This is a genomic window from Pseudomonas sp. FSL W5-0203, from assembly GCF_001896155.1.
In the GTDB taxonomy this organism is placed as follows: Bacteria; Pseudomonadota; Gammaproteobacteria; order Pseudomonadales; family Pseudomonadaceae; genus Aquipseudomonas; species Aquipseudomonas paracarnis.
In genome coordinates this window covers 1-46418 of sequence record NZ_MPOR01000042.1, presented here as the reverse complement: position 1 = coordinate 46418, position 46418 = coordinate 1, and the positions used below count along the sequence as shown (strand labels likewise).

The following is a 46418-nucleotide window of genomic DNA, read 5'->3' as shown; positions in this document are numbered from 1 at the left end:
AAGCGAGGTGCCGAGTGGTGGGGCAAGAGCGTTTTGCTTACTTTGCCGCTTTTGCAAAGTGAGCCGCCGTCAGGGCGGAACCCTAAGTGGCCGTTACCTAACTAACGGATATGTACTCAATCTGATCCCACATCCCGGTCGGCTGTCAGGCCGCCTTCGCGAGCAAGCCCGCTCCCACATTGCGATCGTGGGGTGTCAGGTAGATAGCCGTCGGCTGGCAAGCCGTCATCGCAGGCAAGCCAGCTCCCACAGTTGGATCGTGGGGTGTCAGGTAGATAGATGTCGGCTGTCAGGCCGTCATCGCAGGCAAGCCAGCTCCCCCACAAGCTCCTTGGTCACAAGATATGAGCTGCCCATGCTATGGTGCTCGCCCCTTACCGTGCCTGTTCATCATCGTATGATCGTGATCCCTCGCCCCCTGCGCCTGACCTTCTATTCTCTGTTGATCATCGCCGGTGCGGTGCTGGCTGCCGCCTTGGCCACGCGCCATGCCGAACGCCAGGCCTTGGTAGACGACGCCGCCCGTGCCAATCAGCAGCTGGCGCTGTATGCCAACTCGCTGCACACCCTGATCGAACGCTACCGTGCCCTGCCCGCCGTGCTGGCGCTGGATTCGGAGATGATCAGCGCCTTGAAGGGCCCGCTGGACGCCACCACGCAAGACCGGCTCAACCGCAAGCTGGAGCGCATCAACGGCGCTGCGCAGTCTTCGACCCTGGAACTGATGGACCGCACCGGCCTGGCCGTGGCCGCCAGCAACTGGAACCTGCCCAGCAGTTATGTCGGCCACAACTACGCGTTCAGGCCGTATTTCAGCCAGACCTTGAGCCACGGCACCGGGCGCTTTTATGCAGTAGGCGTGACCACGGGTATTCCGGGCTACTTTCTTTCCAGTGCGGTCGTGGATGAGCACGAGCAGTTCCTCGGCGCCATGGTGGTCAAGCTGGAGTTCCCCGAGCTGGAGCGCGAGTGGGCCCAGGGCAATGACCTGCTGTTGGTCAGCGATGCGCGGGGCATCGTGTTTATCGCCAACCAGCCGGGCTGGCGTTATCGCAACCTGCGGCCGTTGTCCGAAAATGACCTGGCTGAACTCAAGGCCACCCGCCAATACGACAAGAAGCAACTGCAGCCGCTGGACACCCAGCCCCTGCAACGCTTTGACGAAAACAGCCACTTGATTCGCGTCGGCGGCCCCGACGGCAACGCCAATTACATCTGGGAGTCGCTGCCGCTCAAGCGCGAAGGTTGGACCCTGCACCTGTTGCGCAAACCCCAGTTTGCCTTTGAAGACCAACGCAACGCGGGCCTTGCCGCTGCGGGTTCGTGGCTGGCATTGGTGTTCCTGGTGCTGTTCCTCAGCCAGCGCTGGCGCCTGGCCCGCTTGCGCCAGCGCAGCCGTGAAGAACTGGAGCAATTGGTCGAAGAACGCACCCAGGCGCTGCGCACCGCCCAGGATGGCCTGGTGCAGTCGGCCAAGCTGGCGGCATTGGGGCAGATGTCGGCCGCCCTCGCCCATGAAATCAACCAGCCGCTGACCGCCCAGCGCATGCAACTGGCGACGCTGCGGCTGCTGCTCGACCATGGTCGCGTGGACGATGCCTACAAGGCGCTCACGCCATTGGATGACATGCTCACGCGCATGGCCGCGCTCACCGGCCACCTCAAGACGTTCGCGCGCAAGAGCCCCAGTGGCCTGCGCGAAAAGCTGGACCTGGCGACGGTGGTCGACCAATCCTTGCACCTGCTCGACGCGCGCCTGCGTGACGAAGCCATCGGTGTGGTGCTGGACCTCACCCGCCCGGCCTGGGTACGTGGCGACGCGATCCGCCTGGAACAGGTGCTGATCAACCTGTTGCGCAACGCCCTCGACGCCATGGCCGACAAACCGCGCAAGCGCCTGGAAATCCGCCTGCACGCCGATCAGCAGCTGTGGCAGTTGAGCGTCTGCGACAGCGGCGGCGGGATTGCCGAAGAACATTTGAGCAGCGTGTTCGACCCGTTTTTCACCACCAAACCGGTGGGCGACGGGCTCGGTTTGGGACTCGCGGTGTCCTACGCTATCGTGCATGAACTGGGCGGACGCCTGAGTGCCGCCAACCGTGGCGATGGCGCGACTTTCACCTTGACCCTGCCTATCGCCCTGGAGACGCCAGACCTATGTTGAACGCGGTGATTGTGGTCGATGACGAAGCCAGTATTCGCACGGCCGTCGAGCAATGGTTGAGCCTGTCGGGGTTTGACGTGCAGTTGTTCAGCCGCGCCGAAGAGTGCCTGGCGCAACTGCCCAAGGACTTTGCCGGGGTGATTCTGAGCGACGTGCGCATGCCAGGGCTCAGCGGCCTTGAACTGTTGGCCGAGGTGCAGCGCCGCGATGCCGATTTGCCGGTGATTTTGCTCACCGGCCATGGCGACGTGCCAATGGCCGTCGAAGCCATGCGTGACGGCGCCTATGACTTCCTGGAAAAACCCTTCAGCCCCGACGCCTTGCTCAACAGCCTGCGCCGGGCGTTGGACAAGCGTGGCCTGATCCTGGAAAACCGCCGCCTGCATCAACAGGCCGATCATCGCGCGCAGTTGGAGTCCAGCCTGCTGGGTGTGTCCAAGGGCCTTCAAAGCTTGCGCCGCCAAGTGCTGGACCTGGCGAGTTTGCCGGTCAATGTGCTGATTCGCGGTGAAACCGGCAGCGGCAAGGAGTTGGTCGCCCGCTGCCTGCACGACTTCGGCCCACGCGCAAAGAAGCCGTTCGTGGCCCTCAATTGCGCGGCAATCCCCGAGCAGTTGTTCGAAGCCGAACTCTTCGGACATGAAAGCGGCGCCTTCACCGGCGCCCACGGCAAACGCATCGGCAAACTGGAATATGCCCACGGCGGCACCTTGTTCCTGGATGAAATCGAAAGCATGCCCCTGGCCCAGCAAGTGAAATTGCTGCGCGTATTGCAGGAACAGAAGCTGGAGCGGCTGGGCTCCAACCAGAGTATCCAAGTGGACCTGCGCATCATCGCTGCCACCAAGCCCGACCTGCTGGAAGAAGCCCGTGCCGGGCGCTTTCGCGAAGACCTGGCCTATCGGCTCAACGTCGCGCAACTGCGCCTGCCGCCATTGCGTGAACGTCGCGAAGATATTCCGCTGCTGTACGAGCATTTTGCGCAAAGCGCCGCCGAGCGTCTGGGCCGCCAGGTCGAGCCCTTGAGTGGGCCACAGTTGGGGCGCCTGCTCAGCCATGACTGGCCGGGCAATGTGCGCGAACTGGCCAACGTCGCCGAGCGCCAGGTGTTGGGGCTGGACGAGCCGGAACCGCAAGGGATCGAGGCCGGGCAGTCGTTAGCAGCGCAGCAAGAAGCGTTCGAGGCACACTGCCTGAAGGCCGCGTTGACGCGTCACAAGGGCGATATCAAGGCGGTGCTGGCCGAGTTGCAACTGCCGCGCCGTACCTTCAATGAGAAGATGCAGCGGCATGGGTTGGTAAGGGAGATGTTTGTGTAGCGATATTTGGATCACCATCGCGGGCAAGCCCGCTCCCACATTTTGGTCTGTGAACACAGCAGGTGTGGGAGCTGGCTTGCCTGCGATGGCGTCGGCAGCCATAAGCGGATTTCCGCTCATCACCCAAAAACCATCAGCGACTTTCCGCTCAATAAAATCCCGCAACCCTTCTATTGCGGGCCTTCCTCTACCTGGCACAGCTCCTGCTATAGCCCCAACAGGCTGCGCACGCGCCGCTCCATAAAAACAACTAGATGAAGGATCCTTCAATGGATAACTCCAACACCGTGCCTCTGGGATCGACGGCCGTCAAAGCGCAGGAGCGCACCACCACCAGCCGCATCAAGTCGATCTTCAGCGGATCGGTCGGCAACATGGTCGAATGGTACGACTGGTACGTCTACGCCGCCTTCTCGCTGTACTTCGCCAAAGCCTTCTTCCCCAAAGGCGACACCACTGCCCAACTGCTCAACACCGCCGCGATCTTCGCCGTGGGCTTCCTGATGCGCCCGATCGGTGGCTGGCTGATGGGCCTCTACGCCGACAAAGTCGGGCGTAAAAAAGCCTTGATGGCCTCGGTGTACCTGATGTGCTTCGGCTCGCTGCTGATTGCCCTGAGCCCAGGCTATGAAATCATTGGTATCGGTGCGCCGATCCTGCTGGTGTTTGCCCGCCTGCTGCAGGGCCTGTCGGTCGGCGGCGAATACGGCACCTCTGCCACCTATCTCAGTGAGATGGCCACCAAGGAACGTCGCGGGTTCTACTCAAGCTTCCAGTACGTGACCCTGATCTCCGGCCAGCTCATCGCGCTGGCGGTGCTGATCGTGCTGCAACAGGTGCTGACTACCGAACAACTGTACGCCTGGGGCTGGCGCATCCCGTTCGCCATCGGCGCCCTGTGCGCAGTGGTCGCGCTGTACCTGCGTCGCGGCATGGAAGAAACCGAGTCGTTCACCAAGAAAGAAAAAGCCAAGGAAAGCGCAATGCGCACCTTGATGCGTCACCCCAAGGAACTGATGACCGTGGTCGGCCTGACCATGGGCGGCACCCTGGCGTTCTACACCTACACCACCTACATGCAGAAATACCTGGTGAACACGGTCGGCATGAGCATCTCCGACTCCACCACCATCTCGGCGGCGACGCTGTTTCTGTTCATGTGCCTGCAACCGATCATCGGCGGGCTGTCGGATAAAATCGGCCGCCGCCCGATCCTGATCGCCTTCGGCGTGCTTGGCACCCTGTTCACCGTGCCGATCCTCACCACCCTGCACACCATCCAGAGCTGGTGGGGCGCGTTCTTCCTGATCATGGCGGCGCTGATCATCGTCAGCGGCTACACCTCGATCAACGCCGTGGTGAAGGCCGAGCTGTTCCCGACCGAAATCCGCGCACTGGGCGTGGGCCTGCCGTATGCCCTGACCGTGTCGATCTTCGGCGGTACCGCTGAATACATCGCGCTGTGGTTCAAGAGCATCGGTATGGAAACGGGCTACTACTGGTACGTGACCGCGTGTATCGCCGTGTCGTTGATGGTCTACGTGACCATGAAAGACACGCGTAAACACTCACGCATCACCACCGACTAAAAAATGTGGGAGCGGGCTTGCTGTGGCGAGCAAGCTTGCTTGCGCTGGGGTGCGAAGCGCCCCCAAAAAGCTGGCTCCAGCTACGCTGTCGAACGGGAGCAAGCTCCCTCGCCACAGCAAGCCCGCTCCCTCATTTAGCCTTAGGACAACTCTGCGGCCTCATTGCGCCCATAGCGCCGCTGCGCATACGACGCGCCAGCAATCATCACCACCAGCACCGCAGCCAATACCGCGGATGAACCGATGGTGCCGAAATCCAAGCCGCCTTTTTCATGGGGTTTGGTCAGAAAATCCCCCAAGGTCGCGCCAAACGGCCGTGTCAGTACAAACGCCACCCAGAACAACAATACCGACGAGATGCGGGTGAAGTACTTGAGTACCACCACCGCGGCGATGGTTGAGCCTATCAACAATGCGCCACCGGCGAAGCCCAGCCCCGAATCGTCCGCGAGGAAATCGCCCAATGCGGTGCCCAAGGTGTTGGAGAACAGGATCGCCATCCAGTAAAACAGCTCCCCTCGGAAGGTCTGCACCTTGTTCACGTTCAGCGAGTCACCACTGAGGTGCCACAATGCAAAGATGATCATCAGGATCACGATCAGGATCATCGACCCGGTGGCGTAGCCCAGTCCCAGCGTGCGGTCCATGAAGTCGGACATCGTGGTACCCGCAGTACTGGTAGACAAAATCACGATCCAGTACAGCACCGGGTTGTAGGTTTTCGACCAGAGTTGCGTCACCAGGGTCACCAGGAACACGCTAATGAGGATCATGGAGCTGATGGCGTAGCCAACGTTCAAGGTCATCGACAGCAAGTCCCCGGCGGTTTCGCCCAAGGTAGTTGCGCAGATTTTCATGACCCAGAACGCCAGGGTGATCTGAGGAAGTTTATTCATGCAGTAGATAGCTCCAAGGCTCAGTCTTATAGGGGGTATTGACCTTGGGCGCAGACTGAAGGGGAAACTGTGAAAAATAGGTGGCAGATGTATGAAAAATCCATGGGCACGATGGAAATTCACCGCCATGAATTGCACTATGACCGCCTCCCAAACCGCGTAGCAGGAACCCCGGCCATGCCTGACGACATCCACTTTTACGAACCCGCCAACGGCCACGGCCTGCCCCATGACCCGTTCAATGCCATCGTCGGCCCACGCCCGATTGGCTGGATCTCCTCGCACGACCGCGAAGGCCGCCTGAACCTGGCGCCCTACAGTTTCTTCAACGCATTCAACTACATTCCGCCGATCATTGGGTTTTCCAGTGTCGGGCGTAAAGACAGCCTGAACAATATCGAACAGACCGGCGAATTCGTCTGGAACCTGGCCACCCGCCCGCTGGCCGAGCAGATGAACCAGAGCTGCGCGGCCGTATCGCCCGAGGTGAATGAATTCGAACTCTCCGGCTTGACGCCGGTGGCTTCGAAAATCGTTGGCGTACCACGGGTGGGCGAGAGCCCGGTGTCGTTCGAGTGCAAGGTGACGCAGATCATCCAGCTGCAACGTACCGACCAACAGTTGGTGCCGAGCTGGCTGGTGCTGGGCGAGGTGGTTGCGGTGCACATCGCCAAATGGTTGCTCAAGGACGGGATCTACGACACCGCTGCCGCCGAGCCGATTTTACGCGGGGGTGGCCCGGCGGATTATTTCCAGCTGGGGCCAGAAGCGCTGTTCAAGATGTACCGCCCAGGCGCCACCAAACCCTGACTGCAATGCAATCAAAACTGTGGGAGCTGGCTTGCCTGCGATAGCGGTGGGTCAGTTAACCCAAGAGTGACTGATACACCGCTATCGCAGGCAAGCCAGCTCCCACATTGGTTAGGTGTGCTGCCTCAGCGTTCAGCAGTCGCCCAGGTCAGTTGACCTTCTGCATCCACATCGACCAGATGCTCGAGTTGCAACGTCGCCGCATCATCGGCATCGGACGCTGTCTTGAACGTCTGCCCATCAAGGATCTTGTGAAACCTGGGTGCGCCCATGCCATCCAGTGCCTTGACGGCGACGGCGGCGCTGTAGCCACCTTCGCCCGGTACTACGGCGGAAACGGCTTCGTGGTGGGCAAATTGTTTACGTGCCATGTTGCAAGTCCTGGCCAATGGAAAGTCGGCCATTCTAACCGTTAACCGGCCAGTTGCAGGTACTCGCCGTAGGCCTGTGCCGCCGATGCGTCGGTGAAGGTCTGGAAGTCCATGCTGCGCACGACCATGTCGTTCAGAAGCTCAGTGAAGATCATCAGGGCCGGAGAGTTGAAGTAGGCGCTCATGGCCTGCTCGCTGCTCCAGAACCCGGATACCAGCCATACATCGGGGTCGACCTGGGAGTGCTGCAACGAGAATTGCAGGCAACCCTGGGCCTGGCGACCCGGTTCGATCAAACTGCTCAAGCGTGCACCGAGTTCGGTGCTGCACCCGCTACGGGCGCGGATAAAGGCCATATGGCTCGCGGGAATGGGGGTGGACATGTTCGACTCTCCCGTTGAGAAGTGATGCTCGGCAAGCACAATGAGGGCGTGTTGCCACAGGATCAAAGATAACGGCGCGGCGGTAAGCGCGGTTAGTCAATTCCTGCAGGCTTATTGCACAATCCTGCGAGAAGCGTAGGGAGGACGTTCGGTCTCAGAATTTATTCCAGGCCCAGGCCCCATGTTTCAGGCAGATGACAGGCTGCGTACTTGCCTGATTCACGCGATCTCGCAGGATCAGGCAAGGATGCTGCAGAATCGACGTAACACTTTTTGAAAAGCCGCCGCTAAGCTGAGCCCATCAAAGCAGCGTGTAGAGGACGCCCCATGCCGTCGCCCGAATCCAAGCCCGTTCCCCTCGATGCCGAGATGGAGAAACAACGCGCCGAGCTGGCCAGTATCGTGCACCGCCATACCTGGGAGGACGGCTCCTACGGCACGGCGATCACCTCGCTGTACCTGAACCGCCACAACGCGCCCCGGGATTTCATGCCGGTGCTGGTGGAACCCGCGCTGTGCATCCTAGCCAGTGGCAGTAAGGAAGTGCGCCTGGCCGACGAGATCTTTGCCTACGACCCGCTCAACTACCTGGTGTTCTCGGTGGCGATGCCGGTGGCCGGCCGCATTATTGACGCCACCGCCGAGGACCCGAACCTCTCGGTGCGTATCAATATCGACCCGGCGCAGCTCACCGCGCTGATCGCAGAGGCCGGGCCGATGGGCGTGCCCTCGCGCCCGACCTCACGAGGCATGTACGTCGACCGCATCGATCACGCACTGCTCGACGCGGTGCTGCGCCTGACCCGCTTGCTGGACACGCCTAAAGACATCGCGATGCTCGCGCCCTTGATCAACCGTGAAATTCTCTACCGCTTGCTGCGTGGCCCGCAGGGTTATCGCCTGTATGAAATCGCTGTGGCTAACAGCCAGAGCCATCGGGTGAGCCAGGCGATCACCTGGCTGAACGGCAACTATGAACAGCCGCTGCGTATCGACGACCTGGCCAAAGAAGTGAACCTGAGCGTCTCGACCCTGCACCATCGCTTCAAAGCGATCACGGCCATGAGCCCGCTGCAATACCAGAAGCAACTGCGCTTGCAGGAAGCCCGGCGGCTGATGATTGCCGAAGGGCTGGAGGCCTCGGCGGCGGGCTATCGGGTGGGGTATGAAAGCCCGTCCCAGTTCAGCCGGGAGTACAGCCGGTTGTTCGGTGCGCCGCCGCTGCGCGACCTGGCCCGGTTGCGCCAGAGCATCTGATGTACGCAGAGCAACATGTGGGAGCTGGCTTGCCTGCGATGGCGGTGTGTCAGTCACTAATGAGTCAACTGAACCACCGCTATCGCAGGCAAGCCAGCTCCCACATTTGATCTCAGGTGTTTGTTAGTCCAAGGTTCTTGGTAGTTGCAGGGTGACGCGCAGGCCGCCTTCGCGCAGGTTCTGCAAACTCACTTCGCCACCATGGCTATGGGCAATATTGCGCGCAATGCCCAACCCCAGCCCGTAACCCTGCTGCTGGCCGGCCAGTCGAAAGTGCGGTTCAAATACCTGTTCCAGCCGCTGCTGCGGCACACCAGGCCCCTCGTCATCCACATGCAGAATGAACTGCGCGCCATCGTCCTCGATATGCAAATGCGCGTTCTGCCCGTACTTCAGCGCGTTGTCGATCAGGTTGCCGATGCAACGCTTGAGCGCCAGCGGCTTGCCTGGGTAGGCTGACAGCGCCGCGCCATCGAGGGTCACTCGGCCATTGCCATGGGGTGCCAGGTATGGCTCCACCAGGCATTCGAGGACGTGGTTGAGGTCCACCGGCTGGATGTTTTCGTGAATATCGGTGTCTTTCACGCATTGCAACGCGCCCTTGACCAGCAATTCCAGTTCATCCAGGTCACGGCCGAATTTGTTTTGCAGGTTCTCGTCCTCCAACAATTCCACGCGCAGGCGCAGGCGGGTAATGGGTGTGCGCAGGTCATGGGAAATCGCGCTGAACAACTGGCTGCGCTCGGTCAGGTAACGGCTGATGCGTTCACGCATGGCATTGAACGCACGGCCCACTTCCACCACTTCACTGCCGCCGCCTTCAGCCACCGGCTCCACATCGGCGCCCAGGGACATGTCCCGCGCCGCTCGCGCCAGGCGCTTGAGCGGTCGGCTTTGCCAGTGCACCAGCAGGCCGATGAACAGCAGCAGAAAACCGCTGGTGAGCACGATGAACCACACCTGCTGGGACGGCAGGCCTTGCTCTTCCAGGCTGGTGTAGGGCTCGGGCAATAGCGAGGCGATGTACAGCCATTCACCGGGTGCCAGTTGGATCTGGGTGACCAGCACCGGCGGGTTCACCGGCTCCAGGGTCAACGCGTAATGGGCCCAGGAGCGTGGCAGTTCGTCGAGCTTCAGGCCGGCATTGAAGATGCGCAGGTCTTCGGCGCTGACGAACTCCACCGAGATGTGCACGTCGGCACCCAGGGTCTGGCGCAGCACTTCATCCACCGCCACCAGCACCGCTTGTTTGCGCGGGGTTTCGGGCAATAGCTGCATGTCCAGCGGGCGATCGTTGAGGGTCACCACAAAACGCGTGCCGCCCATGCTGCGCAATTGGTCCAGCACCAACGGACGATAGGCCACCGGCAGCGACCGGAAGTAACTCACGCTGGCAGTCATTGAATGCGCTAGGCTGCGGGCGCTGGTGACCAAGCCCTCAAGCTGGGTGGCGCGCAATTGCGACACCCAGATCACGCTGGACAGCGCCTGGGCGAACAGCACCGCCAGTAAGGTCAGCAGTAACATGCGCCCCAGCAGCGAGCGGGGTACCGGGAAGCGGCGACGGCGTTCGTTCAGCGCTTCAGTGGGCATTGCCGGCAACCACGCTGGCTGCCAGTTGATAGCCGCTGCCGCGCACGGTGCGGATCAGCCGCGGAGGTTTCTCGGTGTCGCGCAGGCGCTGGCGCAAGCGGCTGACGGCCATGTCGACGATACGGTCCAAGGGCATGAGGTCGCGGCCACGGGTGGCGTTGCCGATGGTGTCGCGGTCGAGGATCTGTTGCGGGTGGTCGAGAAACAACTTGAGCAAGGCGAAGTCGGCACCGGAGAGGATCACCTCCTCACCATCCACATGAAACAAGCGGTGGCTGATCATATCCAGGCGCCATTCATCGAACACCCACACATCACCGCCGCTGCTGCGCTCCTGGCCGAATTGGCAGCGGCGCAGCAGTGCCTTGATACGCGCCTGCAACTCGCGGGGGCTGAATGGTTTGCCGATATAGTCATCGGCGCCCAGCTCCAGGCCGATCACGCGGTCGGCTTCGTCGGAACTGGCGGTGAGCATGATGATCGGCACCTGCGCCTGGCGCGGGTGCTGGCGAATCCAGCGGCACAGGCTGAAGCCGTCTTCGTCTGGCAACATGACATCGAGGATGACCAGATCGCACGGCGCCTCGTTCATTGCCTGGCGGAACCCCGCACCGTCGGACACGCCACGGACCTGGAAGCCGGCGCGACTGAGGTAGGTTTGCAGCAATTCGCGGATTTCCTGGTCGTCGTCGACGAGGAGAATGGATTTACTGATTACGCTCACGGGGGCCTCCTTGTTGTTATGGCCTGGCTTAAATCATCGGGTGCGCTTTAGGCCGTCATCGCAGGCAAGCCAGCTCCCACACTTGGAATGCATTCCGGACTGTGGGAGCCGGCTTGCCTGCGATGGCGCCATTATGACCTATGCAAAAGCTTGCTCAAGCGCCACACCCGCCCCAGTCAGCCCGGAATACGGCGCCGTCACCAACCACACTGGAATACCTTTGAAGTAGTCGCTCATGCAGCCTTTATCCGCGAAGCTTTTAGCGAAACCACTGGCGATAAAGAAGTCGGCAAACCTCGGTATCACCCCACCCACGATGTACACGCCACCGCGTCCACCGGTGGTCAAGACGTTATTGCCCGCCACCCGGCCCAGCCAGATGCTGAACTGGTCCAATACTTCCATCGCCACCGGATCGCCGGCCAGGCCCGCCGCCGTGATGGCTTCGGGGGTGTCGAGCACCGGCTCATGCCCATCCACCGCACAAATCGCCCGGTACAGCCGCGGCAGGCCGCCGCCGCTTAACGCGGTTTCGGCGCTGACATGCCCGATCTCGCTGTAGATGTGTTGCCACAGCTGGGTTTCCCGTGGGCTGCTCAGGGGCAGGTCGACATGCCCACCCTCCCCCGGCAATGCTGCCCAACGGCCTGCGCCGAGGTCCAGCAAGGTGCCGACACCAAGACCCGTACCTGGGCCGATCACCACGGCCGGGCGCAAGGGCTCCGGCGTGCCTTCGCAGACCACGCGGAATTCGTCGGGCTTGAGCCGGGTCATGCCCAGGGCCATGGCCGAGAAGTCGTTGACCAGCAACAGTTCATCCACCTGCAGGGCCTGGCAAAACGCGGTTTTGCTCAGGCGCCAGTGGTTGTTGGTGAACTTGAATTCATCGCCGCTCACCGGCCCGGCCACCGACAGGCACACCGCACCGATGTCGCCGATTTCCAGGCCTTCCTCTTTGAGATAGACCTTGATCGCCTCTTCAGGGCTGCCGTGATCCGCCGTGGCATGCACGCGGATCGAATGCAGTTCCTGATCCCGCCATAACGCAAAACGGGCGTTAGTCCCCCCGATGTCACCGACCAGCGCAAGCTTCACTTAAGCGTCTCCAAGGCAGAGGTAAAGGCGCTGGCGCCCTGCTCTGCGGAGCTTGCGGCCAAGCGCATGAATGCAAACAGCTCGCGACCGGCTCCCACGTTATTGCCCAACAGGCCCGTGGCAGGCGTGCGCGCTGCAAATACTTCGGCGTCCACCTTAAGCTCCAGGGTGCCGGTAACGCCATCCACACGGATGATATCGCCATCCTGGACCCGCGCCAGCGGCCCGCCGCTCTGGGCTTCGGGGTTGACGTGGATCGCGGCAGGGATCTTACCCGACGCGCCGGACATTCGCCCATCTGTCACCAGCGCCACCTTGAAACCACGGTCCTGCAACACGCCCAGGAACGGGGTCATCTTGTGCAGTTCCGGCATGCCGTTGGAGCGCGGCCCCTGGAAGCGCATCACCGCGACAAAGTCTTTTTCCAACAGGCCAGCCTTGAAGGCATCGGCCAGGTCCTGCTGGTCCTGGAACACCACCGCCGGCGCTTCGACAACCTGATGCTCCGGGGCCACCGCCGACACCTTCATCACGCCACGGCCAAGGTTGCCTTCCATCACGCGCAAGCCGCCTTCCGGCGAGAACGCACGGGCCACCGGGCGCAGGATTGTTTCGTCGAGGCTTTCGATCGGGCCGTCGCGCCAGACCAGCTCGCCATCCACCAGGAAAGGTTCCTGGATATAGCGGCTCAGGCCCTTGCCGGCCACGGTGTTGACGTCTTCGTGGAGCAGGCCGGCTTCCAGCAGTTCGCGGATCAGGAACGACATACCGCCCGCCGCCTGGAAGTGGTTGATGTCAGCCTTGCCATTTGGATACACGTGGGACAGGGTCGGCACCACCTCGGAGAGGTCGGCCATGTCCTGCCAGGTCAGGATGATGCCTGCCGACATGGCAATGGCCGGCATGTGCAGGGTGTGGTTGGTGGAGCCGCCAGTGGCGTTGAGCGCAACGATGGAGTTGACGATGGACTTCTCGTCGACAATCTCGCCAATCGGCGTGAAGTTGCCATTGGCCTTGGTCAAACGCGTGACCTGGTGCGCAGCTTCACGGGTCAACGCATCCCGCAGGGGCGTGTACGGGTTGACGAACGAAGCGCCAGGCAAGTGCAGGCCCATGACTTCCATCAGCAACTGGTTGGTGTTGGCGGTGCCGTAGAAAGTGCAGGTGCCGGGGCTGTGGTAGGACTTCATCTCCGATTCCAGCAGTTCTTCGCGGCTGGCCTTGCCTTCGGCATAGCGCTGGCGCACATCGGCCTTCTGCTTGTTGGAGATACCCGAGGGCATCGGTCCGCCTGGCACGAAAATCATCGGCAGGTGGCCGTAGCGCAGCGCGCCCATCATCAGGCCAGGAACAATCTTGTCGCAGATGCCCAGCATCAGCGCGGCGTCGAACATGTTGTGGGACAGCGCTACCGCCGTGGACATGGCAATGACTTCACGGCTGAGCAGGCTCAGTTCCATGCCCGGCTCGCCCTGGGTCACGCCGTCGCACATGGCGGGGGTGCCGCCGGCGAACTGGCCGACCGAGCCGACTTCGCGCAGAGCCTTTTTGATTTGTTCGGGGAAATGCTCGTAGGGCTGATGCGCCGAGAGCATGTCGTTATAAGAAGAAACAATTGCAACGTTGGCGGCATTCATCATGCGCAGGCTGTTTTTGTCTTCGGTGCCGCAACCGGCCACGCCGTGGGCGAAGTTGGCGCATTGCAGCTTGCCGCGCATCGGACCGTCGCTGGCTGCGCCGCGAATGAGCGCAAGGTAAGCCTCGCGGGTGGCGCGGCTGCGGGCGATAAGCCGTTCGGTGACCTCAAGAACGCGGGGATGCATGTATAGAACTCCAGGCTAACGGATGTGGCGACCTGAGAGTCTATGCTGATCAAACGCCCACGGCTCATGGGATGGCAGGGGGTCGTTTGGATCATCGGACCAGTTGATTCAGGTCACTCGTTGTAGATTGAACAAAATACTGCCACTAAAAAGGCTTGTTTTCTATTTTTATGCGAATAATCTTGTAATTCTTACAACAAATCGACGACAGGCACTTTCCGATGACTCTTCGAATCGCAATCAATGGTTTTGGCCGTATCGGCCGTAATGTCCTGCGCGCACTGTATACCCAAGGCTATCGCCAGGATCTGCAGATCGTCGCCATCAACGATTTGGGCGACAGTTCGATCAATGCCCACCTGCTCAAGTACGACACCGTACACGGCACTTTCGACGCAGAGGTTGCCCACGATCAGGAAAGCCTGACCGTCAATGGTGACCGGATTGCCGTGAGTGCCATTCGCAACCCCGCCGACCTGCCGTGGGCTGCGCACAAGATTGACGTGGTGTTCGAATGCACCGGCCTGTTCACCGACCGTGACAAAGCTGCCGCGCATATTAGCGCTGGCGCGCGCAAGGTGATCATCTCCGCCCCGGCCAAAGGCGCGGACGCGACTGTGGTCTACGGGGTAAACCATGACATTTTGCGTCAATCCCACCAGATCATTTCCAACGCATCGTGCACCACCAACTGCCTGGCGCCCGTCGCCCAGGTGCTGCATCGCGAGCTGGGCATCGAAAGCGGGCTGATGACCACTATTCACGCCTACACCAACGACCAGAACCTCACCGACGTGTACCACACCGACCCGTACCGCGCGCGTTCGGCCACCCAGAACATGATCCCGAGCAAGACCGGCGCCGCTGAAGCGGTGGGCCTGGTGCTGCCGGAACTGGCAGGCAAGCTGACCGGCATGGCGGTGCGTGTACCGGTGATCAACGTGTCGCTGGTGGACCTCACCGTGCAGTTGAAGAAAGAAGCCACGGCCGATGAAGTCAACGCCCTGCTTAAACACGCCAGCCAGCATTCGAAGATCCTCGGCTACAACACCCTGCCGCTGGTTTCCAGCGACTTCAACCATAACCCGCTGTCGTCGATCTTCGACGCTAATCACACTAAGGTCAGCGGCAAATTGCTCAAAGTGCTCGCGTGGTATGACAACGAGTGGGGCTTCTCCAACCGTATGCTGGATAACTGCCTGGCGTTGTGTAACGCCGAGTAACTCCACAAGATCGACCAGATCGTTCCCACGCTCTGCGTGGGAATGCCACCCTGGACGCTCCGTTGTGACGCGGAGCGTCACAGGATGTGTTCCCACGCAGAGCATGGGAACGAGCGGCAATCCACAGAAATAGCCACTTGCCATTTCAGTTGATGATAAGCATTATCATTCACTGCAAATCGGTCTGGTATCACTGTGAGCCAATCTCGCTTCAACCACGTCTTCCTCACCCAACGGGTGATCCTGCTACGAACTCTGCAACGCATGGTGCATAACCACAGCACTGCCGAGGACCTGTTGCAGGAAACCTACCTGCGCGTGACTCGGGCCCTGAGCGAGCGGCCAATCGACCACCTTGAACCCTTTGTCTACCAGACAGCCCGCAACCTGGCGCTGGATCACTTGCGTTCGCGCAGGATTCAGGCGCGTACCCTGCAGGAGGATGTCCCGCTGGATGTCCTGCAAAGCGTCGCCGCGCCGGCCAGCACGCCGGAGGAAGCTACCCAGGCAGAGCAGCTGCTGGAGCACCTGAGTGTCAGCCTCGGCCAGTTGAGCGCCCGCCAGCAGCGGATTTTCATCCTCAGCCGCCTGCACGGTTGCAGCTACCAAGAGATTGCCGATCAATTGGGCGTGTCCTTGAGCACGGTGCAAAAGGAACTCAAATTGATCATGGCTATCTGTGTGGGTGTGGCCGAACGGCTGGATCAGCCTTAAGCTTCACCCGACAGAGGTGTCGATCCAAGCTGTAGGAAAAATGAATAAAACGTGGCGAAGACCCGAGGAACACCGTGACGGACCCGAATAAACTGCGCCCCCATGCGTTGGCTCATGAGGTGTTGCAAGACGCGGCCATGGACCAAGCCCTCGATTGGCTGATCGCCTTGCAGTGCCCGCAACCTGGGCAGCAGGCCGCGTTCGACGCCTGGCTGGCCCAGGACCCGGCGCATGTCCACGCCTTCAGCAAGGCCCAGGCCGCCTGGGGGGACGCGCCGGTACACAGCGCCGCCGTGGCCCTCGCCGCACCGCGCAAGCCCAGCGGCTGGCGCCGGATCAGACCGCACTGGAAACCCCTGGCCACCGCCGCCGTGTTACTGGTCGGCCTGTTCAGTTTCAGCAACCTGCCGGTGCGTTTGCAGGCCGACCATCTGACGGTGGTGGGCGAGCGCCAGCGCCTGCAACTGGACGATGGCTCCAAGGTGCTGCTGAACACCAATTCGGCGTTTTCCAGCACCATCAAGGACCATCAGCGCATTGCCCGCCTCTACCAGGGCGAAGCGTACTTTGAAATAGCGCCCACCCGTGGCCTGCCCCTGGAGATCGACGCGGGCCCGGTGCGCGCCAGCGTGCGCGACACCGCCTTTGCCGTGCGCTACCTCAATGGCGAAGCCCAGGTTCAAGTGCAGCGCGGCGATGTCGACCTGAGCAACACGTTCGACGATGCCCGTGTGCGCCTGAGCGCCGGTGAAAGCATCCGTATCGGCCCCAAGGGTTTCGGCCAACCGGCCAAGCTCGACCCCAGCAAGGACCTGGCTTGGGTGCAGGGCCGGCTGGTATTCGAAAACTGCCCGCTGAGCGAAGTGCTGGCTGAGCTGCGCCGCTATTACCCCGGCTGGATCGTCAACAACAACGAGCAGTTGGCGAGCGTCGCCGTCACCGGCAACTACCGCCTCGACCAGCCCCTGGACGTGGTGCGCTCTCTGGCTCACATCACCTCGGCCAAGCTGTCGGAGTACCCGGCGCTGGTGATCCTGAACTAAATGAGAATTATTTTTACTCGATATTAACCGGCGATACGTCTCGTTATAGCCAATGCAACTGATTCCTATTCGGTTCGGTTCGCAACTATAAGATTCGTATCCCGGAGCGCTCTCGATGTCCTCTCGTTTCAACCGCCGGTCTGCTTCGCCCGTTTTGTCCTTGCTGACCGCCGCGATCCTGCTGGCTGGTGCGCCCGTCATGAGCGCCACCGCCGCGGAACCTGCCGCTCGCAGCCACGCCAACTACACGTTCAGCATCGAACAGCAGCCACTGGTGTCGGCACTCAACGCCTTCACCGCAGTGACCGGCTGGCAAGTGGGCCTGCCGGCCGAACTGGGCCAGGGCGTGTCGTCCCCTGGCGTGCGCGGCCCGCTGCCAGCGGAAAAAGCCTTGGAGCGGCTGTTGGTGGGGACCAACCTGAGCTATCGCAAACTGGGCACCAATAACATCGTGCTGGAAAAACGTAGCGCCGGCAGCGCCCTCGCCCTGCAACAGGTGACCATCAGCGCCACCCGCAATGAACAGGATGTGAACAGTGTACCGAGCACCGTCAGCGTGCACGACCGCGCAGAACTGGACCGCCAGCACGTCAACAACATCCGTGAACTGGTGCGCTACGAACCCGGCGTCTCCGTAGGCGGCGCCGGTACGCGCTCGGGTAACGCGGGCTACAACATTCGTGGCATCGACGGCGACCGCGTCCTCACCCAGGTGGATGGCGTCGAAGTGCCGGACAATTTCTTCAACGGCCCTTACGCCAAGACCCGCCGCAATTACGTCGACCCGGAAATCGTCAAGCGCGTGGAGATCCTGCGCGGCCCGGCCTCGGCCCTGTACGGCAGCAGCGCCATCGGCGGCGCGGTGAGTTATTTCACCCTCGACCCGGATGACATCATCAAGCCAGGCCAGGACGTCGGCGCCCGCCTGAAGACCGGCTACAGCTCAGCCGACGAGAGCTGGCTGACCTCCGGCACCTTCGCCGGGCGTGTGCAAGACTTCGACGGTTTGCTGCACCTGAGCCAGCGCAATGGCCACGAAACCGAATCCTACGATGGCAACAACGCCACCGGCCTGGCCCGTACCGGCGCCAACCCGGAAGATGCGCGCACCACCAACGTGCTGGCCAAGCTGGGCTGGAACTATGGCGATGACAACCGCCTGGGCCTGACCTACGAGAAGTTCAAGGATGACCGCGACGTCAATCTGAAAAACGCAGTGGGCGGCCCGTTCATCGGTGGTCGGGGCATGAACCTGTACCGCGACCGTCGCGGTAACGACACCATTACCCGCGAGCGCTTCGGCCTGGAAAACACCTTCGCCCTGGAGTCGCCGATTGCCGACCGCATCAAGACCAGCCTCAACTACCAGATCGCCAAGACCGACCAGACCACCGCCGAAATCTACCAGGCCGGCCGTCGCGTCTTGCGTACCCGCGACACCCTTTACGAAGAAAAACAGTGGGTCTTCGACGCGCAACTGGACAAAGCATTCAGCCTCGGCGAAACCGACCACCAAGTGACCTACGGCACCACCCTCAAGCAGCAGAAAGTCACCGGCTCACGCGAAGGCTCGGCCTCGTGCCTGGCCATTGGCGCCGGCTGCACCGCCATCGGCGCGCCAAGCCCATCAGCCAGCGACAGCGTGAAAAAGGCCAGCGACTTCCCCGACCCGACCATCAACACCTACTCGCTGTTCGCCCAGGACCAGATCACCTGGGACAAATGGACCTTCCTGCCCGCCGTGCGTTATGACTACACCCGGCTCAAGCCCAAGCTGACCCAGGAATTCCTCAACACCGTCAACCCGACCGGCGCCTATGCCGTCGATGGCAAAGACAAGACCTGGAACCGCGTCACACCCAAGTTCGGCCTCACCTATGCCCTGACCGACAACTACACCTGGTTCGGCCAATACGCCGAGGGCTTCCGCACGCCGTCTGCCAAAGCACTGTACGGTCGCTTCGAAAACCTCAACCTGGGCTACACCGTCGAACCCAACCCCGACCTCAAGCCGGAAACCAGCAAAGGCATCGAAACCGGGATTCGCGGCAAATTCGACGAAGGCTCTTTCGATATTGCGGTGTACTACAACAAGTACCGCGACTTTATCGACGAAGACAACGCCGTGGTCGGCGGCACCGTGGAGCAGTTCCAGGCGGTCAACATCAAGCGCGCCACCATCAAGGGAGTGGAAGCCAAGGGCCGCCTGAACCTGGATGCCTTCGGCGCGCCGAAGGGCCTGTATACCCAAGGCTCGGTTGCCTACACCTACGGTCGCAACGACGACAATGGCGAGCCGTTGAACAGCGTCAACCCACTCAAGGGCGTGTTTGGCCTGGGCTACGATCAGGACAACTACGGTGGCCTGGTTAGCTGGACCGTGGTGAAAAAACAGAACCGCGTCGACAGCACCACCTTCCACGCGCCCGACGGCGGCACCGACGGCCCGTTCAAGACCCCGGGCTTCGGCATCCTCGACCTGACCGCTTACTACAAGGTGAGCAAAGACGTGACCGTCAACGGTGGCCTCTACAACCTCACCGACAAGAAGTACTGGAACTGGGATGACGTGCGCAGCTACGACAGCGTCGGCGAAGCCGGTGTGACCGGCCCGGCCAACCTCGACCGCCTGACCCAGCCCGGTCGCAACTTTGCGATCAACGTGATCTGGGACATCTGACCCATCCGCCTCACCTCGCCGCCCTTGCAGCCGCGGCGAGGTGAGGATTTTTTACTGTGCCGCGTCTTCTTGTTCGTCTAGTTGATAACAGCTCTCTTCAGGGCGCCCAGGCGCTTCTCTTCTCAAGGACTTTTTTCATGACCGCTTCTTCCACCGCAGAACGCCCAAGCCTGCGCTCCCAACGCCTGAACCAGATCACCAACGCGCCGCACACCAAGCTCGACGCCTTGGTGAAAGCTCACGCGCCGTTCGAAACCCAAGCCAACTTCGCCCGTTTCGTGGTGGCCCAGTACCTGTTCCAATCGGAACTGGTGGCCTTGTACAACGATGCCGAGTTGAACCAGATCATCCCTGACCTGGCCGCCCGCTGCCGCGCCGAAGCGGCCAAGCTCGACCTGGCAGACCTGGACACCGAAATCCCGGCCCCGGTTGCCGGTGCGGTGAATAACCCCAGCAAAGCCGAAGCTTTGGGCTGGCTGTTCGTCTCCGAAGGCTCCAAGCTGGGCGCTGCGTTCCTGATCAAGCGCGCCGTGGGCCTGGGCCTGAGCGAAACCTTCGGTGCCCGCCACCTGGGCGAGCCGGCCGGTGGTCGCGCCGAAGGCTGGAAAAGCTTCACCCGCACCCTCGACGGCCTGGCATTCAGTGCCGAAGAAGAAGCTGCCGTGGAAAAAGGAGCGATTGATGCGTTTGTGCGCTTCACCGTGTTGCTGGAACAGGCGTACGCTAGCGCCCCAGAACTGGCGTAAGTGTTCTGGTAATCAGCGGTTCAATGTGGGAGCTGGCTTGCCTGCGATGGCGGTGGGTCAGCTCCAGATATTTAACCTGATACACCGCCATCGCAGGCAAGCCAGCTCCCACACTTGGGTGCATTTCATGGCTGATAATGTGTAAACCTTCCCACCAGAAAACTGCAGCATGACCGGCAAACCCCAATCCTCCTCCAAAATCGCCCAAGTCCTCTTTGGCCTGCTGGCCTACGTGAGCCTGGGGATCGGCTTGGTGGCGATTGTCATACCGGGGTTGCCCACCACCGAATTCATCTTGCTCGCCGCCTGGGCCGCCACCAAAAGCTCGCCGCGCCTCAGCGCCTGGCTGGAAAACCATCGCCTGTTCGGGCCGATCCTGTCCAACTGGCGCAATGGCAAGATCATCGCCCGCCGCGCCAAGGTCAGCGCCACGGTGAGCATGTTGCTGTGCGCCGTGCTGATGCTGGTGATGCTCGATCACGGCTGGCCGGTGTACCTGGCGATTGCCGGGATGAGCCTGGGCAACCTGTGGATCTGGTCCCGCCCCGAGCAGCTCGCACGCCCCGTATAACGGCCGGTGTAGGCGTTTTCCTACCGCTCATCGCCTATTTCTCATGAATTGATTTGTGACGCCGATGTTTCAGGTACGGCGCCGAATGGACTTGGCTCTTCTGCGTGCATTCCAACAAGTCCATTCGTGAGTGAACCTATGTTCGACACCCTCTCCATCCGCTTGAAAATCGTGTTGCTGTCCGGCCTGTGCCTGCTGGGTGTGATTGCACTGGTGGTCGGCATCAATATCTACAACACCAACCAGAACGATCGGTTGGTCAGTGATTCAAGCTCACGAATGCTCACCGCCAGCGTGGAGCAGTTGCTGCAATCCAAAGCGGCCGAACAGGCCGGCCACTTGCAGCAGACCTTCGGCGAAAACCTGCTGGTGGTCACAGCCCTGGCCGACCAGATCAAAGACCTGCGTCAGTTGGGCACCCAACGCGCCCTTGAAGCCGGGGCCCTGCGTGAAGAGCTCAACCGCAGCGTCAAAACCGCGTTCGAGCGCAACACCAAAGTGCTGGGCATCTGGTTGTCGTTCGAACCCAACGGGCTGGATGGCAAGGACAGCGAATTCATCGACGACAAGGCACGCGTCTCCAATGAAAAAGGCCGGTTTTCCAGCTACTGGAGTCGTGCTGGCGGCGAAGGCCAGAACACCATCATGGTCGAAGATGACCTGACCAAGACCACCCTCAACCTCAGCGGCACGCCTTACAACATCTGGTACACCTGCCCACGGGACACGCGCAGCACTTGCCTGCTGGACCCGTACGAAGACACGGTGGCCGGCAAACCGGTACTGATGACCACCATTTCCCTGCCGCTGATCGTCGACGGCAAAGTCATCGGTGTCGTCGGCGTGGACATCGCCCTCACCGCCCTGCAAGCGACCACCGATGCTGCGCAGAAAGACCTGTTCAACGGTGCCGCCCACCTGGAGATTCTGTCCAGCACCGGCCTGATCGCCGCCTACAGCGGTGAACCAGCCAAAGTCGGCAAGAACCTGATCGACAGCATCGGCGCCGAAGGCAAGGAGATCGTGCAACTGCTGGCCAATGACCGGCCGGTTATCCGTGAACAGGACGACACCATTCGTGCCGTGTACCCGCTCAAGCCGATTGCCGGTGCCAAATCCTGGGGCGTGGTGATCAAGCTGCCCAAAGCGGTGATGCTGGCCGACAACGAAAAACTGCAAGCCGTACTCGACGAGGCCCAGGCAACGGGCACGCTCAAAGCCCTGTTGGTGGCCGCCGCCGCTGGCCTGCTGGGCTTGCTGTTGATCTGGCTGACCGCTACTGGCGTGACCCGCCCTATCAATAGCGTGGCCGCCATGCTCAAGGACATCGCCAGCGGTGACGGCGACCTCACCCAGCGCCTGGCCTACGCCAAGAAGGACGAACTGGGCGAGCTGGTGAACTGGTTCAACCGCTTCCTCGACAAGCTGCAGCCGACCATTGCGCAGATCAAGCAAAGCATCACCGAAGCTCGTGGGACGGCCGATCAGTCGTCCGCCATTGCGCGCCAGACCAGCGAAGGCATGCAGGTGCAGTTCCGTGAAATCGACCAGGTCGCCACCGCGTCGAACGAAATGAGCGCCACCGCCCACGACGTGGCCAACAGCGCCTCCAATGCCGCCAGCGCGGCACGCGGCGCCGACCAGTCGGCTCGCGAAGGCATGTCGATCATCGAGCAGAGCACCCGCGATATCACCACTCTGGCCGACGAAGTCAGCAAAGCCGTGGGCGAAGTCGAAGCCCTGGCAGTCAACAGCGAGCAAATCGGTTCAGTGCTGGAGGTGATCCGCAGCATTGCCGAACAGACCAACCTGTTGGCGTTGAATGCGGCGATTGAAGCGGCGCGCGCTGGGGAAAGCGGACGTGGCTTTGCGGTGGTGGCCGACGAAGTGCGCAACCTGGCCAAACGCACCCAGGACTCGGTGGAAGAAATCCGCCTGGTGATCGAGCGTATCCAGAGCGGTACTCGTGGCGTAGTGGCGACCATGCACTCCAGCCAGCACCAGGCGCAGAGCAATGCCGGGCAGATCCATCAAGCCGTGCAAGCCCTGGGCAAGATCAGCGACGCGGTCACCGTGATCAGCGACATGAACCTGCAAATCGCCAGCGCGGCCGAACAGCAGAGCGCGGTGGCCGAAGAGGTCAACCGCAACGTCTCGGCGATTCGCACCGTGACCGAAACCCTCACGGGCCAGGCCACCGAGTCGGCGGCGATCAGCAGCCAGCTCAATGCGCTGGCCAGCCAGCAGATGAAGTTGATGGATCAGTTCAGGGTCTGACTCGGTTCTGAAAACACTAAACATCTGGGTGGGAGCCGGGCTCGCCCGCGATGCAGACAACTCGGTGTATCTGTGAAACCGAGTCGATGCCATCGCAGGCAAGCCAGCTCTCACATAGAGCAGAACAGCGGTGAATTACCGACCGGGCCAAGCCTGGACGAACGGCGTCAGGTCTTCCTTCGGCGCCGTACGCGGTGGGTTCTGCGGTGTGCCCAGGTAGAGAAAGCCAATCACTTCTTCATTCGCCGCCAACCCCAGGCCTTTGGCGACATGGGCCGAGTAGGACAATTCGCCAGTACGCCACACCGCGCCAATACCCTGGGCATACGCCGCCAGCAGAATGCCGTGGGCCGCACAGGCGGCGGCCAGCAATTGCTCGGACTTGGGCACTTTGAAATGCTCTTGCAAGCGTGCAATCACCACCACCACCAGCGGCGCACGCAGCGGGCCGTTCTGGGCTTTATCGATGGCGGCTTGCGGTGCGTCGGCGTCTTGCAGGCGGGCGGCTTCAGCCAACAGCGTGCCCATCTGTTCACGGGCTGCGCCTTCGACGGTGAGGAAACGCCACGGGCGCAGTTGACCGTGATCGGGCGCGCGCATGGCGGCGGCGAACAGCAGGTCGCGCTGCTCCTGGGTCGGTGCCGGGTCGAGCAAACGGGGCACGGAAACACGGTTGAGCAAAGCGTCGAGAGCCTGCATTGGCCACCTCCATAAAAAAATGTGCAGCCATTCTAGCGGGAAAGAATCGGGATGCCACCAAACGATAATTGCTCTTATTCAATCTGCCCTGCCCTGTTAGACTTTGCGCCTTAATTTTCTGCCCTCGTCCAGGAATCTCGATGTTCCGTGCGCTTTTGTACCTGCCTGCAGCGTTGATGGCTTTAAGCCTGACTGCTTGCGATGACGCCCCTCGCTTCACGAAAGCAGAGCCGGGTGAATCGCGGGCCGGTGGCGCGGCGACGGTAAACAAGCGCGACCAGAACGCCTTTTCCCTGCCCTCGGCCAACCTCGCGCCCACGCGGCGCCTGGACTTCAGCGTCGGCAACAGTTTCTTTCGCAACCCCTGGGTGATTGCGCCGTCCACCACCACGGCGCGCGATGGCCTGGGCCCACTGTTCAATACCAACGCCTGCCAGAACTGTCATATCAAGGATGGCCGTGGCCACCCGCCGCTGCCCGACGCGTCCAATGCCGTGTCGATGCTGGTGCGCCTGTCCATCCATCCCTCTATTACAGAGCAGCCAGCCTACGCCAAGCTCATCGAACAGATCGGCGTGGTACCCGAGCCGGTCTACGGCGGGCAACTCCAGGACATGGCCGTACCTGGCGTTGCGCCGGAAGGCAAGGTGCGGGTCGACTACACACCGGTCAACGTCAGATTCAAGGACGGTACGGTGGTCGAGTTGCGCAAGCCCGACCTGCAGATCACCCAACTCGGCTACGGCCCGATGCACCCCGACACACGCTTCTCGGCGCGTATCGCCCCGCCGATGATCGGCCTGGGCCTGCTCGAAGCGATCAGCGATGCCGATATCCTGCGCAACACTGACCCCAAGACCGCCGACAAAGAGGCTATTGTCGGCCGCGCCAATTGGGTCTGGGATGACGCTCAGGCCAAAACTGTCCTCGGGCGTTTTGGCTGGAAAGCCGGGCAGCCCAACCTCAACCAACAAAACGTTCACGCGTTTTCTGGTGATATGGGCCTCACCACGTCCCTGAGACCCTTCGATGACTGCACCGACGCCCAAGTGGCCTGCAAACAGGCGCCCAACGGCAATGGCCCGCAGGGTGAACCGGAAGTCAGCGATAACATCCTGCGCCTGGTGCTGTTCTACACCCGCAACCTCGCGGTGCCCGCACGTCGGGACGTTGATACGCCGCAAGTGCTGGCCGGCAAGAACCTGTTCTACCAGGCCGGTTGCCAAGGCTGTCACAAGCCCAGCTTCACCACCGCCGCCAATGCCGCCGAACCAGAACTGGCCAACCAGATGATTCGCCCTTACAGCGACCTGCTGCTGCACGATATGGGCGAAGGCCTGGCCGACAACCGTAGCGAATTCAAAGCCACCGGCCGCGACTGGCGCACCCCGCCGCTGTGGGGTATCGGCCTGACGCAAACCGTGAGTGGTCACACCCAGTTCCTGCATGACGGCCGCGCCCGCAACCTGCTTGAAGCCGTGCTGTGGCATGGCGGTGAAGCCCAAGCGGCGCAGCAACATGTGTTGTCGTTCAATGCCGAGCAGCGTGCCGCGTTGCTGGCGTTCCTGAATTCTTTATAAGCTTTGCCCCACTTACAGAAGGGAGCTCGACATGTTTCGTCCCAAGTTGTTGTTCACCAGCCTCGCCGCCCTGGCCTTGGGCGCCTGCTCGCCCCAAGACCCGCAAGCAGTGACCTCGGCAGCCATCGCCAAGCAAGTGATCCTGCCGACCTACAGCCGTTGGGTTGAGGCCGACCGTCAGTTGGCCGTCAGCGCCCTGGCCTACTGCCAAGGCAAGGAAAGCCTGGACACCGCCCGCGCTGACTTCCTGCACGCACAAAAAGCCTGGGCCGAGCTACAACCGCTGCTGATCGGCCCGCTGGCCGAAGGCAACCGGGCGTGGCAGGTGCAGTTCTGGCCAGACAAGAAGAACCTGGTCGGCCGCCAGGTCGAGCAACTGGTCAGCGCCCAGCCGCAGATCGACGCCGCGGCCCTGGCGAAATCCAGCGTGGTGGTGCAGGGCCTGTCGGCCTACGAATACATCCTCTACGACGCCAAGCCCGACGTCGCCGACGAAGCCCAGAAAGCCCGCTATTGCCCGTTACTGATGGCCATCGGCGAGCGCCAGAAACTCCTGGCCGAAGAGATCCTGGCCAGCTGGAACAGCACCGACGGCATGCTCGCGCAGATGACCAAGTTTCCGAACCAGCGCTACGCTGATTCCCACGAAGCCATCGCCGACCTGCTGCGCGTGCAAGTGACCGCGCTGGACACCCTGAAGAAAAAACTCGGCACCCCAATGGGCCGCCAGACCAAGGGCATCCCGCAACCGTTCCAGGCCGATGCCTGGCGCAGCCAGTCGTCCCTGCAGAGCCTGGAAGCCAGCCTCGCCGCAGCGCAGACCGTGTGGGTGGGCGTCGATAACAAAGGAATGCGTGGCCTGCTGCCGGCGGACCAGAAGCCCCTGGCCGAGAAAATCGACGCCGCCTACGCAGCGTCGCTGAAACTGTTCGCCAGCAACCAGCGCACCCTCAACGAACTGTTGAATGACGACGCCGGGCGCCAGCAACTCAACGACATCTACGACAGCCTCAACGTAGTCCATCGCCTGCATGAAGGTGAACTGGCCAAGGCGCTGGGCGTACAACTGGGCTTTAACGCCAACGACGGTGACTGATGATGCTCAGGCGACAGGCTTTGGCGGTGGGCAGCGTGCTGCTCAGCGCTATCACCTTGGGTGGCTGGACGCTGTTCAAGCACAAAGACAAAGGCCCGCTGCTGCTGTCGGCGCGCGATGATGCCGATGGCAAGCACTACGCTGTCGGCTATCGCCTGGACGGCAAGCCGGTATTTGCCACCCAGGTCGGCCAGCGCTGCCATGACATCATCAACCACCCAACGTTGCCGATTGCGCTGTTCGTCGCCCGTCGCCCGGGCACCGAGAGTTACCTGATCGACCTGCGCGATGGCAGGCTGCTGCAAACCCTCACCTCCAACGCCAACCGCCATTTCTATGGGCATGCGGTGATCCACAAGAGCGGCGCCTGGCTGTACGCCACCGAGAACGACACTTCCGACCCTGGTCGCGGCCTGTTGGGTGTGTATAAGTTTGAAGGTGAGCGGCTGGTGCACAGCGGCGAGATCTCTACCCACGGCATCGGCCCGCATCAAGTCTCGTGGATGCCCGACGGCGAGACGCTGATCGTGGCCAACGGTGGCATTCGCACCGAAGCCGAAAGCCGGGTAGAAATGAACCTCAACGCCATGGAGCCGAGCCTGGTGCTGATGCGCCGTGACGGCAGCCTGATCAGCAAGGAAACCCTGGCCCAGCAGATGAACAGCGTGCGGCACATGGGCATCGCCAGCGATGGCACCATCCTCACCGGGCAACAGTTCATGGGCCCGTCCCAGGAGCGTTCCGAGTTGCTGGCGATCAAGCGCCCGGGGCAGCCGTTCGTGGCGTTCCCAGTGGCGGATGAACAGTTGCAGGCGATGGGGCATTACACCGCCAGCGTGGCGGTGCACAGCGAACTGCGCCTGGTGGCGTTGACAGCACCTCGTGGCAATCGCTTTTTTATCTGGGACATGGACACCGCCGAACTGCGCCTGGATGGGCCCTTGCCGGACTGTGCGGGGGTGGGTGCGGTGGCGGATGGGTTTGTCGTGACATCAGGACAGGGGCGTTGCCGCTTCTATGACTGCCGCCAGGAAAAGTTACTGGCAACACCACTGGAGTTACCGGCGGGGTTCTGGGATAACCACCTGCACTTGGTCTAAAGACCGACGACATCAAAATGTGGGAGCGGGCTTGATCGTTCCCACGCTCTGCGTGGGAGTGCAACCCGTGACGCTCTGCGTCACTGGCGCTAACGGACGAGACGCAGAGCGTCTCAAGAGGCATTCCCACGCAGAGCGTGGGAATGATCATGCCTGGCGCACCATAAAAAAAGGGCCTCGCATGGCAAGGCCCTTTTCGGGGTCAATCGTTTCAACTTTGCGGCCTCATCGCTTGAGACATGCCGAACATGAATAACAACAATTCATGGTCGGGCTTGGCCGCCACACTCGTCTTGGCAATGCGTGGCAGCAGGCATTGCCCGCCACCGTCTACCGCACTCAACACTTGTGTACGAGGTTGTTCCCATACCGCCAGGGCCAGGGCTGCAACACCCAATGCCCCGACCAGAAACAAACCTCGTGCGATTTCTAGCTTCATCTGGTTAAACCCTTGATAGCGCTGCCAAACGCCGTCTCGTAAAAGTAGCTGAGTTTTTTCCAGTCGGTATCATTCCACGACGAATGGCGACGCAATTGCAGCATGTCGTGGGACGCGGCCCGATAAGCGGTCAGGCGCTGGCGGCATTTCTCAAAGTCCAGCAGGGCCACTTCCACAGTCGCCGCATCAGGCTCACCGGTAACTCGCACGAAAATGTGCTTGATATACAGGCAACCGTGTTGCCAGCGGCCTTTGTGCATACGGGCCAAGGTGCCGGCCAACTCTTGCAGCAGGCGCTCGTGGACCGCCTCGCCATACTGTTCGCGGCCACCGGCGGCGTACCAGTTTTCAATCTCGTCGAAACCGTCCAGGGACGCGGTGACCAACAGGGCTTTCCATTGGTGCTCCGGGTCGCGACGTGCTTCGCAAAACACCAGTTCCGGCACACGCACATCCAGCAAACGCAGGCCTTTGAGGGCATCGCGTTCACGCAGCACGGTCGGACGCCCAAAGGGGTGCAGCCAGCTACGGTAAATGTGGCCGGTCTGGCGCTTGCAATAGAGCAAACGGCCATTAGGGCTTATGACCCGTTGCACGCCACTTTCACCACCACGGCGACGGTTGGGTTCTTCCACCCATTCACCCTGTTGACGCCAGAAAAAATCAAATCGTTCTTCGGGAGCTACATGACTGCCTACTACGCACTCAACTGCCATCCTGTTACCTCTTGCGCAATACATACACTCGCCACATGGCGTAGAGCGGTATGAAGTCCAGGGATTCCTGAACACGGAAACCGGCCTGCTCGAATTCTGCCTCGACAGTAGCAGCCGGTAACACAAACCGGTTTTGGTAACCTTCTTGCTCACCTTTTTTGCGACGACGCACTTCGCTGCGCTTGCGCTTCCAGGCCTTGAAATTACCGTCTACCCACAGCGAAATAATCACGCTGTCGCGGGTAACACGTTGAAACTCGCGCAATATTGTCAATCTGTGCTCTGGATCACCGATGTGGTGCATCAAGCGCATGCAGAAAATACTGTCGACGGAGTTATCTGGCAAATCGATATCAAAGGCAGACGTCTGCAAAGGGCGTACCCGTTTCACCACCTCTGCCGGTTGGGCAGCGGTGGCGATCTTCAACATCGACGCCGAATTGTCAGCTCCGATAATCACACGGTTGGGTTTTTCGGCCAGTAACGGCCAGAAGCGTCCAGCGCCACACGGCAGGTCCAACACCAGGCCCGGCTCACCGGCCATGGCCAAGGCGCCGCGCGCCAACTGCTCGTCGCGCTTGTGGGACAACCGGCGAGCCAGATTGTCCTGATGCTTGAGCAAATATTTCTGCGCGTGTTGATCGTCGTACTTGTCAGAAAATTCCAGCTTGATCGGGGAAGGCATCTTACGTCTCCAGTAACTGATGCCTACGACCTTAAGCAGCGAACTGTGATCAACAGGTCAACTCGTTGTGAAAATCTTGTCCTGTCCAATTGCATACATTTCAAGACTTTACAGAAACATTCAGTAGCACCGGGCCATCTTCGCCGAAAAGCGGGCAGTCTGCATCAGCAAAACGACAGACTGAAGGGTCAGGTTTTGACTGGGTTGAGCTCCACGTGAAAACGGCAGCCATTAGGCTCCATGGTGCTCAGGCTCACGCTCCAACCCTGGCTTTCGCAGATCCGCTGCACCAGTGACAGGCCGAGGCCAAGGCCCTCGCCACGCTTCTCGCTACCGCGCACGAACGGCTCGAACATCGCTTCGCGCTTCTCTTCGGGGATCCCGACACCGGAGTCCTCCACCGTGAAACCACTGGGCTCCAGGGTCAGGCGGATAAACCCGTGCTCGGTGTAATGCAGTGCGTTGCGCAGCAGGTTGCCCATCACCGCATGCAAGAAGGTGGTGTTGTAGCGGGTGTCCAGGGGGTTACCCGGCAGGTAGATCAACGCCAGGCCTTTTTTCTCGATGGGCTCGCGCCAGATACCGAGCAGGTCTTCGGCCACCTGGGTGAGGTTGCCTTGGGGTGAACTGGCAGCGTCGTCGTGTTTGGCGCGGGCCAGCATCAGGAAGGTTTGCACCAGCTCGCGCATTTCTTCACAGGCACGGGCTATGCGCTCTACCTGGTTGCGACCACGTTGATCGATGGCCGGGTTTTCGCGCAACAGTTCGCAGGAGCTGGCCAGGACCATCAAGGGCGTGCGCAACTCATGGCTCACATCGCTGGTAAACAATTGCTCACGTGACAGCGCCTGGCGTAAACGCCCCAAGGTGGCGTCGAACGCCACCGCCAGTTCGCCCACTTCATCGGCGGCGTAATCCGGCGCCAGGGGCGGTGCCAGGCCCAACAGTTGGTCACGATGACGGACCTGGCGGGCCAGGCGTACCACCGGCGCCATCACCTTGCGGGCCAGCACCCAGCCGAGGAACGCCGCCAGCGCCAGGCTGAGTACGAACCCCACCAGCACCACCGCAAACAGCACGCGCTCACGCTCTTCGAAATCGCTCTGGTCTTGCAGCAACACATAACGTCGGCCATCGACCACTTCAACCATGGCGTGGTACGACAGCGCCTCGCGAAACACCTCATGAAACCCCGGGTCCAGATGGCGCAGGTCCTTGGGCAGTTCAAAATCGCCACGCCCGCCGCTGAAATAGAACAGCTGGTCCGGCTCCGGCCGATGGTTCCAGTCTTCGACGCTGTCCATCAACAGCAGGCGTTGCAAGTCGCCGCCCAAGCCCGCCGAGATCAACTTCTCTTCCACCAGGTGCACGGTCGCAATGATGCCGATGGCGAAGGCCCCCGCCACCAACGCACTCATCAAGGCGAAGGCGATGATGATGCGCTGGGCAAGGCTTTGCTTAAACTCCATCACGACCCTCGGCCAGGCGATAACCCACACCATGCACCGTTTGCAGCAATGGCTTGGCGAAGGGTTTGTCGATCACTTGGCGCAATTGGTGAACATGGCTGCGCAGGCTGTCGCTGTCCGGGCAGTCGTCTCCCCACAGGGCTTCTTCGAGAACTTCCCGACGCAGAACGTGCGGGCTTTTCTGCATCAGCACGGCGAGCAGTTTCAGACCCACGGGGTTGAGCTTGAGCAGGCGCCCTTCGCGGGTGACTTCCAGCGTATCGAGGTCGTAGTTCAGGTCACCCACTTGCAGGGCACGACGCCCGCCACCCTGGGCACGGCGCAACACCGCTTCGATACGCGCAGCCAGTTCCGACAAGGCGAAGGGTTTGAGCAGGTAGTCATCGGCGCCAGACTTGAAGCCCTGCAGCCGGTCGTCCAGTTGGTCGCGAGCGGTAAGCATGATTACCGGAGTGTCACGGCGCGCGTCTTCGCGCAGGCGTTTGCACAGGGTATAGCCATCGATGCCGGGCAACATGATGTCGAGCACGATCAGGTCGTAATGCTCGGTGGCCGCGAGGTGCAGGCCCGACAAACCATCCTGCGCACAGTCCACTGTGTAGCCTTTGAGCCCCAGGTAATCGGCCAGGTTGGCGAGGATATCGCGGTTGTCTTCAACCAATAGAATTCGCATGGGCAGTGTCTCCGTACGCGGTAACGGCCGTGTTGGCTCGCGCAGCTTAAGGCCAAGCGGGGCTCAGGGATAGAGCGCAGAGCCCCGCCGATAAAGCTTTTCAACTGTTTTTAGAGCCAAACAAGTTTTTCACTATAGCTTCACAAACTGACTACAGCCTCAGGAAGAAGATCGCCCCCCATTGATCTAAGGAACATAGACATGGGTTTTTTCAAAACCGCGCCAATGCGTTATTTGCTATTGATCACCGGGGCCTGGTTAGTGGTTTTCCTGCTCACCCGCAGTGTGCTGCTCATCACTCACCTGGATGAAGTCGGCGGCAACCTGCTGCCGGTGTTTGGCGTAGGTGTGCTCTACGACCTGGCCTTCCTCGCCTACGCAGCCTTGCCGCTTGGCCTGTATTTGCTGCTCTGCCCGCCAGCCCTGTGGCGCCGCCGTGGCCATCGCTGGTTCCTGCAAGCGGTGCTGACCGTCAGCCTGTTCGCCATGCTGTTCACCTCGGTGGCCGAATGGTTGTTCTGGGATGAGTTTGGCGTGCGCTTCAACTTTATCGCTGTCGATTACTTGGTGTACTCCGATGAGGTACTGAACAACCTGCTGGAGTCTTACCCGATCGGCAAGCTGCTGAGCCTGCTGGCGATGCTTGCACTGATTCTGAGCGTGGCTCTGCGCAAGCCCTTCAATGCCGCGATGGCAGCGCCCGTGCCTGCGCTGCGTGGCCGTTTGGTCAACGCCCTGGGCCTGCTGGTGCTCGCCGGCCTCAGCCTGCAACTGGTCAGCCAGGACAGCCCACGCACCCAAGGCGGTAACGCGTACAACAACGAATTGGCCAGCAACGGGCCTTATCAGTTCTTCGCCGCCTTCCGTAACAACGAACTGGATTACACCCAGTTCTACAAAAGCCTGCCGACCGACGTCGTCGCCAAGCAGTTGCGCGCCGAACTGAGTGAGCCCAACGCCCGCTTTATCGACCCGGACCCGCTGGATATTCGCCGTGCCATCACCAACCCCGGCACACTGCGCAAGCCCAACATCGTACTGGTGACCATCGAGAGCTTCAGCGCCAAGTACATGGGCAGCAATGGCGATGCGCGCAACCTCACGCCCAATCTGGATGCATTGCGCCAACAGAGCCTGTACTTCAATAACTTCTACGCCACCGGTACGCGCACCGACCGAGGCCTGGAAGCCATTACCCTGGCAGTCCCGCCGACGCCGGGACGTTCGATCGTCAAGCGCATCGGCCGCGAAAGCGGGTTCGCCAGCCTGGGGCAACAGCTCTCGGCCATCGGTTATGACAGCGTATTTGTCTACGGCGGGCGCGGTTACTTCGACAATATGAACGCGTTCTTCAGCGGCAACGGTTATCGGGTCGTGGACCAGAGCAGCGTGCCAGAGTCGGAGATCTCGTTCAAAAACGCCTGGGGCATGGCCGACGAAGACCTGTTCAAACAGACCTTGAAACTGGCCGACGCCGATTACGCCAAGCAGCAGCCGTTCTTGCTGCAACTGATGACCACCTCCAACCATCGCCCTTATACCTACCCGGACGGGCGTATCGATATCAAATCCGGCAAGGGCCGCGACGGCGCGGTGAAATACACCGACTACGCCATCGGCCAGTTCCTTGAGGCGGCGCGCCAGAAGCCGTGGTTCGATAACACGATCTTCGTGTTCGTCGCCGACCACACGGCCGGCAGCGCGGGCAAGGAAGACCTGCCGATCACCAACTACCAGATACCGCTGTTTATCTACGCGCCCAAGCTGATCGACGCACGGGAATCCGCCCAACTGGCCAGCCAGATCGACCTGGCGCCGACCTTGCTGGGCCTGCTCAACCTGAGCTACGAATCAACATTCTTTGGCCGCAACCTGCTGCAGGACAACCCATTGCCTGCACGGGTAGTGGTGGGCAATTACCAGCACCTGGGTCTGTTCGATGGCAAGGACCTGGCAATCCTCAGCCCGCGCCAAGGCTTGCGTCGCCACGACAAGGCCTTGGGCGAGAGCCAGGAGCTGCGCGTCGGTAGCGATGACCCCTTGATTCAACGGGCGATCACCTACTACCAGGCCGCCAGTTATGACTACAAACAGCAACTGCTGAGCTGGAAAGCGCCCAAGGAAGAGGCTCCAGTCTTAAGCAAACGCTAATCAAAAAGCCTCGTGCAGGTGAGCACGGGGCTTTTTTACCAAGGTTCGAGATGAAATCCCCCTCCTCTTTACCAGTTTCCAAACCGCTTGATTTTTGGCTGTGCCTGGGCCTGCCTGCCAGCGCTGCAGTAGCCTTGCTGTTGCTTGAACTGACGTCACTGGACATGGACCTGGCCAGGCATTTCTATAGCGCAGAGGCTGGCGGCTTCATTGGCCGCTATAGCTTCTTCCTTGAAGACATCCTGCATGACCGTGCCAAGCAACTGGTGATCCTGTTTTCGGTGCTGGCGATTCTGGGCCTGGTCGGCAGCTTCATCCTGCAGCGGCTCAAGCCGTACCGCCGTGAACTGGTGTGCCTGGTGCTGTCGCTGGGCATGGCGACGGCGTTCGTGTCGCCATTGAAAACCATCACCGCCGTGCAATGCCCCTGGAGCCTCAAGGAGTTCGGCGGCCAGGAAACCTACAGCGAACTGCTCAGCCCGCGCCCACCTACCGATAAACCCGGCCGTTGCTGGCCCGGCGGACATGCCGCCACCGGGTTCGCCTTGTTCGCCTGGTTCTTTGCCCTGCGGGATCGACGGCCACGGCTGGCCCGCTACGCGTTCATCTTTGCTGTCGGCCTGGGCAGCGTGTTTTCAGTCAGCCGTATGCTGCAAGGGGCGCATTTCTTTTCCCACAATGTGTGGACAGCGATCTTTTGCTGGCTGATCTGCCTGGGGCTGTATTGCTTGTTGCTGTACCGGCCTTCACGGCAAGCCGTAATGCCGGCCAGTTAAACGAATGCAACGAAGATCAAATGTGGGAGCTGGCTTGCCTGCGATTGGCCATAAGTATCGACACAACTTTGCAGCGGTCGACGGCAACTACAATCTCGATAACCACGCTGGCCGAACGCAGGCTTGAACTCCTGGGTAACCCGGCAGGGCGGCCCCTAGATGGCCGTTGCCTGACTAACGGATATGAACGCGCTCTGATCCGATATTCCTGCAGGCTGGCAGGCCGTCTTCGCAGGCAAGCCAGCTCCCACATTTTGACCGCCGTGCATCAGTTAGATAAGCGTGGCTGTCAGGCCGCCGTCGGGTGGGTACAGCCGTGCATAAAAAAGCCCCGCCTGCATCACTGCAGGCGGGGCTTTTTATAGCGCCGGGTAGGCTGGCTTACATCATGCCGCCCATGCCACCCATGCCGCCCATGTCTGGCATACCGCCGCCAGCCGAGCCTTCTTTCTTCGGTGCTTCAGCGATCGCAGCTTCGGTGGTCAGGATCAGACCGCCGATGGAGGATGCTGCTTGCAGCGCGGAACGAGTCACCTTGGTTGGATCCAGGATGCCCATTTCGATCATGTCGCCGTACACGCCAGTCGCAGCGTTGTAACCGTAGTTACCTTTGCCGTTCTTGACTTCGTTGACCACAACGCTTGGCTCGTCGCCGGAGTTGGCAGCGATCTGGCGCAGCGGTGCTTCAACGGCACGACGCAGTACAGCGATACCGACGTTCTGGTCAGCGTTGTCGCCGGTCAGCTCAGTCAGGGCTTCCAGAGCACGGATCAGCGCAACGCCACCGCCAGGTACCACGCCTTCTTCAACGGCTGCACGGGTTGCGTGCAGGGCGTCTTCAACGCGGGCCTTCTTCTCTTTCATTTCAACTTCGGAGCCAGCGCCAACCTTGATCACTGCAACGCCGCCAGACAGCTTGGCCAGGCGCTCTTGCAGTTTTTCACGGTCGTAGTCCGAGGAAGTCTCGGCAACCTGTGCACGGATCTGAGCGATACGGGACTCGATGTCGCCTTCAACGCCAGCACCGTCAACGATGATGGTGTTTTCCTTGGACAGGGTCACGCGCTTGGCGCTACCCAGGTTTTCCAGGGTGGCGCTTTCCAGGCTCAGGCCGATCTCTTCGGAGATAACGGTACCGCCGGTCAGAACGGCGATGTCCTGCAGCATGGCCTTGCGACGGTCGCCGAAGCCTGGCGCCTTGACGGCTGCAACCTTGACGATGCCACGCATGTTGTTCACAACCAGAGTCGCCAGGGCTTCGCCTTCAACGTCTTCAGCCACGATCAGCAGTGGGCGGCCGGCTTTGGCAACGGCTTCCAGCACTGGCAGCATTTCGCGGATGTTGGAGATCTTTTTGTCGACCAGCAGGATCAGCGGGCTGTCCAGCTCGGCAACCATGGTGTCCGGCTTGTTGACGAAGTACGGGGACAGGTAGCCACGGTCGAACTGCATGCCTTCTACAACCGACAGTTCGTTTTCCAGGCCCGAGCCTTCTTCAACGGTGATCACGCCTTCTTTACCGACTTTTTCCATGGCTTCGGCAATGATGTCGCCGATGGAGCTGTCGGAGTTTGCGGAGATGGTGCCTACCTGAGCGATGGCCTTGGTGTCGGCGCATGGCTTGGACAGGTTCTTCAGCTCTTTGACGATGGCGATGGTCGCCTTGTCGATGCCGCGCTTGAGGTCCATCGGGTTCATGCCGGCAGCAACGGCCTTCAGGCCTTCGTTGACGATCGACTGAGCCAGTACGGTTGCGGTGGTAGTACCGTCACCTGCGTCATCGTTGGCACGGGAGGCAACGTCTTTGACCAGCTGCGCGCCCATGTTTTCGAAACGGTCTTCCAGTTCGATTTCTTTGGCGACGGAAACGCCGTCCTTGGTGATGGTCGGAGCGCCGAAGCTCTTCTCGATGATCACGTTACGGCCTTTCGGGCCCAAGGTCGCTTTTACTGCGTCAGCCAGTACGTTGACGCCAGTGAGCATTTTCTTGCGGGCGGAGTCGCCGAATTTAACTTCTTTAGCAGCCATGATCGATATTCCTTAAATACTTTGTAGTAACGGGAAAATGAGCGAGGAAATCAGTCTTCCAGAACGGCGAGAATTTCGTTCTCAGCCATTACCAGCAGGTCTTCGCCGTCTACTTTCACAGTGTTGCTGCCGGAGTAAGGGCCGAAAACAACCTTGTCACCCACTTTCACGGCCAGTGCGCGTACATCACCGTTCTCCAGGGTTTTGCCTGGGCCAGCAGCGACGATCACACCGTGGTTGGCTTTTTCAGCAGCCGAACCTGGCAGAACGATCCCGCCGGCGGTTTTCTTTTCTTCTTCGCTGCGACGGATTACGACGCGGTCGTGCAGAGGACGAAGCTTCATTGTCGATCTCTCCTAATTGTGTTTTTCATCGGCCGGTATCAATTCCGGCGGGTTAAATTCCGGCGGTGCCGGTCGCGGCTCGCGGGGCGAGACGCGGAAGTCTGTCTGATGTCACCACCAGAAACCTTGCGGTGACCGTTACATAAGGGCGCCCAGGCTTATTACAAGGGGCCGAGGATGAAATTTTTTGTGTCGGCTCAAGGGTAAATGCAACACGGCACCCGAAGGTGCCGTGCCAGTGAAGCGGTTACTTAGGGTCGCGGTGTTCGAACTCGCCTTCGATCACATCACCTTCACGCCCCAGGGGTTGGCGTGGAGCCGGGCCACCACGGGGTTGCAGGTCGTCGGCGAACGCACGCTGGCGCATCGCGGCCTCTTCAGCACGCTGGCGCATTTTGCCGGCCAGCAGCTTGCGGGTGAACGGCAGCAACAGCACCAGGCCGAGCACGTCGCTGATAAAGCCCGGCAGGATCAGCAGGCCACCGGCCAGTGCCATCATCAGGCCCTCAAGCATGGTCTGGGCCGGCAGTTCGCCGCGGTTCAGGCTTTCACGGGCACGCAGCGCGGTGGCCAGGCCGGCGACACGCAGCACCAGGACGCCGAGCATGGAGCCTACGATGATCAGCAACAGCGCCGGGAAGAAACCGATCGCACCGCTGACTTTAACGAATACGAACAGCTCCAACACCGGAAACAGCAGAAAGAGCAATAAAAAAGGGCGCATCAAATGGTTCCTCAACGCAAGAATGCCTTGCCAGTTCACCTTAGATGACGTCGCCGTTGTGTGAATTCAAGCAGTAGCCGCGGTTTTTTTCGGCCAGACTTCAGCGTGCGCCAATGAAACCAGGGCTTCACGCACTTGTGTCGGCGTATTGCAGGGCTCGGCAAACCCTAGCCAATGTAACGATTGGCCAATGCGCAGGTGCATGCCTTCGCTGTCGATGCCGGCCAACTGTGCAGGCTCGGTGGTCGGCAAGCCGCCCAGCTCGACGTAATGGGCGATGGCCTTGGTGTGATCGCTGTTCATGTGCTCGATCATGCTGCGCTCGGCCTTGCCCGCAAACGGGTTGGCCAAGGTTAACTGGTCGACCCAATGGATCGCGCCAAACCCACCGATGTAACGGTGACGGACGGGGTTGAGCACCCAGAAATCGAAATCGTGGGCCTTGTGGTAGTTGGCCGAATCAGGGAAGTAGCGGTAGTAGCGCTCGGCCGCAGCTTCGATGGCGGCGGGGTCTTCCAGCTTCTCGGCTTCGGCCAGGTAGGTCAGGCGCCCCACGGCTTGCACATCATCGGCCTCGCGCTCACCCACCAACAGCGAACACTTGGGATCTTTTTGCAGGTTGTGGGTGTGCTGGGCAATGCGGCTGATCAGGATCAGCGGGCGGCCCTGCTCGTCCAGGCAGTAGGGCACCACCGAGCCAAAGGGAAAGCCGGGCATGGCTTTGGACTGTGTGGCGAGCGCCCCACGGTATTCCTTGAGCAACAGCTCTCGGGCGTTCTTGGCAACCTGCGTGCTCAATAGATGACTCCTCGGGTGTTCCGCCGCCCATGGCATATGGGAATGGATCTCAACACAAGGTAATCAATATCTGCGCAGGTTGCCAGAGTGGCCGACGCCGGTTTACCAGGCCACGCCGAAGCCTGCGGTGTAACGGGTCTTGCTCAAGCTGCTATCGGAGTCGCCGCTGATGACGTCACGCTCGGCCTTGAGATTGAGGGACGCCCATTCGGTGACTTTGTAGCGCAGGCCCATCTCGGCATCCAGGGAGTAATCGGCCGGGCCGTCCAGAGGCTTGCCCAATTCGCCGTTGGTGAAGAACTCTACGGTCTTGCCCACCAGGTAGCGGTTGTAGTTCCACTTCATGGCCAGAGAGTAGAAGTTGTCCTTGCCGCCGTCGGCATATTCATAATCGGTACGGTTGACCAGCGATCCGAGGGAGAACGCGCCCAACTCATCGTCCCAGAACTGGTAGCCCGGGCCGGTACCCACGGTGCGCTGGCGCGCCAGGTCTTCGACCTTGTCGCGTTTGTAGGTCAGGCGCCCCTGCCAGAACCAGTGCTCGGTGATAAAACGGTCCAGGTCGTATTCCAGGGCCCAGTTGTCGGTGGTGGTGACGTCGTCCTGGAACTCGCGGTTATATTCGCCCTTGCCCGTATGACGCCACTGGCCGTGACGGGCCGAGGTCTTGAAGTCGATGTCGTAGTCGTTGGTGTCTTTGTCCGCGCGTTTGTAGTCCAGCGCCAGGTCGACATTACCCTTCCACACCAGGTCTTCGATCACGGGCTTGGGCTTCATGATCTGTTGGATACTTGCCAGTTCCACCGTCTTGGGCGCCTCGCCATTGGCCAGCACCACCTTGCCGTCATCCGATGCCTGCAAGGACTTGGCCTTTTCACCGCTGTAGGCGTCCTGCTTGACCAGCAGCTCCTGGTCACTTTCCAGGGTTTTGACCTGCTTCCAGTCCACCGGAATGGAGCCTGCGTAGGTGGTTTGGATCAGCAACTTGCCACCGTCGAAGACTTTTATCTTGCCAGTGAGCCGGTCACCGTTTTTCAACCAGACGGTATCGGCGAGTAAGGGCGTGGAAGCACTGAAAACAGCAAGGCACAACAGGGTTCTGGACAACATAAGCAGGTACGGGGCTCAGGATAGGCGAAAAAAGGGGCGTTATAGTGTTACATGGCTAGAACTGACTCAAGGATTTATATTGAGTTCAATACTCATCGTCATGTTTACAGACGTTTCTGACAAAACAACGACGATCTCAACGGATATCTCCACAGTGATCCCACCTGCAGATGCACCACAAAGCCCTGCCGAGATGCGCCGCACCGCCTTGTACCTGACGTTATCGCAGGTGCCCGAAGGCTGCGTGGTGAGTTACGGCGAGCTGGCCCACCTGGCGGGTCTGGGCCGTGCTGCCCGCTGGGTCGGGCGCACCCTGAGCCAGTTGCCGCAAGACACGCGGTTGCCCTGGCATCGGGTGCTGGGTGCCGGTGGTCGGATAAGCCTGCCGGTGGGCAGTGCCTCGGGCGACGAACAACGTGCGCGTTTACGTAGCGAAGGCGTCACTATCCTGAACAATCGTGTTGATATTCAGCGTCATGGCTGGCGCCCGGTAGAGCACAGCGGTTAGAGTGCGCGCTTTGTTTCCGCAAATCTGAGGCAGACTCCAGCCCATGCCCCGTAAAACCTGGCGCGCCGCGCTCGCCGCCTATGCCAGCCCTTCGACGTTAGTGCTGTTGTTGCTCGGTTTCGCCGCCGGCATGCCTTACATGTTGGTGTTTTCGACGCTTTCGGTGTGGCTGCGTGAAGCCGGTGTGGCTCGCGAGACCATTGGCTATGCGAGCCTGATCGGCCTGGCCTACGCCTTTAAATGGGTCTGGTCGCCGCTGCTCGACCAATGGCGCCTGCCGTTGCTTGGCAAACTGGGGCGTCGTCGCTCCTGGCTGGTGCTGGCCCAATCGCTGGTGATCCTCGGATTGATCGGCATGGGTTTTTGTGACCCGCAAAAACACTTGTCCTGGTTGATCGCCATCGCGGTGATTGTCGCCTTCGCGTCGGCCACCCAAGATATCGCCGTGGATGCCTACCGCCTGGAAATCGCCGACGACAGCCGTCAGGCCGCCCTGGCGGCAAGCTACATGTCCGGCTATCGCATTGCCGCCCTGTTGGCCACGGCCGGTGCGCTGTTCTTTGCCGAAGGCTTTGGCTCCACCGGCTTCAACTATAAACACTCGGCCTGGACCGGCACCTATGTGCTGTTCGGCGTGTTGATGGTGCCGGCGTTGCTCACCACCTTCCTCATGCGTGAACCTGATGTGCCACTGCGCACCCAGTTGCAGGCCGGCCGCTACAGTTTCATGCACCAGTTGGTGTCGGTGTTTGTGCTGATCGTGCTGTTGGTCTCAGTGCCGGCGATGTTCACCCAGTTGTACAACACCGACTTCGCCAGCGTGCTGTTCCAGGGCGTGAGTTTGTGGGAACTGCTGATGGAAGACCGCGCGTTCCTGCGCGCCATCCTCTATATCATCCTCACTACCCTGTGCCTTTCAGCCATGGGCCGCCGGGGCCTGGCGCCCGTGCTCACGCCGGTCAACGACTTTATCCTGCGCTACCGTTGGCAGGCGCTGCTGCTGCTCGGGCTGATTGCCACCTATCGCATGTCCGACACGGTGATGGGCGTCATGGCCAACGTGTTCTATATCGACCAGGGTTTCACCAAGGACCAGATCGCCGGAGTGAGCAAGATCTTCGGCCTGATCATGACCCTGCTCGGCGCCGGCATGGGCGGCCTGTTGATCGTGCGGTTCGGCATATTGCCGATCCTGTTCATCGGCGGCGTGGCCTCGGCCGGTACCAACCTGCTGTTCGTGATGCTCGCCGACATGGGCCCCGACCTGCAGATGTTGATCGTGACCATCTCCCTGGACAACTTCAGTTCGGGCATGGCCACCTCGGCATTCGTGGCTTACCTGTCGAGCCTCACCAACCTCAAGTTCTCCGCCACCCAATATGCGCTGCTCAGTTCGATCATGCTGTTGCTGCCACGTTTGATCGGCGGCTATTCAGGCGTGATGGTGGAGAAGTTCGGTTACCACAACTTCTTTATGATCACCTGCCTGTTGGGCGTGCCGACGCTGCTCCTGATTGCGTTGCATTGGTTCCAGGAGAACCGCCGCGCCCGGCTGAATCCCCCGCCGGAAGACTGACACGACTCAGTCAATGTGGGAGCTGGCTTGCCTGCGATAGCGGTGGTGAACCCAGCGCCGCTATCGCAGGCAAGCCAGCTCCCACACAAGCGACCGTTACGACAGATACGCCCCGCCACCTCACGCCTGTACTCCGGCGACAAGCGCCCGTACAATCCCAAGTCATTTCAAGTCCAAGCAACCGACAACGGCCTACCATGCGTACCAGTCAATATTTGCTCGCCACACAGAAAGAAACGCCTTCCGACGCGGTTGTAATCAGCCATCAGTTGATGCTGCGCGCCGGTATGATCCGCAAACTGGCCTCGGGCCTGTACACCTGGTTGCCCATGGGCTTGAAGGTGATGCGCAAGGTCGAAGCCATCGTTCGTGAAGAAATGAACGCTGCCGGCTCTCTGGAAGTGTTGATGCCGAGCACCCAACCGGCTGAGTTGTGGCAGGAATCCGGGCGCTGGGAAGAGTACGGCCCTGAGTTGCTGCGCTTCAAGGACCGTCATGGCCGCGATTTCTGCGCCGGCCCGACCCACGAAGAAGTCATCACCGACCTGATGCGCAACGAGCTGAGCAGCTATAAGCAGTTGCCGCTCAACCTGTATCAGATCCAGACCAAGTTCCGTGATGAGATCCGCCCACGCTTCGGCCTGATGCGTGGCCGCGAGTTCATCATGAAGGACGCCTATTCGTTCCACGCCGACCAGGCTTCCCTGCAAGCGACCTACGACCGCATGCACCAGGCCTACTGCAACGTGTTCACGCGCCTGGGCCTGAAGTTCCGCCCGGTTGAAGCGGACAACGGCTCCATCGGCGGTGCCGGCTCCCACGAATTCCACGTGCTGGCCGAGTCTGGCGAAGACGATATCGTGTTCAGCAACGGTTCCGACTACGCGGCGAACATCGAGAAGGCCGAAGCCATACCACGTGAAACCTCGCGCCCTGCTCCCACCGAGGAGCTGCGCCTGGTCGACACGCCAGACACCAAGACCATCGCGGCCCTGGTGGAGAAATTCAATCTGCCGATTGAAAAGACCATCAAGACCCTGATCGTGCGCGCCGAAGAAGAAGGCAAGCTGATCGCCCTGGTGATCCGTGGTGACCACGAGCTCAACGAAATCAAGGCCGCTAACCAGCCTGGCGTAGCCAGCCCGCTGGTCATGGCCACCGATGCCGAACTGCGCGACGCCATTGGCGCCGGTGCCGGTTCCCTCGGCCCGCTGAACCTGCCACTGCCGATCATCATCGACCGTTCCGTTGAGCTGATGAGCGACTTCGGTATCGGCGCCAACATCGACGACAAGCACTACTTCGGCGTGAACTGGGAGCGTGACCTGCCGGTTCCGACCGTGGCCGACCTGCGCAACGTCGTGGCCGGCGACCCGAGCCCGGATGGCAAGGGCACCCTGGAGATCAAGCGCGGCATCGAAGTCGGGCACATCTTCCAGCTGGGCAACAAGTACAGCAAGGCGATGAAGTGCGAAGTACTGGGTGAGAACGGCAAGCCGATCACCCTGGACATGGGCTGCTACGGCATTGGCGTATCCCGCGTGGTGGCCGCTGCCATCGAGCAGAACAACGACGAGAAAGGCATCATCTGGAGTGACGCGCTGGCGCCGTTCCAGGTGGCCCTGGTGCCATTGCGCTATGAAACCGAGCAAGTACGCGAAGCCACCGACAAACTGTACGCGCAACTCACCGCCGCCGGTTTTGAAGTGCTGCTCGATGATCGGGACAAGAAAACCAGCCCGGGCATCAAGTTCGCCGACATGGAACTGATTGGCATCCCGCACCGGATCGTGGTCAGTGACCGCGGCCTGGCGGATGGCAATCTGGAATACAAGAGCCGGACCGAAGCCGAAGCCCAACCGTTGCCGGTGGCTGAGGTGCTGTCTTTCCTCCAGGCGCGTATTCGTCGCTGAAAACCAGATCAAGAGAAGTCATGTTCAAGCGAAACACCAGAGCCCTGGGGGGCGCCGCCTTGTGCGGCGCCCTGCTGGTCAGCGGCTGCGCCAATCAGATGTCGCAACGCAGTGAACACGAGGAGCGGGTCGAGCGTAAGTTGCTCGACCACAGCCTGCAGATCGATGTAGGCGAGCCTAAAGTGCTGGAGCTACCGCAACGCCGGGTTCGCATTCATGAGCAGAAGACCTTCGAGGTCACCGAATTCGAAGTCACCCGTCGTTACGACCGCTACACACCCTACCAGCCCTGGCGCAAACTCTATGAGATGCCCCTGGGTGCCGTGGCGCTGGTGGCGGGCGTGGGTGCTAACGTGGTGAATATCTTCGCCCTCGGCAACCTGCCCACGAGTGTGACCCATGACTGGTTGAGCTATGGCGTGGACGGCATCAACCCGTTCATGAACGTGCAATCCCACGGCCGTGCGCAACAGAACCTGGCGGCCATCGATGAAGTCCAGCGTGACAAGCGCCTGGAGTATTCGAGCCTGCCCTGGAGCGAGCGCCCGGTGCAAGTCACCGCCGGCAAGCAGACCCACGAGCTGACCACCGACCGTAACGGCATACTGCGCCTTAACCTGTTGGACAGCCCCTTTGCCGAGCAGGACCTGAACCGCGTCACCACGCTGAAAATCACTGTGGCGGATGGCCAGGACGACGTGCATACCGACTCGACCCTGGCGGTCAGCAACACGCTGCGCAGCAAGCTGCTCGAAGCCCATGCCCTGATCTATGACGACCTGGAAGATGACGAAGTGAACCAGTGGGTACACCGGGTCAAACGCTTGTCGGAGCTGGGCCTGGAAGAAGAAGCCAGCGAGCTGGAACAAAGCCTGATTGAACTGACGCGCAATGATCCGGAGTTGCAGCAGGAGTTTGTGCAGGCGTTGACCAAGGATGGGGGGCGGTTAGTCGCCGATCCTGGCGCACGCTGATCGTGCAATACCTGTGAAGATCAAACTGTGGGAGCTGGCTTGCCTGCGATAGCGGTGTATCAGTTAAAGCATTCTTGACTGACACACGGCTATCGCAAGCAAGCCAGCTCCCACATTTGTTTCGGGTTTTTACCAGGAAAACTCGAGCTGTTCGTTGCCGCCGCTCAGGTCCAGCAACCGTACGCCTATCCCCAGCAACCGCACCGGCTTGCCCCCGCGATTGAACGCCTGGGTCATCAACTGTTCATAACTCTCCAGATCCCGTCCTGCCCCGGCCTGCTCCAGCGTCGTCTGGGTAAAGTCATGAAACTTCACTTTCACGAACGGCTTGCCCGCCCGGTAGCTGCTGTCGATACGCGCCATGCGCCCGGCCAGGGTCTCCATCAGCTCCGGCAGTTTCGCCAGGCAGCTTGAAAGATCCGGCAAGTCCACATCGTAGGTGTTTTCCACGCTAATCGATTGCCGACGGCTGTCGTTTTGCACCACACGGTCATCAATTCCACGGGCCAGGCTCCAGAGGCGCTCGCCAAAACTGCCGAATTCGCGCACCAGCGCCAGTTTGTTCCAGTCGCGCAATTGCAGGCAGTCTTCGATGCCCAGGCGCGCCAGCTTGTCAGCGGTGACCTTGCCCACGCCATGCAGCTTGCTGACACGCAACTGCGAGACAAAGTCTTCAACCTGATCCGGCGTGATCACAAACAGGCCGTTGGGCTTTTTCCAGTCGCTGGCGATCTTGGCCAAAAACTTGTTGGGCGCCACGCCGGCAGACACAGTGATATGCAACTGGTTGGAGACCCGGCGCCGAATGTCCTGGGCAATACGCGTGGCGCTGCCGCCAAAATGCGGGCTGTCAGACACATCAAGGTAAGCCTCATCCAGCGACAACGGCTCGATCAAGTCGGTGTAGTCGCGGAAGATCAGTTGGATTTCTTTCGACGCTTCTTTATAGGCATCCATGCGCGGCTTAACAATGGTCAAGTCCGGGCAGAGCTTCAAGGCATGACGTGACGACATCGCCGAACGCACCCCATACGCTCGCGCCTCGTAGTTGCAGGTAGCGATCACCCCCCGCCGGTCCGCCGAACCGCCCACCGCCAAGGGCTTTTGCGCCAGGCTCGGGTCGTCACGCATCTCGATGGCGGCGTAGAAGCAATCACAGTCAACGTGGATGATTTTGCGCTGCGTCATATAAACGGGGTGTGAACCAAAGGGTGGCCAGTATCGCATTCACACCTGTATATAGCACCAGTAGTTTGATTCTTCCTTCCAAGTGGTAGGAAGTTTCCTTGATGAATTTATTTTTTCAATCGAATTCGGGCTTCCGATAGAGCTGAAAGCCTTGGCCTGACTGGCCCAGAGCACTTCACGCCCCCTCTTTGGAGAGCTAACCGATTGAACCACAAGCGCTTTTGTTTGATTCACAGGTTGACACACTCGCGTTCCTCTGTAGAATGCCGACACACAGACGCGGGATGGAGCAGTCTGGTAGCTCGTCGGGCTCATAACCCGAAGGTCGTCGGTTCAAATCCGGCTCCCGCAACCAAACATCAAAAAAGGCTACTCGAAAGAGTGGCCTTTTTTGTGCGCGCTTGTTTTTGCCTGCACAATGCAGCCAACACCTTGATTTCAGAATAATTAGCGCTTATTTCAGCGATCAGCTCATTAACGGTTGACACCCCGCCGCTGGGCTGTAGAATGCCGCCCACAGACGCGGGATGGAGCAGTCTGGTAGCTCGTCGGGCTCATAACCCGAAGGTCGTCGGTTCAAATCCGGCTCCCGC

At 60.6% G+C, this 46418-nt stretch carries 40 protein-coding genes, 1 tRNA gene and 1 pseudogene; 23 read left to right on the top strand and 19 right to left on the bottom strand.

The annotated features are described in order from the left end of the window. Window positions 1-397: 397 nt before the first annotated feature. The 3 genes from BOP96_RS25085 to BOP96_RS25075 all read left to right on the top strand — a co-directional run bounded on the left by BOP96_RS25085 (window position 398) and on the right by BOP96_RS25075 (window position 5072). Window positions 398-2164, top strand: coding sequence for an ATP-binding protein (locus tag BOP96_RS25085; RefSeq protein ID WP_032902732.1), 1767 nt, complete (start codon window positions 398-400; stop codon window positions 2162-2164). Continuing rightward, window positions 2158-3483, top strand: a complete 1326-nt coding sequence (locus BOP96_RS25080; RefSeq protein WP_014719745.1) for a sigma-54-dependent transcriptional regulator — start codon at window positions 2158-2160, stop codon at window positions 3481-3483. The genes BOP96_RS25085 and BOP96_RS25080 overlap by 7 nt, the downstream gene beginning before the upstream one ends. A 269-nt stretch (window positions 3484-3752) precedes the next feature. Continuing rightward, complete coding sequence (locus BOP96_RS25075; RefSeq protein WP_073454299.1) at window positions 3753-5072, top strand: MFS transporter; 1320 nt, start codon at window positions 3753-3755, stop codon at window positions 5070-5072. Between the two features lie 140 nt (window positions 5073-5212). Here the strand turns inward: BOP96_RS25075 and BOP96_RS25070 are convergent, their stop codons facing one another. Continuing rightward, complete coding sequence (locus BOP96_RS25070; RefSeq protein ID WP_019817341.1) at window positions 5213-5968, bottom strand: COG4705 family protein; 756 nt, start codon at window positions 5966-5968, stop codon at window positions 5213-5215. 177 nt (window positions 5969-6145) lie between these two features. Between BOP96_RS25070 and BOP96_RS25065 the strand changes: the two genes are divergently transcribed. Then, window positions 6146-6778 carry a flavin reductase family protein gene (locus BOP96_RS25065; RefSeq protein ID WP_073454297.1) on the top strand — a complete coding sequence of 211 codons (633 nt, stop codon included), beginning with the start codon at window positions 6146-6148 and terminating at the stop codon, window positions 6776-6778. Window positions 6779-6903: 125 nt separating this feature from the next. Here the strand turns inward: BOP96_RS25065 and BOP96_RS25060 are convergent, their stop codons facing one another. Beyond that, window positions 6904-7149, bottom strand: a complete 246-nt coding sequence (locus BOP96_RS25060; protein ID WP_019817340.1) for a hypothetical protein — start codon at window positions 7147-7149, stop codon at window positions 6904-6906. A gap of 41 nt (window positions 7150-7190) precedes the next feature. Further along, on the bottom strand, window positions 7191-7532 hold the full coding sequence (locus BOP96_RS25055; RefSeq protein WP_003193915.1) for an antibiotic biosynthesis monooxygenase family protein: 342 nt from the start codon (window positions 7530-7532) through the stop codon (window positions 7191-7193). Between the two features lie 327 nt (window positions 7533-7859). Between BOP96_RS25055 and BOP96_RS25050 the strand changes: the two genes are divergently transcribed. Beyond that, entirely contained in the window at window positions 7860-8789 is a 930-nt protein-coding gene (locus BOP96_RS25050; protein WP_003193916.1) for an AraC family transcriptional regulator, read from the top strand. Between the two features lie 123 nt (window positions 8790-8912). Here BOP96_RS25050 and BOP96_RS25045 read toward each other — a convergent pair whose 3' ends face one another. The 4 genes from BOP96_RS25045 to edd all read right to left on the bottom strand — a co-directional run bounded on the left by BOP96_RS25045 (window position 8913) and on the right by edd (window position 14024). Then, complete coding sequence (locus BOP96_RS25045) at window positions 8913-10382, bottom strand: ATP-binding protein (protein ID WP_014719750.1); 1470 nt, start codon at window positions 10380-10382, stop codon at window positions 8913-8915. Further along, window positions 10372-11106 carry a response regulator gene (locus BOP96_RS25040; RefSeq protein WP_003193918.1) on the bottom strand — a complete coding sequence of 245 codons (735 nt, stop codon included), beginning with the start codon at window positions 11104-11106 and terminating at the stop codon, window positions 10372-10374. Before BOP96_RS25040 ends, BOP96_RS25045 begins: the two co-directional genes overlap by 11 nt. A gap of 138 nt (window positions 11107-11244) precedes the next feature. Further along, complete coding sequence (locus tag BOP96_RS25035) at window positions 11245-12201, bottom strand: glucokinase (RefSeq protein ID WP_014719751.1); 957 nt, start codon at window positions 12199-12201, stop codon at window positions 11245-11247. Beyond that, a complete protein-coding gene (gene edd / locus BOP96_RS25030) occupies window positions 12198-14024 on the bottom strand; it encodes a phosphogluconate dehydratase (protein ID WP_014719752.1) in 1827 nt (608 codons plus the stop codon). The genes BOP96_RS25035 and edd overlap by 4 nt, the downstream gene beginning before the upstream one ends. Window positions 14025-14245: 221 nt before the next feature. Here edd and gap point away from each other — a divergent pair, with 221 nt between their 5' ends. The 8 genes and pseudogenes from gap (at window position 14246) to BOP96_RS31000 (ending at window position 23278) form a co-directional block, all read left to right on the top strand. Next, on the top strand, window positions 14246-15247 hold the full coding sequence (gap, locus tag BOP96_RS25025) for a type I glyceraldehyde-3-phosphate dehydrogenase (RefSeq protein WP_003193921.1): 1002 nt from the start codon (window positions 14246-14248) through the stop codon (window positions 15245-15247). A gap of 195 nt (window positions 15248-15442) precedes the next feature. Continuing rightward, window positions 15443-15961 (top strand): RNA polymerase sigma factor, encoded by a 519-nt coding sequence (locus BOP96_RS25020; protein ID WP_003193922.1) that lies wholly within the window; start codon window positions 15443-15445, stop codon window positions 15959-15961. A 74-nt stretch (window positions 15962-16035) separates the two neighbouring features. Next, window positions 16036-17004 carry a FecR family protein gene (locus tag BOP96_RS25015; protein ID WP_019817338.1) on the top strand — a complete coding sequence of 323 codons (969 nt, stop codon included), beginning with the start codon at window positions 16036-16038 and terminating at the stop codon, window positions 17002-17004. A 115-nt stretch (window positions 17005-17119) separates the two neighbouring features. Continuing rightward, complete coding sequence (locus tag BOP96_RS25010; RefSeq protein WP_073454295.1) at window positions 17120-19684, top strand: TonB-dependent receptor; 2565 nt, start codon at window positions 17120-17122, stop codon at window positions 19682-19684. Between the two features lie 137 nt (window positions 19685-19821). After that, window positions 19822-20430: a biliverdin-producing heme oxygenase gene (locus BOP96_RS25005; RefSeq protein WP_014719756.1), complete on the top strand. Its 609-nt coding sequence runs from the start codon at window positions 19822-19824 to the stop codon at window positions 20428-20430. Window positions 20431-20599: 169 nt separating this feature from the next. Beyond that, a complete protein-coding gene (locus tag BOP96_RS25000) occupies window positions 20600-21001 on the top strand; it encodes a YbaN family protein (protein ID WP_014719757.1) in 402 nt (133 codons plus the stop codon). 138 nt (window positions 21002-21139) lie between these two features. Beyond that, window positions 21140-22420: pseudogene (locus BOP96_RS31005) on the top strand (PDC sensor domain-containing protein); the annotation flags it as partial. Window positions 22421-22522: 102 nt separating this feature from the next. After that, window positions 22523-23278, top strand: coding sequence for a methyl-accepting chemotaxis protein (locus tag BOP96_RS31000; RefSeq protein WP_370706227.1), 756 nt, complete (start codon window positions 22523-22525; stop codon window positions 23276-23278). Between the two features lie 135 nt (window positions 23279-23413). On the opposite strand, the gene BOP96_RS24990 is transcribed toward BOP96_RS31000, so the two are convergent. After that, window positions 23414-23977 (bottom strand): NAD(P)H nitroreductase, encoded by a 564-nt coding sequence (locus BOP96_RS24990; RefSeq protein ID WP_003193928.1) that lies wholly within the window; start codon window positions 23975-23977, stop codon window positions 23414-23416. Between the two features lie 140 nt (window positions 23978-24117). On the opposite strand from BOP96_RS24990, the gene BOP96_RS24985 reads away from it, so the two are divergent. From BOP96_RS24985 to BOP96_RS24975, 3 genes are read left to right on the top strand one after another with little or no spacing between them, the layout of a single operon-like run. Next, entirely contained in the window at window positions 24118-25557 is a 1440-nt protein-coding gene (locus tag BOP96_RS24985) for a di-heme oxidoreductase family protein (RefSeq protein WP_073454293.1), read from the top strand. 31 nt (window positions 25558-25588) lie between these two features. Further along, window positions 25589-26653, top strand: coding sequence for an imelysin family protein (locus BOP96_RS24980; protein ID WP_073454291.1), 1065 nt, complete (start codon window positions 25589-25591; stop codon window positions 26651-26653). A 2-nt stretch (window positions 26654-26655) separates the two neighbouring features. Next, the gene (locus BOP96_RS24975; RefSeq protein ID WP_073454300.1) at window positions 26656-27753 is read left to right on the top strand and encodes a DUF1513 domain-containing protein; all 1098 of its coding nucleotides are present in this window, start codon (window positions 26656-26658) and stop codon (window positions 27751-27753) included. 211 nt (window positions 27754-27964) lie between these two features. Here BOP96_RS24975 and BOP96_RS24970 read toward each other — a convergent pair whose 3' ends face one another. The 5 genes from BOP96_RS24970 to colR all read right to left on the bottom strand — a co-directional run bounded on the left by BOP96_RS24970 (window position 27965) and on the right by colR (window position 31735). Continuing rightward, complete coding sequence (locus tag BOP96_RS24970) at window positions 27965-28192, bottom strand: hypothetical protein (protein ID WP_003193932.1); 228 nt, start codon at window positions 28190-28192, stop codon at window positions 27965-27967. After that, window positions 28189-28908, bottom strand: coding sequence for a lipopolysaccharide kinase InaA family protein (locus BOP96_RS24965; protein WP_019817333.1), 720 nt, complete (start codon window positions 28906-28908; stop codon window positions 28189-28191). The genes BOP96_RS24970 and BOP96_RS24965 overlap by 4 nt, the downstream gene beginning before the upstream one ends. A gap of 4 nt (window positions 28909-28912) precedes the next feature. After that, window positions 28913-29593, bottom strand: a complete 681-nt coding sequence (locus BOP96_RS24960) for a class I SAM-dependent methyltransferase (protein WP_019817332.1) — start codon at window positions 29591-29593, stop codon at window positions 28913-28915. A 188-nt stretch (window positions 29594-29781) separates the two neighbouring features. Further along, window positions 29782-31062, bottom strand: coding sequence for a sensor histidine kinase (locus tag BOP96_RS24955; RefSeq protein ID WP_014719764.1), 1281 nt, complete (start codon window positions 31060-31062; stop codon window positions 29782-29784). Then, the gene (gene colR, locus BOP96_RS24950; RefSeq protein ID WP_003193936.1) at window positions 31052-31735 is read right to left on the bottom strand and encodes a two-component system response regulator ColR; all 684 of its coding nucleotides are present in this window, start codon (window positions 31733-31735) and stop codon (window positions 31052-31054) included. The genes BOP96_RS24955 and colR overlap by 11 nt, the downstream gene beginning before the upstream one ends. A 201-nt stretch (window positions 31736-31936) precedes the next feature. Between colR and BOP96_RS24945 the strand changes: the two genes are divergently transcribed. Together BOP96_RS24945 and BOP96_RS24940 are read left to right on the top strand one after the other, a co-directional pair. Continuing rightward, window positions 31937-33886 (top strand): LTA synthase family protein, encoded by a 1950-nt coding sequence (locus tag BOP96_RS24945; RefSeq protein WP_073454290.1) that lies wholly within the window; start codon window positions 31937-31939, stop codon window positions 33884-33886. A 50-nt stretch (window positions 33887-33936) separates the two neighbouring features. Next, a complete protein-coding gene (locus BOP96_RS24940) occupies window positions 33937-34662 on the top strand; it encodes a phosphatase PAP2 family protein (RefSeq protein WP_073454289.1) in 726 nt (241 codons plus the stop codon). A gap of 381 nt (window positions 34663-35043) precedes the next feature. On the opposite strand, the gene groL is transcribed toward BOP96_RS24940, so the two are convergent. The 5 genes from groL to BOP96_RS24915 form a co-directional block, all read right to left on the bottom strand. Continuing rightward, entirely contained in the window at window positions 35044-36690 is a 1647-nt protein-coding gene (gene groL, locus BOP96_RS24935) for a chaperonin GroEL (RefSeq protein ID WP_014719767.1), read from the bottom strand. 50 nt (window positions 36691-36740) lie between these two features. Next, window positions 36741-37034: a co-chaperone GroES gene (locus BOP96_RS24930; RefSeq protein WP_003193940.1), complete on the bottom strand. Its 294-nt coding sequence runs from the start codon at window positions 37032-37034 to the stop codon at window positions 36741-36743. Window positions 37035-37281: 247 nt separating this feature from the next. Next, window positions 37282-37758, bottom strand: a complete 477-nt coding sequence (locus BOP96_RS24925) for an FxsA family protein (RefSeq protein ID WP_003193941.1) — start codon at window positions 37756-37758, stop codon at window positions 37282-37284. Window positions 37759-37824: 66 nt separating this feature from the next. Next, entirely contained in the window at window positions 37825-38556 is a 732-nt protein-coding gene (locus BOP96_RS24920; RefSeq protein ID WP_014719768.1) for a HugZ family pyridoxamine 5'-phosphate oxidase, read from the bottom strand. Window positions 38557-38658: 102 nt separating this feature from the next. Beyond that, the gene (locus BOP96_RS24915; RefSeq protein WP_014719769.1) at window positions 38659-39666 is read right to left on the bottom strand and encodes a DUF481 domain-containing protein; all 1008 of its coding nucleotides are present in this window, start codon (window positions 39664-39666) and stop codon (window positions 38659-38661) included. 193 nt (window positions 39667-39859) lie between these two features. Between BOP96_RS24915 and BOP96_RS24910 the strand changes: the two genes are divergently transcribed. The 4 genes from BOP96_RS24910 to BOP96_RS24895 all read left to right on the top strand — a co-directional run bounded on the left by BOP96_RS24910 (window position 39860) and on the right by BOP96_RS24895 (window position 44637). Continuing rightward, window positions 39860-40174 carry an MGMT family protein gene (locus BOP96_RS24910; protein WP_020301352.1) on the top strand — a complete coding sequence of 105 codons (315 nt, stop codon included), beginning with the start codon at window positions 39860-39862 and terminating at the stop codon, window positions 40172-40174. Window positions 40175-40217: 43 nt separating this feature from the next. Further along, entirely contained in the window at window positions 40218-41750 is a 1533-nt protein-coding gene (locus tag BOP96_RS24905; RefSeq protein ID WP_014719771.1) for an AmpG family muropeptide MFS transporter, read from the top strand. Window positions 41751-41947: 197 nt separating this feature from the next. Further along, a complete protein-coding gene (locus BOP96_RS24900) occupies window positions 41948-43663 on the top strand; it encodes a proline--tRNA ligase (protein ID WP_014719772.1) in 1716 nt (571 codons plus the stop codon). Between the two features lie 20 nt (window positions 43664-43683). Beyond that, the gene (locus tag BOP96_RS24895; RefSeq protein WP_032902715.1) at window positions 43684-44637 is read left to right on the top strand and encodes a hypothetical protein; all 954 of its coding nucleotides are present in this window, start codon (window positions 43684-43686) and stop codon (window positions 44635-44637) included. Between the two features lie 129 nt (window positions 44638-44766). Here BOP96_RS24895 and dinB read toward each other — a convergent pair whose 3' ends face one another. Next, window positions 44767-45825, bottom strand: a complete 1059-nt coding sequence (dinB, locus tag BOP96_RS24890) for a DNA polymerase IV (RefSeq protein WP_014719774.1) — start codon at window positions 45823-45825, stop codon at window positions 44767-44769. Between the two features lie 278 nt (window positions 45826-46103). Between dinB and BOP96_RS24885 the strand changes: the two genes are divergently transcribed. Beyond that, window positions 46104-46180, top strand: a tRNA-Met gene (locus BOP96_RS24885). Window positions 46181-46418 lie beyond the last annotated feature (238 nt).

Bases quoted from the DNA above. Each gene is read 5' to 3' on its own strand.
- BOP96_RS25050 (WP_003193916.1), top strand. From the start codon at position 7,860: ATGCCGTCGCCCGAATCCAAGCCCGTTCCCCTCGATGCCGAGATGGAG.
- BOP96_RS25045 (WP_014719750.1), bottom strand. From the start codon at position 10,382: ATGCCCACTGAAGCGCTGAACGAACGCCGTCGCCGCTTCCCGGTACCC.
- BOP96_RS24960 (WP_019817332.1), bottom strand. From the start codon at position 29,593: ATGCCTTCCCCGATCAAGCTGGAATTTTCTGACAAGTACGACGATCAA.
- gap (WP_003193921.1), top strand. From the start codon at position 14,246: ATGACTCTTCGAATCGCAATCAATGGTTTTGGCCGTATCGGCCGTAAT.
- BOP96_RS25080 (WP_014719745.1), top strand. From the start codon at position 2,158: ATGTTGAACGCGGTGATTGTGGTCGATGACGAAGCCAGTATTCGCACG.
- BOP96_RS24955 (WP_014719764.1), bottom strand. From the start codon at position 31,062: ATGGAGTTTAAGCAAAGCCTTGCCCAGCGCATCATCATCGCCTTCGCC.
- BOP96_RS24915 (WP_014719769.1), bottom strand. From the start codon at position 39,666: ATGTTGTCCAGAACCCTGTTGTGCCTTGCTGTTTTCAGTGCTTCCACG.
- BOP96_RS24900 (WP_014719772.1), top strand. From the start codon at position 41,948: ATGCGTACCAGTCAATATTTGCTCGCCACACAGAAAGAAACGCCTTCC.
- BOP96_RS25085 (WP_032902732.1), top strand. From the start codon at position 398: ATGATCGTGATCCCTCGCCCCCTGCGCCTGACCTTCTATTCTCTGTTG.
- BOP96_RS24940 (WP_073454289.1), top strand. From the start codon at position 33,937: ATGAAATCCCCCTCCTCTTTACCAGTTTCCAAACCGCTTGATTTTTGG.
- BOP96_RS25010 (WP_073454295.1), top strand. From the start codon at position 17,120: ATGTCCTCTCGTTTCAACCGCCGGTCTGCTTCGCCCGTTTTGTCCTTG.
- groL (WP_014719767.1), bottom strand. From the start codon at position 36,690: ATGGCTGCTAAAGAAGTTAAATTCGGCGACTCCGCCCGCAAGAAAATG.
- BOP96_RS24925 (WP_003193941.1), bottom strand. From the start codon at position 37,758: ATGCGCCCTTTTTTATTGCTCTTTCTGCTGTTTCCGGTGTTGGAGCTG.
- BOP96_RS25075 (WP_073454299.1), top strand. From the start codon at position 3,753: ATGGATAACTCCAACACCGTGCCTCTGGGATCGACGGCCGTCAAAGCG.
- BOP96_RS24965 (WP_019817333.1), bottom strand. From the start codon at position 28,908: ATGGCAGTTGAGTGCGTAGTAGGCAGTCATGTAGCTCCCGAAGAACGA.
- BOP96_RS24975 (WP_073454300.1), top strand. From the start codon at position 26,656: ATGCTCAGGCGACAGGCTTTGGCGGTGGGCAGCGTGCTGCTCAGCGCT.
- BOP96_RS24990 (WP_003193928.1), bottom strand. From the start codon at position 23,977: ATGCAGGCTCTCGACGCTTTGCTCAACCGTGTTTCCGTGCCCCGTTTG.
- BOP96_RS25065 (WP_073454297.1), top strand. From the start codon at position 6,146: ATGCCTGACGACATCCACTTTTACGAACCCGCCAACGGCCACGGCCTG.
- dinB (WP_014719774.1), bottom strand. From the start codon at position 45,825: ATGACGCAGCGCAAAATCATCCACGTTGACTGTGATTGCTTCTACGCC.
- colR (WP_003193936.1), bottom strand. From the start codon at position 31,735: ATGCGAATTCTATTGGTTGAAGACAACCGCGATATCCTCGCCAACCTG.
- BOP96_RS24985 (WP_073454293.1), top strand. From the start codon at position 24,118: ATGTTCCGTGCGCTTTTGTACCTGCCTGCAGCGTTGATGGCTTTAAGC.
- BOP96_RS25005 (WP_014719756.1), top strand. From the start codon at position 19,822: ATGACCGCTTCTTCCACCGCAGAACGCCCAAGCCTGCGCTCCCAACGC.
- BOP96_RS24905 (WP_014719771.1), top strand. From the start codon at position 40,218: ATGCCCCGTAAAACCTGGCGCGCCGCGCTCGCCGCCTATGCCAGCCCT.
- BOP96_RS25000 (WP_014719757.1), top strand. From the start codon at position 20,600: ATGACCGGCAAACCCCAATCCTCCTCCAAAATCGCCCAAGTCCTCTTT.
- BOP96_RS24945 (WP_073454290.1), top strand. From the start codon at position 31,937: ATGGGTTTTTTCAAAACCGCGCCAATGCGTTATTTGCTATTGATCACC.
- BOP96_RS24970 (WP_003193932.1), bottom strand. From the start codon at position 28,192: ATGAAGCTAGAAATCGCACGAGGTTTGTTTCTGGTCGGGGCATTGGGT.
- BOP96_RS24930 (WP_003193940.1), bottom strand. From the start codon at position 37,034: ATGAAGCTTCGTCCTCTGCACGACCGCGTCGTAATCCGTCGCAGCGAA.
- edd (WP_014719752.1), bottom strand. From the start codon at position 14,024: ATGCATCCCCGCGTTCTTGAGGTCACCGAACGGCTTATCGCCCGCAGC.
- BOP96_RS24980 (WP_073454291.1), top strand. From the start codon at position 25,589: ATGTTTCGTCCCAAGTTGTTGTTCACCAGCCTCGCCGCCCTGGCCTTG.
- BOP96_RS25055 (WP_003193915.1), bottom strand. From the start codon at position 7,532: ATGTCCACCCCCATTCCCGCGAGCCATATGGCCTTTATCCGCGCCCGT.
- BOP96_RS24910 (WP_020301352.1), top strand. From the start codon at position 39,860: ATGCGCCGCACCGCCTTGTACCTGACGTTATCGCAGGTGCCCGAAGGC.
- BOP96_RS24895 (WP_032902715.1), top strand. From the start codon at position 43,684: ATGTTCAAGCGAAACACCAGAGCCCTGGGGGGCGCCGCCTTGTGCGGC.
- BOP96_RS25060 (WP_019817340.1), bottom strand. From the start codon at position 7,149: ATGGCACGTAAACAATTTGCCCACCACGAAGCCGTTTCCGCCGTAGTA.
- BOP96_RS31000 (WP_370706227.1), top strand. From the start codon at position 22,523: ATGCAGGTGCAGTTCCGTGAAATCGACCAGGTCGCCACCGCGTCGAAC.
- BOP96_RS25070 (WP_019817341.1), bottom strand. From the start codon at position 5,968: ATGAATAAACTTCCTCAGATCACCCTGGCGTTCTGGGTCATGAAAATC.